This is a genomic window from Luteimonas flava, assembly GCF_036584485.1.
Lineage (GTDB): Bacteria > Pseudomonadota > Gammaproteobacteria > Xanthomonadales > Xanthomonadaceae > Luteimonas > Luteimonas flava.
Genome location: NZ_JAZHBM010000001.1, coordinates 1 through 53,698 on the forward strand (window position 1 = coordinate 1; position 53,698 = coordinate 53,698).

The following is a 53,698-nucleotide window of genomic DNA, read 5'->3' on the forward strand; positions in this document are numbered from 1 at the left end:
GTGCGTGCGAGCTGCCGGAAGGCACCGAGATGGTGATGCCGGGCGACAACGTGAAGATGGTGGTCACGCTGATCAACCCGGTGGCGATGGACGAAGGTCTGCGCTTCGCGATCCGCGAAGGCGGCCGCACCGTCGGCGCCGGCGTGGTGTCCAAGATCATCAAGTGACGTATTGGCCCGAGCGCGCCTAGCGCGCTCGGCTGCCAACACGTCATCCCCGCGAGAGCGGGGATCCAGCGACTTCCGGGCTGCCATGCGGATGCCGACTGTAAAAGTCTCTGGATCCCCGCTTTTACGGGAATGACGATCGAAAAACGGACCGGCCCGGCCGGTCCGTCCGGTTTTCGAAGGGCAGGGCTTGCGTCCGCCCGTCGATACCCGCTATGATGCAAGACCCTCGCGGGCAGGCCTTCATCGGATGTCCGCGAAATCGCGAAATGAGGTGCAGGATGCCCTCGTCTTCGCCAGACACGGAAATGTCGCGAGGCTGTGCTCCACCCGTTCCGGAAATGTCCGGAGCACGAAGGGATGGAGCGGATCACCGCGTCTGAATTTCTGTGGTCTGGGCGGATCGGGCAACCGGTCTGCCTTTTGTTTTGCAGGGAACGGCCCCGGGGCGCGGGTGAATGCCTCGGACAGCCACGAATCAATGGGGTTCTGCGCACCCAGCCGCAGGCCCGTCGCTCTTTCAACCAAGGATATTTCCGTCATGACGGACCAAAAGATCCGGATCCGCCTCAAGGCATTCGATCACCGCCTGATCGATCGCTCGGCAAGCGAGATCGTCGAGACCGCCAAGCGTACCGGTGCACAGGTGCGCGGCCCGATCCCGCTGCCGACCAAGATCGAGCGTTACACCATCCTGACGTCGCCGCACGTCGACAAGGATGCGCGTGACCAGTACGAGACCCGCACGCACAAGCGCGTGCTGGACATCGTCGACCCGAACGACAAGACCGTTGATGCGCTGATGAAGCTCGAGCTCGCAGCCGGCGTCGACGTCCAGATCAAGCTGACCTGAGGACCGCACCATGACCGCGAAGATTCATTCGTTGGGCATCGTCGGCCGCAAGGCCGGCATGAGCCGAGTGTTCACCGAAGACGGCAAGTCCGTACCGGTGACGCTGATCGAGGCGACCCCGAACCGCATCACCCAGATCAAGACCGTCGAGACCGACGGTTACAGCGCCGTGCAGATCACCGCTGGCGTCAAGCGCGCATCGCTGCTCAACAAGCCGGAAACCGGTCACCTCGCCAAGGCGAAGGTCGAAGCCGGCCGTGGCCTGTGGGAGCTCCGCGTGGCCGACGACAAGATCGCCGACTTCAGCGTCGGTGGCGAGATCAAGGCCGACATCTTCGAAGTGGGCCAGATCGTCGACGTCCAGGGCGTCACGAAGGGCAAGGGCTTCCAGGGCACGATCAAGCGCTGGAACTTCAAGATGGGCGACGCGACGCACGGTAACTCGCTGTCGCACCGCCAGCCGGGTTCGCTCGGTCAGCGCCAGACGCCGGGCCGCGTGTTTCCGGGCAAGAAGATGTCCGGCCACATGGGTGCCGACCAGCAGACCACGCAGCGCCTGCAGATCGTGCAGGTCGACGCCGAGCGCGGCCTGATCGCCGTCAAGGGCGCCGTCCCCGGCGCGCCGGGTGGCGACGTGATCGTGCGTCCGTCGAGCAAGGCATAAGGAGTAGCACGATGGAACTCGCAATCAACAACAGCAGCACGAAGCTGTCGGTTTCCGACGAAGTCTTCGGCCGCGATTTCAGCGAAAACCTGGTCCACCAGGTCGTCGTTGCCTATCGCAACGCCGGTCGCGCCGGTACCAAGGCGCAGAAGACGCGCTCCGAAGTCAACGGCACGACCAAGAAGTCGAAGAAGCAGAAGGGCGGCGGTGCGCGTCACGGCGCGCTGACGGCTCCGATCTTCGTCGGCGGTGGCGTGACCTTCGCGGCCAAGCCGCGCAGCTTCGAGCAGAAGGTCAACCGCAAGATGTACCGCGCGGCGATGTCGGCGATCCTGTCCGAGCTCAACCGCCAGGGCCGTCTGACCGTCGTCGAGACGTTCGACCTGACCGAAACGAAGACCAGCGGCATGGTCGCCAAGCTCAAGGAATTCGATCTGGGCAAGCGCCCGCTGATCGTGACCGAAGACGCTTCGGAGCACCTGTACCTGTCGGCACGCAACCTGCCGTACGTCGAGATCCGCGACGTGCAGGGCCTGGATCCGGTCGCGCTGGTCGGCGCCGATACCGTGCTGATCACCACCGATGCGGTGAAGAAGATCGAGGAGTGGCTGGCATGAACGACGCCAAGCTCTATGAAGTGATCCGTGCGCCGCGTGTGTCCGAAAAGACCGCGCGCCTGCAGGAAGTGTCCAACCAGTACGCGTTCGAAGTGTCGACGGTCGCCACCAAGGCCGACATCAAGGCCGCGATCGAGAAGCTGTTCGACGTCAAGGTCGAGGCCGTCAATGTGTTGAACGTGAAGGGCAAGAACAAGTCCTTCCGTCAGCGCCAGGGCAGCCGCGGTGACTGGCGCAAGGCCTACGTGAAGCTGGCCGATGGTCAGTCGATCGACGTCATGAACGCGAAGGTCTGAGGAAGCCCCGATGCCATTGATGAAGTTCAAGCCCACTTCGCCCGGCCGCCGTTCCGCGGTCCGCGTCGTGCACCCCGATCTGCACAAGGGTGCGCCGCACGCTGCGCTGGTCGAAAAGAAGACCAACACCGGTGGTCGCAACCACCACGGCCGCATCACCACCCGTCACATCGGTGGTGGCCACAAGCAGCACTACCGCATCGTCGATTTCAAGCGGGACAAGGAAGGCATTCCGGCGCGCGTCGAGCGCATCGAGTATGACCCGAACCGGACCGCCCACATCGCGCTGCTGTGCTATGTCGACGGCGAGCGCCGTTACATCATCGCGCCGAAGGGCCTGAAGGCCGGCGACCAGGTGATCTCCGGTTCGGATGCCCCGATCAAGACGGGCAACACGCTGCCGCTGCGCAACATCCCGGTCGGCTCGACGATCCACTGCATCGAGATGAAGCCGGGCAAGGGTGCGCAGATCGCGCGCGCCGCCGGTGCCGGCGTGCAGCTGGTCTCGCGCGAAGGCGTCTACGCCACCGTGCGTCTGCGTTCGGGCGAAGTGCGTCGCGTGCCGTCCGAGTGCCGCGCCACGATCGGCGAGGTCAGCAACGACGAGCACAGCCTCGAGAAGCTGGGCAAGGCCGGTGCGAAGCGCTGGCGCGGCGTCAAGCCGACCGTCCGCGGTGCGGCCATGAACCCGGTCGACCATCCGCACGGCGGTGGTGAAGCGAAGGCCGGTCAGGGCAACCCGCATCCGGTTACTCCCTGGGGCGTTCCGACCAAGGGCTACAAGACCCGCCATAACAAGCGGACGCAGCAGTTCATCGTGCGCGATCGCAGGAGCTGATAGACCATGGCACGTTCACTCAAGAAGGGTCCGTTCGTCGACCACCATCTCGTCAAGAAGGTGGAAGCCGCGGGCACCAACACCAAGAAGCCGATCAAGACCTGGTCGCGTCGCTCGATGGTTCTGCCGGACATGATCGGTTTCACCATCGCCATCCACAACGGCAAGAACCACGTCCCGGTGCTGGTCAACGAGAACATGGTTGGCCACAAGCTCGGCGAATTTGCGTTGACGCGGACCTTCAAGGGTCACGGCGGCGACAAGAAGTCGGGCAGGTAAGGAGCGCACAATGGACAAGGCAACGAAAGCCCGCCTCGAAGAGCAGAAGCGCGCTCGCACCGAGGTCAACAAGCGCACCGCGATCCTCCGCACCGCGCGCATCTCGCCGCAGAAGGCACGTCTGGTCGCCGACCAGGTCCGTGGTCTGCCGGTCGAACGCGCCGTCGGCCTGCTGAAGTTCTCGGACAAGAAAGCCGCTCACATGATCAAGAAGGTCGTCGAGTCGGCCATCGCCAACGCCGAGAACAACGCTGGCGCGGACGTCGACGAACTCACGATCGCCACCATCACGGTCGACGAAGGTCCGACGCTGAAGCGCTTCATGGCGCGCGCAAAGGGACGCGGTACCCGCATCCTCAAGCGCACCAGCCACATCACCGTCGTCGTGGGAGAGGGCAAGTAATATGGGTCACAAAGTTCATCCCATCGGCATCCGCCTCGGCATCGCCAAGGACTGGAACTCCAAGTGGTACGCCGGCAAGAAGGAATATGCCGACTACCTCGTCGCCGACCTGAAGGTCCGCGAGATGCTGCGCAAGCGTCTCGCCTCGGCCGGCATCAGCAAGATCCTGATCGAGCGTCCGGCGAAGACGGCGCGCGTGACGATCCACACCGCCCGTCCGGGCGTTGTGATCGGCAAGCGCGGTGAGGACATCGAGAAGCTGCGCAAGGACGTCAGCGACATGATGGGCGTTCCGGCGCACATCAACGTGACCGAGGTCCGCAAGCCGGAACTCGACGCGCAGCTGGTGGCTGAGTCGATCGCGCAGCAGCTCGAGCGTCGCATCATGTTCCGCCGCGCGATGAAGCGCGCCGTCGGCAACGCGATGCGCCTCGGCGCACTGGGTATCAAGGTCAACGTCGCCGGCCGCCTCAACGGCGCCGAGATCGCACGTTCGGAGTGGTACCGCGAAGGCCGCGTGCCGTTGCACACCCTCCGCGCCGACGTCGACTACGGCTTCGCCGAAGCCAAGACGACCTACGGGATCATCGGCATCAAGACCTGGATCTACAAGGGCGAAATCTTCGATTTCAGCCAGGTGGGCCAGGAGAAGCAGGACGACACGCCGCGTGGCGGAGACCGTGGTGATCGCAATGACCGCGATCGTCGGGGTCCGCGTCGCGAGCGCGAGGCGAGGGACTAATCATGTTGCAACCCAAGCGAACCAAATACCGCAAGATGCACAAGGGCCGTAACGAAGGCCTGGCATGGAGCGGCAACGCAGTCAGCTTCGGCGAATTCGGTCTGCGGTCCACCGCAACCGGCCAGCTGACCGCACGTCAGATCGAAGCCGGTCGTCGTTCCATCAGCCGTCACGTCAAGCGCGGCGGCAAGATGTGGATCCGCGTGTTCCCGGACAAGCCGATCACCAAGAAGCCGATCGAAGTCCGAATGGGCTCCGGCAAGGGCAGCGTCGAGTACTGGGTCGCGCAGATCCAGCCCGGCCGCATGATCTTCGAGATCGAGGGTGTCGAGGAGGAGGTGGCGCGTGAAGCGTTCCGCCTGGCCGCCGCGAAGCTGTCGGTCACCACCCAATTCGTGACCCGGACGGTGCGCTGATGGCTACGACGAAGGAACTCCGCGAGAAGTCGGTCGAGGATTTGCAGTCGCATCTCCTCGAGCTGCACAAGGAGCGTTTCTCGCTCCGCATGCAGAAGGCCACTGGCCAGCTGACCAAGACGCATGACACCCGTCGGGTGCGCCGCGAGATCGCGCGCGTGAACACCCTGATCGGTCAGAAGAAGTAAGGACCCGACCATGAATACCGAAAAGAAGCAGCGTACGGTCCAGGGCCGCGTGGTCAGCAACAAGATGGACAAGACCGTCACCGTGCTGGTGGAGCGTCAGGTCAAGCACGCCCTGTACGGCAAGTACATCAAGCGTTCGACCAAGCTCCACGCCCACGATGCCGAGAACGCGTGCCAGGAAGGCGACCTCGTGAAGGTCGTCGAGATCGCGCCGATGTCCAAGACCAAGAACTGGCGGGTGGCGGAAATCGTCACGCGCGCCGCCGAATAACGAGGAGGGCATACCATGATCCAGATGCAGAGCCACCTCGATGTGGCGGACAACAGCGGTGCCAAGGAAGTGATGTGCATCAAGGTGCTGGGCGGCTCGAAGCGCCGTTACGCCGGCATCGGCGACATCATCAAGGTGTCCATCAAGGAAGCGATTCCGCGTGGCAAGGTCAAGAAGGGCGAGGTCTATGACGCCGTCGTGGTGCGTACCCGCAAGGGTGTGCGTCGTGCCGACGGTTCGTTGATCCGCTTCGACGGCAATGCCGCCGTGTTGCTCAACAACAAGCAGGAGCCGATCGGCACCCGCATCTTCGGGCCCGTGACCCGTGAACTGCGTTCCGAGAAGTTCATGAAGATCGTCTCGCTCGCGCCTGAAGTGCTCTGAGCGGAGGAACGAAAATGGCTAATCGAATCAAGAAGGGCGACCACGTGATCGTGATCGCCGGCAAGGACAAGGGTAAGCGCGGTGACGTGGTGCGCGTGGTCGGCGAGAAGGTCGTCGTCTCGAACATCAACATCGTCAAGCGCCACACCAAGCCGAACCCGCAGGCGGGTCAGGCCGGTGGCGTGGTCGAGCGCGAAGCGCCGATCCATGCTTCGAACGTGATGCCGTTCAACCCTGCCACCGGCAAGGGCGAGCGCATTGGAACCAAGACACTCGAGGATGGACGCACGCTGCGCGTGTTCCGCTCGAGCGGTGAGGCGCTCGACGCCTGAGGATGCTCAAAATGACGACCCGTCTGGAACAGTTCTACAAGGATGAGGTGGTGCCGAAGCTCATGGAGCAGTTCGGTTACGCCAACATCATGCAGGTCCCGCGCCTGAGCAAGATCACCATCAACATGGGCGTGGGCGAAGCTGCCGCGAACAAGAAGGTGCTCGAGAACGCAACCGCCGACATGGCCAAGATCAGCGGCCAGAAGCCGCTGGTGACCAAGTCGCGCGTGTCGGTGGCCTCGTTCAAGATCCGCGACGGCTGGCCGATCGGCTGCAAGGTCACGTTGCGTCGCAATGGCATGTACGAGTTCTTCGATCGCCTTGTCAACGTCGCGCTCCCGCGCGTCCGCGACTTCCGTGGTGTCTCCGGCCGGTCGTTCGACGGTCGCGGCAACTACAACATGGGCGTGAAGGAACAGATCATCTTCCCGGAAATCGACTTCGACGCCGTCGACGCGATCCGCGGTATGGACATCGCCATCACCACGACCGCCCGTACCAACGAAGAAGCCAAGGCCCTGCTGGAAGCCTTCCGCTTCCCGTTCCGCAACTGATCCGAAGGCAGAGCACTTATGGCAAAGACGTCCATGATCAACCGCGAGGTCAAGCGCAAGAAGCTGGCCAAGCAGCACGCCGAGAAGCGTGAGGCGCTGAAGAAGATCATCAGCAGCGCGACCGCGGGTTACGAAGAAAAGGCCGACGCAGTCAACAAGCTGCAGAAGCTGCCGCGCGATTCGTCGCCGGCCCGCCAGACCACGCGTTGCGCGCTCTCCGGCCGCCCGCGTGCCGTCTACAGCAAGTTCGGCCTCGGCCGCAACAAGCTGCGCGAAGCCACCATGCGCGGCGACGTGCCTGGCCTGCGCAAGGCCAGCTGGTAAGAGCGTCGCACTGCAGGTCTGGCGTTCGCGCGCCAGACCTGTAGAATACCGGCCCTCACGCTGTACCCCGCCCGAGTTCCGTGCGGGTCAAAAACTAGTGTTCGCGCAAGCGGATATCGGTGCACTCAGAAGGTAATCATCATGAGCATGACTGATCCCATCGCCGACATGCTGGTCCGCATTCGCAATGCGGCCGCAGTTGGCAAGCAGACGGCGTCAATGCCGTCGTCCAAGATCAAGGTCGCCATCGCCACCGTCCTGAAGGACGAGGGCTACATCGGCGATTTCCGCGTGACCGAGAACGGCGCCAAGGCCGAGCTCGAGATCGTTCTCAAGTATTACGAAGGCCGTCCGGTCATCGAGACCCTGAAGCGTTTCTCGCGCTCGGGTCTGCGCCAGTACCGCGGCAAGGACGCGCTGCCGAAGGTCCTCAACGGCCTGGGCGTGTCCATCATTTCCACGTCCAAGGGCATCATGACCGACGCGAAGGCACGCCAGCTGGGTGTCGGCGGTGAAGTCCTGTGCTTCGTGGCTTAAGGGAGTAACGCACAATGTCCCGAGTTGCCAAGAAGCCGATCGCCCTTCCGAAGGGCGTCGAGCTCAACATCCAGCCCGAGCTGGTCAGCGTGAAGGGCCCGAAGGGCACCCTGTCGCTCGCCAAGCCGTCGGATATCGAGATCACCATCGAAGACGGCAACGCGCTGCTTTCGGCCAATGATCCGTCGCAGATTCCGCTCACCGGAACCCTGCGCGCGATCGTCGCGAACATGGTGCACGGCGTGTCGCAGGGCTTCGAGCGCAAGCTCGACCTCGTGGGCGTCGGTTACCGCGCTGCGGTCCAGGGCAATGACCTGAACCTCTCGCTCGGTTTCTCGCATCCCGTCGTGTTCCAGGCGCCGGAAGGCATCACGCTGACCACGCCGACCCAGACCGAGATCCTGGTCCAGGGTGCAGACAAGCAGCTCGTCGGTCAGGTCGCCGCCAAGATCCGCGGATTCCGTCCGCCGGAGCCGTACAAGGGCAAGGGCGTGAAGTACTCCGACGAAACCATCATTCGCAAGGAAGCCAAGAAGGCCTAAGGCCCATCCGCTTCCCGGGGATCAAGATCATGAGCATCAAGAACAACGCCCGCCTGCGCCGTGCCAAGAGCACGCGTTCGCACATCCGTGTCCTCGGCGTGCCGCGCCTGTCGGTGCTGCGCACCGGCCAGCACATCTACGCCCAGCTGTTCAATTCGGATGGTTCCAAGGTGCTGGCCGCGGCCAACACCACGCAGGCCGACGTCAAGGACGGCCTGAAGAACGGCAAGAACGCCGACGCCGCAACCGCGGTGGGTCGCGCGATCGCAGAGAAGGCCAAGGCCGCGGGTATCGAGAAGGTCGCATTCGACCGCTCGGGTTACCGCTACCACGGTCGCATCAAGGCACTCGCCGACGCCGCCCGCGAGGGTGGCCTGCAGTTCTGATCCGAACGCTGTCGGCGCCGGGCCTTGCGCCCGGCGTCGCCTGACCTGCCGGCACGGGATGTGCCGGACGCCCGCGGCCTTCTGTGCCGCGTCCGCGTTTCACAGATCCACTTTCCAACTCCAAGCGGCACGAGCCGTACATCCTTCTACCAATACAGGCAATCCAGATGGCAAACGAAAGGGAAAACCGCGGCCGCGATCGCAATCGCGACCGTGAGGAACTCGACGACGGCATGATCGAGAAGCTGATCACGGTCAACCGTGTCAGCAAGACCGTCAAGGGCGGTCGCCAGTTCACGTTCACCGCGCTGACGGTCGTCGGCGACGGCAACGGCAAGGTCGGTTTCGGTTACGGCAAGGCGCGCGAAGTGCCGGTCGCGATCCAGAAGTCGATGGAGCAGGCCCGCAAGAACCAGAAGACCGTCGATCTCAACGGCAGCACCCTGTGGCACACGGTCAAGTCGCGCCACGGTGCGGCGAACGTGTTCATGCAGCCCGCGTCGGAAGGTACCGGCGTGATCGCCGGTGGCGCAATGCGCGCCGTGCTCGAAGCCGTCGGCGTCAAGGACGTGCTGGCCAAGGCCGTGGGTTCGCGCAATCCGATCAACCTCGTGCGCGCCACGATCCGCGGCCTCGACGAGATGCACTCGCCGGCGCAGATCGCTGCAAAGCGCGGCAAGAAGGTGGAGGATCTGATCAATGGCTAAGAAGGAATCCACCGGCGGCACCGTCAAGGTGCGCCTGGTCAAGGGTCTGCGCGGTTCGCAGGCCAAGCACCGCCTCTCGGTGAAGGCACTCGGTCTGGGCAAGCTCAACGACGTGCGTGAACTGAAGGACAGCCCGCAGGTCCGTGGCCTGATCAACAAGGTCCATTACCTGGTCCAGGTCGAGGAATAATCGAAATGAAGCTCAATTCTCTCAAGCCCGCACAGGGCGCCCGCACCGAGCGCACGCGCGTCGGTCGCGGTATCGGTTCGGGCCTGGGCAAGACTGCCGGCCGCGGCCACAAGGGTTCGTTCGCGCGTTCGGGCAAGGGCAAGATCAAGGCCGGCTTCGAAGGCGGCCAGATGCCGCTGCGCAAGCGTCTGCCGAAGGTCGGTTTCCGCTCCAAGCTGAAGCTCGACGTGGCCGAAGTGATGCTCTACCAGCTCGACAAGCTCGACGGTGACGTCGACTTCGCCGCGCTGCGTGCCGCCAAGCTGGTGCCCAGCACCGCCAAGCGCGCGAAGATCGTCCTCAAGGGCGAGATCAGCAAGAAGCTCGTGCTCAAGGGCGTGCTCGCCACGGCCGGTGCCCGCGCGGCGATCGAAGCCGCTGGCGGCAAGGTCGAGGAGTAAGCCGGATGTCGCGTAGCGGCAGCGCAATGGGTGGGGTCGGCGCCGGGCTCGGTAAATTCACCGAGCTCCGCCAGCGCCTGCTGTTCGTGCTCGGTGCTCTCGTCGTCTATCGCATCGGGTGTTTCATCCCGGTGCCGGGCGTCAATCCCGAGGCCATGCTGCAGCTGATGGAACAGCAGCAGGGCACCATCGTGGACATGTTCAACATGTTCTCCGGTGGTGCGCTGTCGCGTTTCAGCCTGTTCGCACTGAACGTGATTCCGTACATCTCGGCGTCCATCGTGATGCAGCTGCTGGTGCAGGTCGTGCCCAGCCTGAAGGCCATCCAGAAGGAAGGCGAGTCGGGCCGGCGCAGGATCACCCAGTGGTCGCGCATCGGTGCGATTCCGCTGGCGATCTTCCAGTCGGCGGGTATCGCGGTCGCGCTGCAGAGCTCGGGTGCCAACAACGGCATTCCGGTCGTCTATTCGCCGGGCATGGGCTTCGTGGTCACCGCGATCATCGCGCTCACCGCCGGCACCATGTTCCTGGTGTGGCTGGGCGAGCAGGTGACCGAGCGCGGCATCGGCAACGGTGTGTCGCTGATCATCTTCGCCGGCATCGTGGCGGGTCTTCCGGGCGCCGTGCTGGGCACGTTCGATTCGCTGCGCAGCGGCGACATGAGCCCGATCGCGGCGATCCTGCTGGTGATCGTGGTGCTGGCGGCGGTGTTCTTCGTGGTGTTCGTCGAGCGCGGCCAGCGTCGGATCACGGTCAACTACGCACGTCGCCAGGGTGGTCGCAACGCGTACATGAACCAGAGCTCGTTCCTGCCGCTCAAGCTCAACATGGCAGGCGTGATTCCGGCGATCTTCGCGTCCTCGATCATCATGTTCCCGGCAACGGTGACCACGTGGTTCGGTGAGGCGACCTCGTCGAGCGGCTGGCAGCAGACGCTGCAGCGCGTCGCGCAGGCGATCTCGCCGGGCGAGCCGCTGTACGTGCTCCTGTTCGGTGCGCTGATCGCGGGCTTCGCGTTCTTCTACACCGCGCTGGTGTTCAACAGCCAGGAGACGGCCGACAACCTGAAGAAGTCGGGCGCGCTGATTCCGGGCATCCGTCCGGGCAAGGCGACCGCCGACTACATCGACGGTGTGCTGACCCGCCTCACGGCAGTCGGCGCGGCGTATCTGGTGCTGGTCTGTCTGTTGCCGGAGTTCATGCGTGCCGAGTTCGGCAGCTCCTTCCACTTCGGCGGCACGTCGCTGCTGATCGTGGTGGTGGTGATCATGGACTTCATCGCGCAGGTCCAGTCGCACCTGATGTCGCACCAGTACGAAAGCCTGCTGAAGAAGGCGAACCTCAAGGGTTCGCGCAGCGGCGGCGGCCTCACCGGTCGTTGATGTTCCGCCGGACGGCCCTCGGGTCGTCCGGCACGGTTCTCGCGGCATGGGCACTCCCCATGTCGCATCGCACCGCCCCGACGGGCGGCGCACGAAGTCCGGACCTACGCGCCGGACTTCAGATGGGCGACTCGCACGGCGGTCTCGTGTGCGGGTGGTCCAGGAAGATCCGCACGCCAGAGTAGCGCGCGGGGCAGGCGAGGGGAGTTCCCCGAAAGCTGCCGGTCCTGGACTGTCGCCGGAGCATGGGCACGCTCCCCATGCCGGGTTCACTGGCGCCTTGGCGCCGTGGGCTTCCTGAAACCACGAGGCCCTGCTATTATTTCTTGTTCCCTTTTGCCGGGATTGAACCCCTGGCAGCAAACCAGTTGGAGATCCGCGCATGGCGCGTATTGCAGGTGTGAACCTGCCTGCCCAGAAGCATGTCTGGGTTGGGCTTCAAAGCATTTTCGGCATTGGCCGTACCCGTTCGAAGAAGGTCTGCGAGGCTGCAGGCGTGACCTCGACCACCAAGATCCGCGATCTGTCCGAACCGGAAGTCGAGCGTCTGCGCTCGGAAGTCGGCAAGTACGTGGTCGAGGGCGACCTGCGTCGCGAAGTCGGCATGGCCATCAAGCGTCTGATGGACCTGTCGTGCTACCGCGGCCTGCGTCACCGTCGTGGTCTCCCGCTGCGTGGTCAGCGCACCCGGACCAATGCCCGCACCCGCAAGGGTCCGCGCAAGGCCATCAGGAAGTAAGGAGTTAAGCCATGGCCAAGCCCGCAGCTACCAAGACCAAGAAGAAGATCAAGCGCGTCGTCACCGACGGCATCGCGCATGTCCACGCTTCGTTCAACAACACGATCATCACGATCACCGACCGCCAGGGCAACGCGCTCTCGTGGGCGACCTCGGGCGGTGCCGGTTTCCGCGGCTCGCGCAAGTCGACCCCGTTCGCAGCCCAGGTCGCCGCAGAGAAGGCCGGCAAGGTCGCGCTCGATTACGGCGTCAAGTCGCTTGAAGTCCGCATCAAGGGCCCGGGTCCGGGTCGTGAGTCGGCCGTGCGCTCGCTGAACAACGTGGGCTACAAGATCATCAACATCATCGACGTGACGCCCATCCCGCACAACGGATGCCGCCCGCCGAAGAAGCGTCGCGTCTAAAGGAGCGATAAGAAATGGCTCGTTACATCGGTCCTACCTGTAAGCTCGCGCGCCGTGAAGGCGCCGACCTGTCCCTCAAGAGCCCGACCCGCGCGCTCGACTCGAAGTGCAAGCTGGAGCAGAAGCCCGGCCAGCACGGTGCCGGCACCGGCGCGCGTCGCAGCAAGCTCTCGGATTACGCCACCCAGCTTCGCGAGAAGCAGAAGGTCAAGCGTATCTACGGTCTGCTCGAGCGTCAGTTCCGCAACTACTACAAGAAGGCGTCGAACAAGAAGGGCAACACGGGTGAAAACCTGCTGCAGCTCCTCGAGACCCGCCTCGACAACGTCATCTACCGCATGGGCTTCGCGGTGACCCGTCCGGCCGCGCGCCAGCTGGTGTCGCACCGTGGTGTCACGGTCAATGGCCAGTCGGTGAATCTGCCGTCGTACCAGGTCAAGGCAGGCGACGCGATCGCACTGTCGGAGAAGGCACAGAAGCAGCTTCGCGTGCAGGAAGCGCTCACCGTGTGGTCGACGATGGATCTGTCCCCGTCGTGGGTCGAAGTCGACTCCAAGGCGTTCAGTGGTGTGTTCAAGTCCGTCCCGGATCGCGCAGATCTGCCGGCAGACATCAACGAAGCGCTGATCGTCGAGCTGTACTCGAAGTAATTCAACCAGGTACCGCCGCGTCGTAAGCGCGGCGGTCCTCAGGAGACACACACACATGACGGCTACCGCCAACCAGGTCCTGCGTCCCCGCGGCCCTCAGATCGAACGTCTCGCCGGCAACCGCGCGAAGGTCGTGATCGAGCCGCTGGAGCGTGGGTATGGGCACACGCTGGGCAATGCCCTGCGTCGCGTGCTCCTGTCGTCGATTCCGGGCTTCGCGATCACCGAAGTCGAGATCGACGGCGTGCTGCACGAGTACAGCACCATCGAGGGCCTGCAGGAAGACGTGCTGGAAGTCCTGCTGAACCTCAAGGACGTCGCCATCCGCATGGGCACCGGCGAAAGCTCGACGCTGTCGCTGTCGAAGACGGGTGCGGGCGTCGTGACGGCCGCCGATATCAAGACCGACCACAACGTCGAGATCCTCAACGGCGAGCACATCATCTGCCACCTGACCAAGGACGCGTCGATCAACATGCGTCTGAAGATCGAGCGCGGCTTCGGCTACCAGCCGGCCTCCGCACGTCGTCGTCCGGACGAGGAGACCCGCGCCATCGGTCGCCTGATGCTGGACGCGTCGTTCTCGCCGGTCCGTCGCGTGGCCTATGAAGTCGAAGCGGCGCGCGTCGAACAGCGCACCGACCTCGACAAGCTGGTGCTGGACATCGAAACCAACGGCACGATCGATGCCGAGGAAGCCGTGCGCACCGCCGCCGACATCCTCACCGATCAGCTGTCGGTGTTCGGCGACTTCACGCACCGCGATCGCGGCGCGGCGAAGCCGCAGGCACCGGGCGTCGACCCGATCCTGCTGCGTCCGATCGACGATCTGGAGCTGACGGTGCGTTCGGCCAACTGCCTCAAGGCCGAGAGCATCTACTACATCGGCGACCTGATCCAGAAGACCGAAGTCGAACTGCTCAAGACCCCGAACCTCGGCAAGAAGTCGCTGACCGAGATCAAGGAAGTCCTGGCGCAGCGCGGCCTGGCACTGGGCATGAAGCTCGAGAACTGGCCGCCGACCGGCGTGTCCGCCCACGGCATGCTTGGGTAAGCATCCCGCGTGCAGCCGATGCCGTCAGGCATCGGTTGCGGGATGCGAACGCCCGGCGTGCTTCGCCGGGCTGGGAGTGCAAACGCGGCGCGAGCCGCGGCTCCCGATCTGCACTGACGCTGTATGCAAGACCGCGCCGACGGGCAGAAGCCCGCGGCGTTGCCGGTGAAGGACGACCGGTTCCGGACCATCCGCAGTCCAAGTTGCAACGCCAGGACGGCGCCAACGCCTCACACAGACCCACCATTTCAATCTGAAGGATCCATCCCATGCGCCACCAGAAAGCCGGTCGCAAGTTCAACCGCACCAGCGCCCATCGTGAAGCGATGTTCCGCAACATGGCCGCTTCGCTGATCAAGAGCGAACTCATCAAGACGACCCTGCCGAAGGCCAAGGAACTGCGTCGCGTCGCAGAGCCGCTGATCACCCTCGGCAAGATCGACAGCGTCGCCAACCGTCGTCTCGCTTTCGCGCGCCTGCGCGACAAGGAAGCCGTCGGCACGCTGTTCACCACCGTCGGCCCGCGCTACAGCGCGCGTCCGGGTGGCTACCTGCGCATCCTCAAGTGCGGCTTCCGCGCCGGCGACAACGCGCCGATGGCGTACGTCGAGCTGGTCGATCGCCCGCAGGCGTCGGTCGACGCCGAGTAATTCCCATCTGGACGACCAGCGCCGCGTGCGCAGGTTCCCGTCGTCGATGGAACGAAGCCCCGGCATCCGCCGGGGTTTTTGTTTGCGCGGCGCGGGACGATAATCGCGACACCTCATCGACGGTCTGCCCATGAATCCTGTCCGCTGGTCGTTCCGCACGCTGATGTTCGTCGGCGCCGTCGCCTGTTTCGCCCTGATCGGTTTCGCGATCTATTCGCAGCTGCAGTGGGGTCTCGAGCCGTGTCCGCTTTGCATCTTCCAGCGGCTGGCCTTCGCGGCGCTCGGCGTGGTGATGTTGATCGCCGGCATCCACGCACCGCGCGGACGCGGCGGGCGTACGGCCTACGGTCTGCTGGGCTTCGCGGCGGCCGCGGTCGGCATCGGCATCGCCGGGCGTCATGTGTGGCTGCAGATGCACCCGCCGGGCTTCGCGACCTGCGGGGCACCGTTCGCCTTCATGCGCGAGACCATGGACACGCCCACGCTGATCCAGAAGGTGCTGACCGGCTCCGGCGACTGCGGCACCGTCGACTGGACGTTCCTCGGCCTGTCGATGCCGGCCTGGAGCCTGGTGTGGTTCCTGCTGCTGGCGGCGGTTGCGCTCTTCGCCGGTCTGCGCACGCGCCGCTGAGCGGCTGCCTGCGTTTTGACGCAGGGCAGCAAACTGCGATGATGGCTGCCCGCGAGAGGAACACCCCATGTCGTCGTCCAACGAGCGCAGCCTGCATCCCGTGAACCTGCCCGAAGACTGGCAGCCGGAGAGCTGGCGCACGCGCCCTGCCAAGCAGCTGCCGACCTATCCCGATCAAGCCGCCCTGGCGGCCGTGCAGGAGGAGCTGCGTGCGCTTCCCCCGCTGGTGACGTCGTGGGAAATCCTGAGCCTCAAGCAGCAGCTGGCCGAGGCCCAGGAGGGCCGCCGCTTCCTGCTGCAGGGCGGCGACTGCGCCGAGAACTTCGGCGACTGCACGTCGGACGTCATCTCCAACCGGCTCAAGGTGCTGCTGCAGATGAGCCTGGTGCTCGTGCACGGCATGCGGCTGCCGGTCGTTCGGGTCGGCCGGTTCGCCGGCCAGTATGCGAAGCCGCGTTCGGCCGACACCGAGACGCGCGACGGCGTGACCCTGCCGTGCTACCGCGGCGACGTCGTCAATGCGCCGGCATTCACGCCCGAGGCGCGGACCCCGGATCCGCGTCGCATGGTGCGCGCGCATGCGCGTTCGGCGATGACGATGAACTTCGTGCGCTCGCTGATCGACGGTGGTTTCGCCGATCTGCACCATCCCGAGTACTGGGGACTGGAGTGGGTGGGCGAGTCGCCGCTGGCCGAGGAATACCAGCGCATGGTCTCCGGCCTCGGCGACGCCGTCCGTTTCATGGAGACGCTGGCCGGCACGCAGGTGCACAACCTCAACCGCGTCGACTTCTACACCTCGCACGAAGCGCTGCTGCTGCCATACGAAGAAGCGAACACGCGCCAGGTGCCGCGCCAGTGGGGCTGGTTCAACCTCAGCACGCATTTTCCGTGGATCGGCGTGCGCACGGCGGCGCTCGATGGCGCGCACGTGGAGTACTTCCGCGGGCTGCGCAACCCGATCGGCGTCAAGGTCGGTCCGACTTCGACACCGGACGAACTGCTGCGCCTGATCGACGTGCTCAATCCCGACGACGAGCCGGGCCGCCTGAGCCTGATCCACCGCATGGGCGCGACGCAGATCGCCGAACGCCTGCCGCCGCTGCTCGACGCGGTGCGCCGTTCCGGCCGTCGCGTGCTGTGGATCTGCGATCCCATGCACGGCAATACCGAGTCGACCAGCAACGGCTACAAGACGCGCCGCTTCGACAACATCCGCAGCGAGATCGAGCAGGCCTTCGACCTGCACGCCGCGGCCGGCACGCGCCTGGGCGGTGTGCATCTGGAACTGACCGGCGAAGACGTCACCGAGTGCATGGGCGGCGCACGGGCGCTGACCGAAACCGATCTCGAGCGCGCCTACAAGAGCCAGGTCGATCCGCGCCTGAATTACGAGCAGGCGCTGGAGACGGCGATGCTGATCGTACGCAAGCAGGTGCAGGTCAGCGGGCTGTCGCGCCAATAACGCCGCCGGCCGCCTGTCGCGGCAGTGCGTGCAGTTCAATCATCGGGCACTTCCGCCGCCGCGGCGGCGAGCATCGCAGCGGCCACGGCCGCCTCGTGTGACGTCAGGACACGTCCGGATTCGGTGCGCGCGTCGAGATCCAGAGCGCGCGCGTCGATGCGGGCCGCCGCTGCGGTGCACATGGCGACATCGGCAACGCCATCGGGGAAGTACCGGTCCCGGAACACATGCGCTTCGTCGATGATCATGGCGTTCCGGCCCTCGACGAATTCGCGTCGGCTTCCTGCGATGCCGTGCGCGTCCAGCAGGGCTTCGAAGCGGGTCATCCAGCGCAGCGCGAGCTGGATCACGCCGTCATTGCGTGCCGCCCAGGCGGCGTAAGCGCGCTGCGCGTCCGTGCCGACAGGTGCTGGAAGCGCGCCGCAGGCATCGACGAGTGAGGATCGGGCGAAGTAGGCCGCGGCCAGCGTCTGGACGGCGGCGAACGTCGGTTCGATCAGACGATCGTCCGCGCGCGCGTGCGGCGAGTTCGTGAGCAGCACGAGGCCGAGCGCCAGCGCCGGGTGTCGCGTCTTCAGGCTGGAAAGGGCCATGGGCAGGACACTCCACGCGCGACGGATGTCGTACGACGAGCCTGGCGGTGACGCGCGCCTGCAACCCTCGGCTCAGACCGCGTTGCGGCGTCTGCGCAGATCGCGCGCGAGCACCAGCACGATCATCAGGTTGAGCAGGAAAACACCCCAGGTCATCCAGTCCGGGTGCTGCCACAGCGCGTAGATCTCGAACGGCAGATACGCGGCCGCGCCGATCACGCCCAGCCATGAGGCCCAGGCGCGATGGCCCCACAGGCCCCAGCCTTCGACCAGTCGCATCACGGCGTAGATCACCGCGACGCCGATCGCGATGTGCAGCCGCTCCGGGGTGATCGCATCGAGCATCGCGGTGCCGCTGCGTTCGGCGTCGACACCGAAGCGCGCGAGCACGCGTTCGAGTTCGTGCTGCAGCGCATCCGGGCCGATCGCCGCGAGGGCGCCGGCGACGAGCAGGGCGAAGACGCCCTTGGCGGCCTCGAACAACGCGATCGCGCGCAGGCCTTTGTGGGTGTCGGTGCGATCGTCGGTCATCAGAACAGGGCGTCCTGTCGGGGTGGCGCGGGCAATGCCGCGCCGGTCAGTGGCCAGGCGCCGAGCGCGTCGTAGCGGCCACCGGGGTTGAAGAGCAGTTCGAATGCGTCGACGTCGAGGACGTCGGCGCCGCAGTCCACCGTATCGAGCCACGGCTGCGGCGGCAGTCCGCGTTCGAGGAACGCGAGCGTCACATGCGGACGCGTGGTCCGCTCCATCGGCGCAATACCCGCGCGGCGCACCGCGTCGTGGCTCGCATCGCACAGGGCCTGCAGTGCAGGGCAGGGCGACGGCAACGCGACGACTGCGCCGGAATGGCGCCAGTAGACGAGACGTTCGAGGGTGACGCGGTGTGGCGGAATCCGGGTCGCGGCTTCGGCGAACGCATCCAGGAGCGCCGGTGCGGCCACGGGTCCAGCGGACTCACCCACGAAGCACAGGGTGATGTGCCACTGGTCGGCGCGCCGCAGTTGCAAAGAAGGCGCGTCCGATGGACGCGCCTCCTGCAAACGGTGCGACACCGTCGCGAGCACCGCCCGGCCGTCGGCACTGGGCCGCCACGCCGGGAACAGCGCCTGGCTCACGCGGCGCGGGACGCGCGCTTGCGATCGCTCTCGGTCAGGAACTTCTTGCGCAGGCGGATTTCCTTCGGCGTGACTTCGACCAGCTCGTCGTCATCGATGAAGTCCAGCGCCTGTTCCAGCGAGAACTTGATCGCCGGGGTCAGCGCGATGGCATCGTCCTTGCCCGAAGCGCGCATGTTGGTCAGCGGCTTGGTCTTGATCGCGTTGACGGTCAGATCGTTGTCCTTGGAGTGGATACCGACCAGCTGACCCTCGTACACGTTGTCGCCTTCGGCAGCGAACAGCTTGCCGCGTTCCTGCAGCGGGCCGAGCGAGTAGGCCGGCGTGGCGCCCGGCGCATTGGCGATCATCACGCCGTTGAGGCGCTTGGCGATCGCGCCGGTTTCCTTCGGTCCGTAACGGTCGAACACGTGGAACAGCAGACCGCCGCCCTGGGTCAGGGTCTTGAACTCGTTCTGGAAGCCGATCAGGCCGCGGGCCGGGATCTCGTAGTCCAGACGCACGCGTCCCTTGCCGTCCGATTCCATGTTCTTCAGCTGGCCCTTGCGGATGCCGAGCTTCTCCATCACGCCGCCCTGGTGCTGCTCTTCGACGTCGACCACCAGCTGTTCGATCGGCTCCATCTGCTGGCCGTCGATCTCCTTGATGATGACTTCCGGGCGCGACACGGCCAGCTCGAAGCCTTCGCGGCGCATGTTCTCGATCAGCACCGACAGGTGCAGCTCGCCGCGGCCCGAGACCAGGAACTTGTCCGCGTCTTCCAGCTGCTCGACCTTCAGCGCCACGTTGTGCACGGTCTCGCGCTCGAGGCGGTCCTTGAGCTGGCGGCTGGTCAGGAACTTGCCGCCCGACAGGTCCTTGTTGCCCGCGAACGGCGAGTTGTTGACCTGGAAGGTCATCGAGATCGTGGGCTCGTCGACGGTCAGGGCCGGCAACGCTTCCGGGGTGTCCAGCGCGCAGACGGTGTCGGAAATGGTCAGGTCCTGGATGCCGGAGATGGCGACGATGTCGCCGGCCTCGGCGGTGTCCTGCTCGATGCGCTCCAGACCCAGGAAGCCGAGCACCTGCATCACCTTGCCCTGGCGCTTCTTGCCTTCACGGCTGATCACCGAGACCGGCATGTTCTTCTTCAGCGTGCCGCGCTGGATGCGGCCGATGCCGATCACGCCCACGAAGTTGTTGTAGTCCAGCTGGCTGATGCGCATCTGGAAGGCGCCGTCCGGGTCGACTTCCGGCATCGGTGCGTGCTGCATGATCGCTTCGTACAGCGGGGTCATGTCGCCCGAACGCGCGGCGTCGTCGAGGCTCGCGTAGCCGTGCAGCGCCGAGGCGTAGACGATCGGGAAGTCGAGCTGCTCGTTGGTCGCGCCGAGCTTGTCGAACAGGTCGAACACCTGGTCGATCACCCAGTCCGGACGCGCGCCCGGACGGTCGATCTTGTTGACGACGACGATCGGCTTGAAGCCCATCGCGAACGCCTTCTGGGTCACGAAGCGCGTCTGCGGCATCGGGCCGTCCATCGCGTCGACCAGGATCAGCACGGTGTCCACCATCGACAGCACGCGCTCGACCTCGCCGCCGAAGTCGGCATGGCCCGGGGTGTCGACGATGTTGATGCGGTTGCCGTTCCAGGTGATCGCCGTGTTCTTGGCGAGGATCGTGATGCCACGTTCCTTTTCCTGGTCGTTGCTGTCCATCACGCGCTCGGCGAGCACGGTGCGCTCGGAGAGGGTGCCCGACTGCTTCAGCAGACAGTCGACGAGGGTGGTCTTGCCGTGGTCGACGTGGGCGACGATGGCGATATTGCGCAGGCGTTCGATGGACATGGGCAAGGCTGCGCCAGAGTCGAAGACCGGGGCGCACAAGAGTCAGTGAAAGAGCCCAGCATTATACGGTGTTGCGCTGCCGCATGGAGGAGCGGTTGGAGCCGGGTATTGAAACCGCCTCCCGGGAGCCACATGTCGCGGGTTCGTCGGCCTGCCGATGATTTTCCCTTCAACCAGGATTCCTCATGTCCCTGAACGCCGTATTCGACACCGACCGTGGCCAGATCACCGTCGAGCTGTATGCCGACAAGGCACCGCTGACCGTCGCCAATTTCGTCAACCTGGCCCAGCGCGGCTTCTACGACGGTCTGAGCTTCCACCGCGTCATCGCCGACTTCATGGTCCAGGGCGGTTGCCCCGAGGGCTCCGGCCGTGGCGGCCCGGGCTACCGGTTCGAGGACGAGACCAACAATGGCGTGAAGCACGAGCGTGGCGTGCTGTCGATGGCGAACGCGGGCCCGAACACCAACGGCAGCCAGTTCTTCATCACCCACATCAAGACCGACTGGCTGGACGGCAAGCACACCGTGTTCGGCAAGGTCACCGAAGGTCTGGACGTGGTCGACGCGGTGAAGCAGGGCGATGCGATCAAGTCGATCAAGATCGTCGGCGACACCGAAGCGGTGCTGGCGGCCAAGGCCGACCGCGTCGCCGAGTGGAACAAGACGCTCGCTGCGTAAGCGACACTGACAGGCCGGCCATTCGCCGGCCTGTTTTCTTTTGGGGGATGGAATGACCTCGAGCAGCAGGTGGTGGTGTGGTTTGGTGCTGGCGCTGGGCGTCGGCGCGCTGTCAGGGTGCGGGCCGTCCGCGCCCGATCCCGACATCGACGGCGTCGGCCCGGAGACTGCGGCCACGCCGCAGGCGCAGGATCTCGAGCGCAGCCTCGAAGGCATCTGGAGCACCGGCGTTTCCAGCGGCGACGATGCCGAAACGATCTACGCCATCGAATGGCTGAGCGCCGGGGACCTGCGCATCCTGCGCGACGGCCGCTGGCTCGCCGGCACGGTCGAGGATGTCGATGTCGACAACCAGACCCTGGCCTTCCACGTCACCCGCGAGAATGGCCCCGACGAGACCGTGACCCTGCGCAAGGTGCAGGACGCGGCATCCGGCGAGGGCTTCCACCTGCGCGTCACCTGGGCGCAGGGCCAGACCGAAACGCTGGGCTTCGTGCGCCGGCTGACCGATCGCGACCGGCAGGCGATCGTGCTGGAAGTCCGCCAGAGCACGGTGCTGCCCGAGGCGGTCGCGTGCGGCGGCGATGCACCGGCGGGCAGCCTGCGGGCGACACTGGCCTGCAGCCAGAGCGAGTTCGCCGAACTCGACCGCGGAATGCGCACGCAGCTGGTCGAACTGTCGGCGCGGTACCCCGACGGCGACCGTACGGCGGCCGCGGTCGTCCAGCAGCTCGATGCCTGCAAGACGCCCGAGTGCCTGCGCGAGGCCTATGCGCAATGGCAGACCTATTTCGACGAGAACTACGACCTCGGCGACGTGCTCGACTACCTCTGAAGCCACGCCGCGCCGGCGGTCGCCACAGGGCTGCGTGGTACCATCTGCCGCCGAAAATCAGCGCTTCCGCCGCATTCCCGACGCTTCAAGAAGAGATTCCTCCGATGCCCCAGCTCGCCGCGCGGACCGCTCGCGCCAAGCCCAGCGCCATCATGCAGGTCGCCGAAAAGGCGAAGCGCCTGAAGGCCGAAGGCCGGGACATCATCAGCTTCTCGATCGGCGTGCCGAATTTCCTGCCCGGCCCGCATGTGTATGCGGCCGCGCGCGAGGCGCTCGACCACGACAGCGGCCAGTACGGCAGCAACCGCGGCAGCGATGCGCTGCTCGACGCGTTCATCGGCCATCTCGATCGCATCGGCCTGCCGGGCTACACCCGCGCGCATTGCGCCAGCGGCATCGGCGCCAAGCACATCCTCTACACGCTGGCCGAAGTGCTGCTTGACGAGGGCGACGGCTTCGCATTCGCCACGCCGTACTGGACGACGTACCTGGACATCGCCGAGATCGTCGGCGCCGACATCCAGCTGCTGCCGTGCCCGCCCGAACAGGACTACAAGCTCACCCCGGCGCAGCTCGATGCCGCATTGGCGCGCAAGCCCAAGGTCTTCCTGTTCAACAATCCGTCGAACCCGACCGGCATGGTTTACACGCGCAGCGAGATCGCCGCGCTGGCCGACGTGCTGGTGCGCCATCCCGACACGTGGATCGTCACCGACGACATCTACAACCGCATGGTCTTCGACGGTATCGGCTACCACAACGTGGTGCAGGCGCGGCCCGAGCTGCGCGAGCGCACGATCTTCGTCGACTCGCTGTCCAAGACCTACGGCATGCCCGGCTGGCGCGTCGGCCTGCTGGCGGGGCCGGAGAATGTCGCGAAAGCCTTCGCGACGATGAACTCCAACCACATCACCAATGTGCCGGAAGTCGTCACTGCCGCCGCGGTCGCCGCGCTGTCCGGCCCGCAGGACGTGCCGACGGCGAAGTGCGCCGAATTCCAGGCGCGCCGCGACCTGGTGATGGCCGCGCTGGCGGAGATCCCGGGCGTGGTCTGCCCGAAGCCTGCCGGCGCGTTCTACGTGTTTCCCGACATCAGCGTCGCGTTTGGCAAGTCGCATGGCGACCTGCGCATCGAAAACGACGTCGACCTGTGCAATGCGCTGCTCGAAGCCAAGGGCGTGGCCTGTGTGCCGGGCTCGGCGTTCGGCGAGCCGCGCGCGTTGCGCATCAGCTACACCTGTCCCGAAGCGCAGCTCGCGCCGGGACTCGCCCGGATCCGCGAATTCTTCGCGGAACTGACCTGAGCCGGCCAGCCTTCGCCCGCCGGTTGTTTCCCACCCACGTACCGTTCGATTTGATACGAGAGGAATGACGATGAAGAAGCCCGTCCGTGTTGCCGTGACCGGCGCTGCCGGCCAGATCGGCTATGCGCTGCTGTTCCGGATCGCCTCCGGCGAAATGCTGGGCAAGGACCAGCCGGTGATCCTGCAGCTGCTCGAACTGCCGATCGACAAGGCACAGGCCGCGCTGAAGGGCGTGATCATGGAGCTCGAGGATTGCGCGTTCCCGCTGCTGGCCGATGTCGTCGGCACCGACGATCCGGAAGTGGCGTTCAAGGACGCCGACATCGCCCTGCTGGTCGGCGCGCGCCCGCGCGGCCCGGGCATGGAGCGCAAGGATCTGCTGCTCGAGAACGCCAAGATCTTCACCGCCCAGGGAGCGGCGCTGAACAAGGTCGCCTCGCGTGACGTCAAGGTGCTGGTGGTCGGCAACCCGGCCAACACCAATGCCTACATCGCCATGAAGTCGGCGCCGGACCTCAACCCGCGCAACTTCACCGCGATGCTGCGCCTCGACCACAACCGCGCGCTGAGCCAGCTGGCGACCAAGGCCGACGTGGCCGTGGGCGACATCGAGGGTCTGATCGTGTGGGGCAACCACAGCCCGACCATGTACCCGGACTACCGCTTCGCGACCGCGAACGGCCAGAACCTGAAGGACAAGGTCAACGACGCCGACTGGAACGCCAACACGTTCATTCCGCAGGTCGGCAAGCGCGGCGCGGCGATCATCGAAGCGCGTGGCCTGTCCTCGGCCGCGTCGGCCGCCAACGCCGCCATCGACCACATCCACGACTGGGTGCTGGGCAGCAACGGCAAGTGGGTGACGATGGGCGTGCCGTCCGACGGCAGCTACGGCATCCCGGAAGGCGTGATCTTCGGCTTCGCGGTGACCACCGAGAACGGCGAGTACACGCTGGTCAAGGACATCGAAGTCGACGACTTCAGCCAGAAGGCTATCGACAAGACGCTGGCCGAGCTCGAGGAAGAGCGCAGCGGCGTGGCGCATCTGCTGGCCTGAGCCCTGCAGCGCGTCGAGAAAAAGCCGGGCCTTGTGCCCGGCTTTTTCGTGGGCGCGCGCGTGGATTCCCGCGCGGTGTAGACCATTGTCGTAACGCATCCTGGCCACGCGCGGACTAGCCTCGGGAATCCGCAACCGGAGGGTCGTCATGGGCTACGAGGAATTCCACCGCCGCTCCATCGAAGATCCCGAAGGGTTCTGGGGCGAGCAGGCGCAGGCGATCCACTGGCACAAAACCCCGGACCGGATCCTCGACTATTCGAATCCGCCGTTCCGCAAGTGGTTCGTCGGCGGCGAGACCAACCTCTGCTTCAATGCCGTCGACCGGCATCTCGACGCGCGCGGCGACCAGCTCGCGCTCGTCGCGATCTCGACCGAAACGAACGAGACGCGCGAGATCACCTACGCGCAGCTGTACCGCGAGGTCAACGATTTCGCTGCAGTACTTAAAGCGCTCGGCGTCGGGCGCGGCGACCGCGTCGTCATCTACATGCCGAACATGGCCGAGGCCGCGTTCGCGATGCTGGCCTGCGCGCGCATCGGCGCAGTGCACTCGGTGGTGTTCGGCGGTTTCGCCGCGCACAACCTCGCGCTGCGTATCGACGATGCGAAGCCCGCGCTGCTGATCGCCGCCGATGCCGGCAGTCGCGGCGGCAAGGTCATTCCGTACAAGCCGCTGGTCGACGCCGCGTGCGCGGAAGCGCAATCCCCACCGCCGCACGTGCTGATCGTCGATCGCGGGCTCGATCCCGGCTATGCGCGCCTCGACGGGCGCGACATCGATTACGCGACGCTCCGCGCGCAGCACGCCGGCACCGATGTGCCGGTGGAGTGGCTGGAGTCCAACGAACCGAGCTATCTGCTCTACACCTCCGGTACCACCGGCAAGCCGAAAGGCGTGCAGCGCGACATCGGCGGCTATGCGGTCGCGATGGCGCTGTCGATGTGGTCGATCTACGACATCCGCCCGGGGCAGGTGATGTTCACCACGTCCGACGTGGGCTGGGCGGTCGGGCATTCGTACAACGTCTACGGCCCGCTGATCGCAGGCGCGACGGTGATTCTCTACGAGGGCCTGCCGATCCATCCCGACGGCGGCATCTGGTGGAAGATCTGCGCCGACTACGGCGTGCGCACGATGTTCTCCTCGCCGACCGCAGTGCGCGTGCTGAAGAAGCAGGACCCGAAATTCCTGAAGCAGTACGACCTGTCGAAGCTGCAGTACCTGTTCCTCGCCGGCGAGCCCTTGGACGAGCCCACGGCGAACTGGATCAGCACCGGCCTCGGCGGCACGACCATCATCGACAACTACTGGCAGACCGAAACCGGCTGGCCGGTGCTGGCGCTGATGCCGGGCGTCGAACTCAAGCCGGTGAAGTTCGGCTCCCCCGGACTGCCGACGCCGGGTTACGACCTGCGCGTGATCGACGAAGCCACCGGCGAACGCGTCCCACCCGGCACCAAGGGCGTGCTGGTGATCCAGCCGCCGCTGCCGCCCGGCTGCATGACCACGGTGTGGAACGACGATCAGCGCTTCCTGTCGAGCTACTTCTCGCACTTCAAGGAGCTCGTTTACAGCTCATTGGACTGGGCGATCCAGGACGAGGACGGCTACACCTTCATCCTCGGCCGCACCGACGACGTCATCAACGTCGCCGGCCATCGCCTGGGCACGCGCGAGATCGAGGAATCGGTGTCCAGCCACCCGGCCGTCGCCGAGGCCGCGGTGATCGGCGTCGCCGACGAATTGAAGGGCCAGGTGCCGATCGTGTTCGTGACGCTCAAGCAGGCATCGGCGGATGCGGATGCGCAGCACGCGACCGCGGGCGAGATGATGCGTACCGTCACCGACCAGCTCGGCGCCGTCGCGCGCCCGGCGCGGGTCTACGTGGTCAATGCGCTGCCGAAGACGCGCTCGGGCAAGTTGTTGCGGCGTTCGCTGCAGGCGCTGGCGGAATCACGTGATCCGGGAGATCTCTCGACGCTCGACGATCCGAATGCGCTGGAGGAAGTGCGCCGCGTTCTCGCGCGGGGCGCAGACGCCGGCTGAGCCTTCAATCTGCCGGCGCGACGCCGGTGTAGTGCGCGCGCGGGCGGATCAGCATGCCGAGTTCCTGCTGCTCCAGCGCGTGCGCCAGCCAGCCGGCGAGCCGGCCGGCGGCGAACATGCACAGCGCCGGCGTGGCCGGCAGTCCGTGCACGAAACAGATCGCCGCGAGCATGCCGTCGATATTCGGATGGCGGCCGCTGGTCTCGGCCGCGGAGGTGAGCACCGCTTCGACCTGCTGCATGCGTGCATCGCCCGCATGACGGGCGCGCAGCATCGCCAGCACTTCGGCCGCCCGCGGATCGCCGTCGGGATACAGCACGTGATGGAAGCCGGGCAGGTCGTCGCCGCGTTGCCAGCGCTCGGCGACGAAGGCAGCGGGCGAGGGTGCATCGCAGGCCTCGCGGATCAGCGCATGCGCGCGCGCCGTCGCGCCGCCATGGCGTGGGCCCGACAGCGCGGCGAGTCCCGCGCAGACCGTCGCGTGCAGATGCGCGCCGGTGGACGCGACCACACGCGCGGCGAAGGCGGACACGTTGAGTTCGTGGTCCGCGCACAGCACCAGCGCCGCGCGCACGAGATCGGCGAACGCCGCGTCGCCGGGACGCCATGCATCGGCGAGCAGTACGTGGACGGGGCGCGCATCCGGCGTGCCGGCGACCAGCAACGCCGCGTTCTGGCGCAGCAATGTGGCCGCGACGCCGCGCTTGGCCGCAGGTGCGGCGCTCAGCGAATGCCGCAGATCCGGTGCGAGCAGCGGGATCGCGGCCATCGCACGTTCGATCGGCGGCAGGGTGGCATCGCCGGCGATCGCGGCGACGCGCGCGGGCCAGTCGCCGGTCGCGGCGTCGAAGGGATCGGCATCGCCGCAATCCCACAACAGCCGCGCGGTGTCTTCGAGCGTGGCGCCGCTGCGGACCATCGCGACCGCGGAACGTCCGCGGTAATACGGACTGTCGGGCCGGATCAGCGAGATCCGTGTCTCCATTACCGGCAGGCCGCGGTCGAGGCTCTGCGCCGCGCCGCGCGCCGCGCCGCGGCCTGCGCGTTTGCGCTGGGTCAGACGCTCGACGTCCTGGCGCAGGTACACGCGGCTGCGATGGTCGGCGCCGGGGCGCGACTTCAGCAGGCCGCGGCTGACGTAGGCGTAGAGCGTCGCGGTACTGATGCCGAGCGCCGCGCAGGCTTCGGCGGCGGACATCAGGTCGCCATCGTTCGCATTCACAGTGAACCCCGATGTATTGATTGATTCGATCAAGATTGATCAACCATTCGGATGGTGCCAGATTGCACGCCATCGCGGTACACCGCAGCTCCGGAGTCGCACCCATGACCACGCTTTCCGCAGGCGCGAAGTTCCGCGCCGCGCTCGCCGCCGAATCGCCGCTGCAGGTGATCGGCGCGATCAACGCCAACCACGCATTGCTGGCCAAGCGCACCGGCTTCCAGGCGATCTACCTCTCGGGTGGTGGCGTCGCCGCGGGCTCGCTGGGTCTGCCGGATCTGGGCATCAACACGCTCGAAGACGTGCTGATCGACGTGCGCCGCATCACCGATGTCTGCGACCTGCCGCTGCTGGTCGACATCGACACCGGCTTCGGCGCGAGCGCGTTCAACATCGAGCGCACCGTGAAGTCTCTGATCAAGGCGGGCGCGGCGGCGTGCCATATCGAAGACCAGGTCGGTGCCAAGCGCTGCGGCCATCGTCCGGGCAAGGAGATCGTGTCACAGGGTGAGATGGTCGACCGGGTCAAGTCCGCGGCCGATGCGAAGACCGATCCCGATTTCTTCCTGATCGCGCGCACCGATGCGATCCAGGTCGACGGTGTGGACGCTGCGATCGAACGCGCGGTCGCCTGCGTCGAAGCCGGCGCCGACGGCATCTTCGCCGAGGCCGCCTATGACCTCGACACCTATCGCCGCTTCGTCGATGCGGTGAAGGTGCCGGTGCTGGCCAACATCACCGAGTTCGGCAAGACGCCGCTGTTCACCCGCGACGAGCTGGCCTCGGCCGGTGTCGCGATCCAGCTGTTCCCGCTGTCCGCATTCCGTGCCGCGAACAAGGCCGCCGAGAACGTCTACGCCGCCGTGCGCCGCGACGGCCACCAGCAGAGCGTCGTCGACGCGATGCAGACCCGCGAGGAACTCTACGAGCGCATCGGCTATCACGCATTCGAACAGCGCCTCGACGCGCTGTTCGCATCGAACAAGCAGTAAGCCACTCCCGATTTTTTCATCCGTGCCTGCGGGCATCCAACGGAGATTCCAGATGAGCGACACCGCCACCACCGCCCCCGGTTTCAAGCCGAAGAAGTCCGTCGCGCTCAGCGGCACGGCCGCCGGCAATACTGCGCTGTGCACCGTCGGCCGCAGCGGCAACGATCTGCATTACCGCGGCTACGACATTCTCGATCTCGCGCGCACCAGCGAGTTCGAGGAAATTGCCTATCTGCTGGTCCACGGCAAGCTGCCGACCGAAGCGGAGCTGCGCGGCTACAAGGCCAAGCTGAAGTCCCTGCGCGGCATCCCGGCGGCGGTGAAGGCCGCGCTCGAGGAACTGCCGCCGTCGGCGCATCCGATGGACGTCATGCGCACCGGCGTGTCGGTGCTGGGCTGCGTGCAGCCGGAGAAAGACGACCACAACCATCCGGGCGCGCGCGATATCGCCGACAAGCTGATGGCCTGCCTCGGTTCGATGCTGCTGTACTGGTACCACTGGAGCCACAACGGCCGCGCGATCGACGTCGAAACCGATGACGATTCGATCGGCGGGCACTTCCTGCATCTGCTGCATGGCCACGAGCCGCGCGAGTCCTGGGTCAAGGCGATGCACACCTCGCTGATCCTGTACGCGGAGCACGAGTTCAACGCCTCGACCTTCGCCTGTCGCGTCATCGCCGGCACCGGCAGCGACATGCACAGCGCGATCACCGGTGGCATCGGCGCGCTGCGCGGCCCCAAGCACGGCGGCGCGAACGAAGTCGCGTTCGAAGTGCAGAAGCGGTACGACACGCCCGACGAAGCGGAAGCCGACATCAAGGCACGCGTGGAGAAGAAGGAAGTGATCATCGGCTTCGGCCATCCGGTCTATACCGTCAGCGATCCGCGCAACGAGGTGATCAAGCAGGTCTCGAAGGAGCTGTCGGACGAGGCGGGCAGTCGCAAGATGTACGACATCGCCGAGCGTCTGGAGACGGTGATGTGGGACATCAAGAAGATGTTCCCGAACCTCGACTGGTTCAGTGCGGTGAGCTACCACATGATGGGCGTGCCGACCGCGATGTTCACCCCGCTGTTCGTCATCGCACGCACCGCCGGCTGGAGCGCGCACGTCATCGAGCAGCGCATCGACGGCAAGATCATCCGTCCGAGCGCGCACTACACCGGCCCCGAGGACCAGGCGTTCGTGCCGATCGCCGAGCGCACATAACGCCGTCCTGCACCGGTCCCCGCATGCGCGGGGACCTCGCGTTTCCGCTCCTTTGGAATTGTTGAAGCCAGCCATGAACAGCCAGCACCGCAAACCCCTTCCCGGCACGCAACTCGACTGGTTCGACGCGCGTGCGGCCGTCGAAGCCCTCGCGCCCGGCGCGTACGACCGCATGTCCTACACCGCACGCGTGCACGCCGAGAATCTGGTGCGGCGCTGCGAACCGGCGCAGCTCGACGATGCGCTGCGCCAGCTGATCGAACTGCGGCAGGACATCGACTTCCCGTGGTATCCGGCGCGCGTGGTCTGCCACGACATCCTTGGACAGACCGCGCTGGTCGATCTGGCCGGTCTGCGCGATGCGATTGCCGACCAGGGCGGCGACCCGGCGAAGGTCAATCCGGTCGTGCCGGTGCAACTGATCGTCGACCATTCGCTGGCGGTGGAATGCGGCGGCTACGATCCGGATGCATTCACCAAGAACCGCACGATCGAAGACCGCCGCAATGCCGACCGCTTCCACTTCATCGACTGGACCAAACTCGCGTTCCACAACGTGGAGGTGATTCCGCCGGGCAACGGGATCATGCACCAGATCAATCTGGAGAAGATGTCGCCGGTGGTCTACGTCCAGGACGGCGTCGCGTTTCCGGACACCTGCGTCGGCACCGACAGCCACACGCCACACGTCGATGCGCTGGGCGTGATCGCGATCGGCGTCGGTGGTCTCGAAGCCGAGAACGTCATGCTCGGCCGCGCGTCGTGGATGCGCACGCCGGAGATCGTCGGCGTCGAACTGGCAGGCCGGCCCGGCCCCGGCATCACCGCGACCGATGTCGTGCTGGCGCTGACCGAGTTCCTGCGCAAGTCGAAGGTGGTCGGTGCGTATCTGGAATTCCGTGGACCCGGCGCGGCTGCGCTGTCGGTCGGCGACCGCGCGACGATCTCCAATATGGCGCCCGAGTACGGCGCGACCGCGGCGATGTTCTTCATCGATGACAACACGCTCGACTACCTGCGCCTGACCGGTCGCGAGGACACCCAGGTCGCACTGGTCGAAACCTATGCGAAGGCCGCCGGGCTGTGGGCCGATGCGCTGGCCAGCGCCGAGTACGTGCGCACGCTGCACTTCGACCTGTCGAGCGTGGTCCGCAACATGGCCGGCCCGTCGAACCCGCACAAGCGCGTGGCGACCAGCGATCTCGCCGCCAGCGGCATCGCCGGCGCGTGGGAGATGCCGACCGAGGGCACGATGCCCGACGGCGCGGTGATCATCGCCGCGATCACCAGCTGCACCAACACCTCGAACCCGCGCAACGTCATCGCCGCCGCGCTGCTGGCGCGCAACGCGAATGCGCGCGGCCTCACGCGCAAGCCATGGGTCAAGAGTTCACTGGCGCCCGGTTCCAAGGCCGTGCAGCTGTATCTCGAGGAGAGCGGCCTGCTGCCGGATCTCGAGCAGCTCGGCTTCGGCATCGTTGCGTTCGCCTGCACCACCTGCAACGGCATGAGCGGCGCATTGGATCCGGCGATCCAGCAGGAGATCATCGACCGCGACCTGTACGCGACCGCCGTGCTCAGCGGCAACCGCAATTTCGACGGCCGCATCCATCCCTACGCCAAGCAGGCCTTCCTCGCGTCGCCGCCGCTGGTGATCGCCTATGCGATCGCCGGCACCGTGCGCTTCGACATCGAGAAGGACGTGCTCGGCATCGACCACGATGGCAACGCGGTCACGCTCAAGGATCTCTGGCCTTCGGATGAAGAGATCGACGCGGTGGTCAAGGCCAGCGTCAAGCCGGAGCAGTTCCGCGCCGTCTACGGCCCGATGTTCAAGCTCCACGTCGATACCGGCGAGCGCGTCGCGCCGCTGTACGACTGGCGCGAGATGAGTACCTACATCCGCCGTCCGCCGTACTGGGAAGGTGCGCTGGCCGGCACGCGCACGTTGACCGGCATGCGCCCGCTCGCGGTGCTCGGCGACAACATCACCACCGATCACCTGTCGCCGTCGAACGCGATCATGGCCGACAGCGCAGCCGGCGAGTACCTCGCGAAGATGGGCGTGCCGGAGGAGGACTTCAATTCCTACGCGACCCACCGCGGCGATCATCTGACCGCGCAGCGCGCCACGTTCGCCAATCCGAAGCTCGTCAACGAGATGGCGATCGTCGACGGCACCGTGCGGCAGGGCTCGCTGGCGCGCATCGAGCCGGACGGCCAGGTTGTGCGCATGTGGGAGGCGATCGAGACCTACATGGACCGCAAGCAGCCGCTGGTGATCATCGCCGGCGCCGACTACGGCCAGGGCAGCTCGCGCGACTGGGCGGCCAAGGGCGTGCGTCTGGCGGGCGTGGAAGCGATCGTGGCCGAAGGCTTCGAGCGCATCCACCGCACCAACCTGATCGGCATGGGCGTGCTGCCGCTGGAATTCCAGCCCGGCGTGACCCGCCTGACGCTCGGCATCGACGGCACCGAAACCTTCGACGTCACAGGCGACCGCACCCCGCGCGCGATGCTCACGCTGGTGATCCACCGCCATGACGGCACGCAGCTGTCGGTGCCGGTGATCTGCCGTCTCGATACTGCGGAAGAAGTCTCGATCTACGAAGCCGGTGGCGTGCTGCAGCGGTTTGCGCAGGATTTTCTGGAGTCTTCGAAGGTCGCGTGACGCCGTGACGAAAGATCCTTTCTTGATGCTGATGGGGCGACCTCCACCGGATGTCGTCAGGCAGCTGTCGGACATCGTGGAGGCCGCTGGACTCGTGCAGCGTCTAGGACGCCGCTATTTCGATCCTGCCAATTCGCATCAGTCGTTCTCCAACAGACACAAAGACGACGCGGTCGAATTGACGCGCATGATTGCGGTGGGGAGTGCGATTCAGGCGCATGCGTTCGATCTTTCGCTCGATCGCATCGTCAGTACGGTTAAGGATCGGATCGACTGGCGGTTCGAATCCTCGAAAGGAAGGACGCCGGAGTTCGACGCAATGCTGAGGGCGGTGCGCGCGGCGTTCGATTGTGTGGATGGCATCGAGGACGAGGTGCAGCATGCGCCTCACGTCACGTTTGCCTATGGCGCGCCTGAGCGTCTGCGGACGCTGCACTTCCCTGCCGTCGCTTGGACGGTCGATCGAACAGAGCTCGTCCGTCGGATGGAGCACCCTTACCGCTACGAGACGCTCGCGAGTTGGCCGTTGCTGCCCGCTTCGCGAGGCGCCGTGATTCAAGTACCGCTTTTCTGAGCACGGAACAACGATGACTTACAGCCCCCAACTCCGCATCCCCGCCACCTACATGCGCGGTGGCACCTCCAAAGGCGTGTTCTTCCGCCTCGAAGACCTTCCCGCCGCCGCACAGGTGCCCGGTCCCGCACGCGATGCATTGCTGATGCGCGTCATCGGCTCGCCCGATCCCTATGCCAAACACACCGACGGCATGGGCGGCGCGACCTCGTCGACCAGCAAGTGCGTGATCATCGGGCCGGCGTCGGTGCCGGACCACGATGTCGACTATCTCTACGGCCAGGTCTCGATCGACAGCGCGTTCGTCGACTGGAGCGGCAACTGCGGCAACCTCAGCACCGCAGTCGGTCCGTTCGCGATCGCCAACGGCTTCATCGATGCCTCGCGGATTCCGCGCGACGGCACCGTCGCGGTGCGCGTGTGGCAGGCGAACATCGGCAAGACCATCATCGTGCACGTGCCGGTCGCGGACGGGCAGGTGCAGGAAACCGGCGATTTCGAACTCGACGGCGTCACGTTCCCGGCGGCCGAGATCGTGCTGGAGTTCGTCGACCCCGCCGACGAAGGCGAGGGCGACGGCGGCGGTGCGATGTTCCCGACCGGCCATCTCGTCGATGATCTCGAGGTGCCGGGCGTCGGCACCTTGCGCGTGACGCTGATCAATGCCGGCATTCCGACGATCTTCGTCGACGCTGCCTCGATCGGGTACACCGGCACCGAGCTGCAGGACGCGATCAACGGCGATGCGGCAGCGCTCGCGATGTTCGAAACCATCCGCGCGCGCGGCGCGGTGCGCATGGGGCTCATCAGTGATGTCTCCGAGGCGCCGAAGCGCCAGCACACGCCCAAGGTCGCGTTCGTGGCGCCGCCGCGCGATCACGTGGTGTCGAGCGGCAAGACCATCGCGGCCGGCGATATCGACCTGCTGGTGCGCGCGCTGTCGATGGGCAAGCTGCACCACGCGATGATGGGCACGGCCGCGGTCGCGATCGGCACCGCAGCGGCGATTCCCGGCACGCTGGTGAATCTGGCCGCGGGTGGCGGCGCTCGCAGTGCGGTGCGCTTCGGGCATCCCTCGGGCACGCTGCGCGTCGGCGCGGAGGCGATCGAGGTCGACGGACAGTGGACCGTCTCGAAGGCGATCATGTCGCGCTCGGCGCGCGTGCTGATGGAAGGCGCGATCCGCGTGCCCGGCGACACCCTGGGCTGATCCCTGCGGCGCCGTAGGCGCGTCGAACGCCATTCACTGCCAACGTGTCGCGCGTCGCGGTTTCGACCTTGGTCTGACTGGTTCCAGGCCTCCCCGCGTGCAAGGGTCCATGCGGGGGACGGCCACGCCGTCAGTGGAAGGGGACGAAGCGATGGAGATCGCGATCGCGGTACCCGCAAAGACCGACGCGGGTCGGGCGGAAATCGAAACGCGTGCGCAGCGCCTGCCGGCTGCACTGCGCTCGCTGCTGTTGCTCGTCGACGGTCAACGCGGCGCGCTGGAACTCGATGCCATTGCGCGGCGGTTGCATGCGCCGGCCGATGCACTCGAACAACTGGCGGCGCTCGGGCTGGTCACCGCATCGAGCGCAGGCGTCCCGCATCCAGCCGATGCTGCAGCGTCGATCCACGAAGCGCGCAGCGACAGTGATGCGCAACGCCATCTCGTTCTCTATGCACTGATGAACGATGCGACGCGCGCGCATCTCGGTCTCGTCGGCGGATATCTCACCCAGCTCAAGCTGGAACGCGCCGACGATGCGGCCGCGCTCGAAGCCCTGTTGCCGATGCTGCAGACGGCGCTCACCAAGGCGCGCGATGCGCGCGTGGCCGCGGAGATCATTGCAGGCATACGCGCCGCGGCAGACACCGGCACAGGCGCAGCGTAAGCAGGCCCGCCGCAGCACATCGAACCCCCGCGCCGCATGATGCGACGCGCCAGTTCGACGGATCGATCAGATCAACCCTTCGGTAGTCATCGCCGCGCGGACGCCGTCGTCGGCGAGCATGCGCGCGTCGAAGGCGTGCAGGTTGTCGAGCCCGCCCAGATCGAGCTTCAGGCGCTTGGCCCACTGCAGGGTCACGAACAGATACGGATCGGCAATCGAGCGCGTACCGGTGAGGTAGTCGCGGCCGGCGAGCTGCGCGTCGATGCGCTCATAGAGACCGCGGATCTTCTGCATCGCATGCTTGCGCGTGCGGTCCACGACATCCGCGTCGTCCAGATACTTCGTGCTGCCGAACAACGGATGGAACGCGGGGTGCAGATCGGCATTGATCAACGCCAGCCAGCGGTTGATCTCGGCGCGGCCCTTGGGCGTGCCGTCGCCACCGAGCTTCGCATCGGGATGGCTGTCGGCCAGATAGTTGAGAATCGCGGCGTTCTGGGTCAGCACCCAGTCGCCCTCCACCAGCACCGGCACCGCACCGGCGGGATTGAGCGCGAGGAACGCGGGTTCCTTCATCTGCGTCGCGTCGACGACGCGCGCTTCGAACGGCGCGCCGATCCACTGCAGCACGATATGGTCGGCCAGCGAGCAGGCGCCGGGCTTGGTATGGAGGATGCGCATGGCGGTCCGGTGGTTGAACGGGGCCGCCATCATGCGCCGGGCGTCGCGGGCGGGGAAGCCGGCGACGCGGCGCGGATCAGCCGCGCTCGCTGTCGGCGGTCGGACGCGCCGGGCGCAGCGACTGCACGCGCAGGAAGGTGTGGTCGCCGATCGTCGCCACCTGGTGCGCGCTGCGCCAGGCCGGGGCCGCGATGGCATGGGCCATGAAGTGGCTCGCGCCGGGCACCACCTGGCGGCGTTGCTCGGGCGGCAGCGCCCAGTTGCGCTCCGACTCCAGCGCCACGCTGACCGCGCGGGTCCAGGCATTGGTGTTGGCGAGCCTGGTGTTCGGCGACAGGATCGTCGGCGCGAACTGCTTGCGCGCGGTCACCACCTCGCACATGGACTCGCCCCACAGACCGCTCTCCTGGCGGCGCAGGGCCACTTCGGCGACGGCTTCCTGTCCACGGACGGACTGGTCGCGGGCTTCCAGATACACCGTCGTGCTCAGACAGAGCGAATCGGCGGCGGGGGGCGGCAGCACGGAGGCCAGCCACATCACCCATTCAAGTTTCATCAACGACTCCTTGCTGCGTTGCGCCGGGCCGCACGTCGTCGTCCTCCTTACGGAAGACACGCAGACAACTGCGGAAACCGGCATGGCGTATTGGGGAGGGCGGCGGACTCTGTGGTGCGCTTGATCGCCCGGGCACCGAAGTCCGCAGAAGGCGGGTCGGGCCGGTGTCCCGCCGAAGGGGGCGGAACGAAGTGACGGCACGGTAGCCCCGGTTTTTCGAATCAAACGTGAATGCGGGGCACTGGCGCCGGGGGGATTTGTGTGGCTGGACCGCCGACTTCACGATGCCTATTCAGGTTTATCGCGGTCGCGTGGCGCCCAAGCCCATCGCCCGGTCGCCGAATCCGAAACCTGAACAGGTCGACGGTTTCTTCAGAGATGTGCCGCCAGACGGCTCGCCTGCGCGATCGCGCGCTTGGCATCGAGTTCCGCGGCCACATCGGCGCCGCCGACCAGATGCACGACCGTGCCGCTGGCATGGAGCGCGTCGAAGAGGTCGCGACGCGGCTCCTGGCCGGCGCAGATCACGACGTGATCGACGTCCAGCGTCTGCTCCACGCCATCGACGCGGATGCGCAGGCCGGCATCGTCGACGCCGAGATATTCGACCCCGCCGAGCATGGTCACGCCCTTGGCCTTGAGCGTGCTGCGATGGATCCAGCCTGTGGTCTTGCCGAGCCGCGCACCCGGGCGACCGGGACTGCGCTGCAGCAGCCACAGCGTTCTCGCGGGCGGCGCAGGCGCGGCCGGCACCAGGCCGCCAGGCTGTTCAAAGGTCGGGTCGATGCCCCATTCGCGCATCCAGGTGCCGGTATCGAGGCTCGGCGACTGGCCGGCATGTTCGACCAGAAACTCGCCGACATCGAAACCGATGCCGCCGGCGCCGATGATCGCCACGCGCGCGCCCGGCACGACGCGGCCTTCGATGACATCCACATAGCTGACCACTTTGGGATGGCCGCGGCCGGGAAAGTCGACCGCACGCGGCACCACGCCGGTCGCCAGCACCACCGCGTCGAACCCGGTGAGATCGTCTGCAGTGACCGGCGTCGACAGGCGCACGTCGACGCCGGTCTCGACCAGCCGTGTGCGGAAATAGCGCAGCGTCTCGTCGAACTCTTCCTTGCCCGGAATACGTCGGGCGAGGTTGAACTGGCCGCCGATGTCGGCCGCCGCATCGAACAGCGTCACCGCGTGCCCGCGCTGCGCGGCGACGGTCGCGCAGGCGAGGCCCGCCGGACCCGCGCCGACCACGGCGACGCGCAGCGGCGTCGCTGCAGGGAAGTAGTTGAGTTCGGTTTCCGCGCACGCGCGCGGATTGACCAGGCAACTCGCGGTGCGGTTTGCGAAGACGTGGTCGAGGCAGGCCTGGTTGCAGGCGATGCAGGTATTGATGCGCTCGGGCGTGCCGGCGCGCGCCTTGGCGACCCACTGCGGATCGGCCAGCAGCGGCCGCGCCATCGACACCATGTCGGCCGTGCCACTGGCGAGGATGCGCTCGGCGACGTCGGGCATGTTGATGCGGTTGGTCGCCACCAGCGGCAGCGTCACGTGCGGGCGCAGCTTGGCGGTGACGCCGGCGAATGCGGCGCGCGGCACCGAGGTCGCGATCGTCGGTACGCGCGCCTCGTGCCAGCCGATGCCGGTGTTGATCAGCGTCGCGCCGGCCGCTTCGACCGCGCGGGCCTGCTGCACGATGTCGTCCCAGGCGGAGCCGTCGGGCACGAGTTCCAGCATCGACAGGCGATAGACGATGATGAAATCGTCGCCCGCGGCCGCGCGTACCCGGCGCACGATCTCGGTCGCGAAGCGCATGCGCTGCGCGGTGTCGCCGCCCCAGGCGTCGTCGCGCGCATTGGTGCGCCGGCTGAGGAACTGATTGATCAGATAGCCCTCGCTGCCCATCACCTCGACGCCGTCGTAGCCGGCTTCGCGGGCGAGCTTCGCGGCGTGCGCATAGGCATCGATCGTGCGTTCGACGCCGCGCGCCGACAGCGCCCGCGGGGTGAACGGATTGATCGGCGCCTTGATCCGGCTCGGCGCGACCTGCAGCGGGTGATACCCATAGCGGCCGGCGTGCAGCAGTTGCAGGCAGATCTTCGCGTCATGGCCGTGCACGGCGTCGGTCACCTGACGGTGCCGCCGCGTTTCCCAGCGCCACGACAGCTTGCCGCCGAAGGGCTTGAGCCAGCCGGCGATATCGGGCGAGAAGCCGCCGGTGACGATCAGGCCGACGCCGCCCTCTGCGCGCTCGGCGAAATAGCGCGCGAGCTTGGGGAAATCCGCGGCGCGATCTTCGAGACCGGTGTGCATCGAGCCCATCAGCACGCGGTTGCGCAAGGTGGTGAAGCCCAGATCGAGCGGCGCCAGCAGATGCGGATAGGAAGCGGCGACGGGCTGGCCGGAGGCTGGCGTCATGATCAGGATACGCGTGCGTATGGATCGCCCAGCGTGCCGGGAAAGCCACGTCCGGGCAAGCGCGGCGGACGCAGGCGGCCACGCGCGGGCTGTCAAGAGTTGCCAGTGCCGGGCCGCGCCCTGAACATGTCGCGCCCCGCACCAGGGACGGCTGCCATCCAACCTTTCCAGGACTACCTGCGCGACGGCATCGTCGCCGCCGATCTGCCGGACCTGCATCCGCTGCTGGCGGCGCGCGAACAGCTGCGCGCGTTCTCGACGCTGTTCCATGGCGGCGAGGAGATCGTGATGGTGCGCCTGCTCGTGCTGCGTGCGATCGGCGAACGCGGCGACGCGCCGGACTGGTCGCCGCAGGAACTGCGCGAGCACTTCGCCTGGCTCGATCCGGTCAAGTTCGACACCGTGATCGGCCGCCTCCGCGACAACGGCCTGCTGGCCTGGGACGCGCACAGCCAGCGCTACCGCATCAGCCCGGTCGGCCGTCAGGCGCTGTCGGCGCTGGGCCTGCTGGTGCAGTTCAATGCCGAAGGCGACGAACTGGCCTATGTCACCGCGCAGCTCGCCGCCGGCCAAGCTGTCGGCAAGGTCGGCGCGGCCGATCTGCAGCATCTGCTGTCGCGACTCAACGAACTGCGCGAGGATTTCGACCAGGCCGTGCTCAGCGGTTCGGAGCACCGCATCCGCCAGGCCGCGGACACCTTGCAGTCGGTCTGGCACTGGGTGGAGAAGGGCACCGAGCTGATCCGCGCGATCGCGGCCGACGACGATCTCGACGTCGCCACGCATCGCGTCGCGCAGCAGATCGGCCGCGCGCAGAGCGCGATGCTGCGCCAGGCGTCGGTGTTCCAGCGCGCCTTGAACCAGCTCGACCGGCATCGCGTGCATCTGGGCGCGAGCGGCTTGTCGTCGTCGGACGTCAACCGCTTCCTGCGCGCCTGCGATCCGACCGCGCTCGCCGACATGGCGACCGACGCACTGACCATTGCGCCGCAGCCCGCGTTCGTACTCGGGCCGATCGCGCTGGATGTCGCCGAATACGAACTCGTCGAACGCGAGCGCGAAGCCGCCGACGAGGCCGGCCTGCCGCCACCGCGCGATGCGCCCGAGGATCTGCAGGCGCCGGTCGCCGCCGACGACTACGCACACGCCGCGCAATGGCTCGACCAGCTGCGCACACTCGATACGGCCGCGCCGCTCGGCGACTGGGTGCCGCAGGACAGCTTCGCGGTCAGTGCGTACCGCCTGTCGCTGCTGGGCCTGATCGGCGATGCCGGTGCGGAGAACCGCAGCGGCGTCAGTGCGCAGCTCGCGCAGTTGCCGATGCAATGGCGCGTCGACGCGGCATTCGAGCGCATCGACCGCGCCGGCGTCGCCCTGATGAGTCGTGGTCGCCTGCTGCCCGCGGGCGTCGACGACGCGGCCGCGCCCGACATCGAGATGCCCGACATGACCGCGCATGGCGTCACCGACGACGTCGAAGGCGACGATGCCGTTGCGCCCGTCGCGCGCCGTCGCCGCGCCGCCACACCTTCCGCGGAGACCGGCACCTCGCCGGCACCCGCACGACGCAAGAAGACCGCATGACCGACTCCACCGCTTCCCTGATCGCGCGGCTTCTCGCCGAGCGCTGGCTGCCGCGCGAAGACCGCGCCGTGCGCCAGATGCTGGTCGATGCCGAGCTGCGCGAGGACATCGACCGCCGCCTCGCGGCCGCCGGCCTGCGCCTGCTCGAACATCCCTACGCAGCGCACGTTGCAGTCGGTATCGCGCGCCAGCACGAGGCCGACGTGTTCGGCCACGGCGATGCCTGGGCCGCGAGCAACCTGCAACTCAGTCGCGATGCGCTCGCGCTGCTGGTGGTGCTGTGGTCGCTGCTGGTGCTGCCCAAGCGTCAGCGGCAGATCGCGCGCCAGCAGACCGACCTGTCGCAGGACCAGGAGCAGATGTTCGCCGAGCTCAAGCCGGTGCCGGTCGGCGCGGAAGTCGTCGAGCCGGTCAACGAACGCACGTTGCTCGCAGACTTCGGCGCGCAACTCGGCGGCAAGGGTCGTATCCACATGAACCTCGGCACGCTGCAGCGGCAGGGCTTCATCGCGCGACGCAAGGAGCGGATCCACGAAGGTCCGCTGCTCGATCTCGCGTTCGATTACGAGCGCATCGCCAGTCGCGTGATGGACGGCGCACTGGCGCACGTGATCGCCGAGAGTCGCGTGGGCCAGGGGCTGGACATGGACGACGCCGGCAATCCGGACGACACGATCCACGATGCCGACATCACCGAGGAGGCGCAGGCCGATGTTTGAGTTCCGCAGCCTTGAAATCGTGCACTGGGATTACTGGCAGCGCTACGCCCTGCCACTCGATGCCTCGATCATCACCGTCGTCGGCCCGAACGGTTCCGGCAAGACCACGCTGCTCGATGCGCTGCGTACGCTCCTGGCCATCGACGATCGCGACATGGCGCGCGACTACAAGACCTATCTGCGCCACAACGGCAAGCCGTTCGCGTGGCTGCGCGCAGTGGTCAGCAACCCGGTCGATCGACGCGGCCGGCGCGCGTTCTTCCCGTGCATGGACGAGCAGGTGACCATCGCCTGCCGCGTGCGCAAGCGAGGCGGCGACTGGACCCGCGATTACCAGATCGTCGCTGGCGACGTGCCGGTGGAAGCACTCGATGCCGGCGGCGAATGGCTGGGCGTGCGCGACTATCGCGTGCGTCTCGCGGGTGCCGGTCTGAGTCGCGCAATCTGTCGCGTGCTGACGCTCGAGCAGGGCGCCACCGACAAGCTGTGCCAGCTGTCGCCGCGCGAACTGCTGCAACTGGTCTTCGACGTGTTCGAGGACAAGGCGGTGATGGACGACTACCAGCGTGCCCGCGCCGAGCAGTTCGACATCGACAAGGAAATCGCCGAACTGCAGCAGGGACTCGCCGAGCTGCACATGCGGCTGGAATCGTCGCGCGCCGATGTGCGGTCCTACGAGGACGGCATGGCGCTGCGCAACCAGCGGCAGCTGCTGGAGGCGGAGATCGCGCCCAAGGTGGAACTGGCCGACCTGCGCGCGACCATCGACGGCGCCAAGCCGCGCCTGACCGGCTTGCGCCGTGGGCTGCGCGAACGTCAGGCGGCGCACGCTGCGCTGCAGGCCGAGGACGCGGCATCGATCGACGCGCGCGCCGGCCTGCAGCAGTCGATCGCCGACGCACGCGCGGCGTTGCAATCGGCCGAGACGCGGTTCACCGGCGCACGCGACCAGGCGCGCGATGCCGAGCAACTGGTGCGTCGCCACGACGAACTCGCGCGTCTGCAGGCCGAACGCGGCGGCGCGGATGTCGATGGGCTCAGCCGCGAGGTCGAACAGGGCCGGCGTCGTCAGGCCGAGTTGCGCCTCGAGGCCGAGCGTGATCGCGCGCGCGGTGGCGAGATCGCCGCGCAGGTTGCCGCGCTGCGCGGCGGCGGGCGTGTCGTCGAGCCCTTCGAGCGCGAGTTCCGCGCCGCGCTCGATCGCGCCGACATCGGTCATGCGGTGCTGACCGAACTGGTCGAGATCGCCGATCCGCAATGGGCCGTCGCGCTCGAAGCCGTACTCGCGCCGTACCGGCATCTGCTGGTGCTCGATTCGTCGAAGGATGCGCGTGCGGCCTGGCAGCTCGGCGAGCGCCTGCAGTACCGGCACTTCGTCGTCGCCGAACGCGCGCCGGCCGGTCCGGCGACGCGCGGCTCGCTGCTCGAAGTCGTGCGCTTCAATGCCGATCCGCCGGCGTGGCTGCCGCGTCAGCTCGACCGCGTGCAGCGCGTCGCCGATGTCGAAGCCGGCCAGCGCCTGCCCAAGGGTCAGGACTGGATCACGGCACAGGGCTATCTGCGCGAGCATCGCGGCGGTCGTCATATCGGCGGCGGCCAGCATCACTTCGGCACCGGTGCGCGCGAGGCGCGGCTCGCGTCGCTGCATGCCGAAGCCGTCGCCTTGCAGGACCGGGCGCAGACGCGCGAGAACGCGCTGACCACGCTGGGCCGCGAAGTCGATGCGGCGCAGGCGCGCCTGCTCGGTCTCGATGCCGGGCAGGAACTGGTCACGCGCGCGGCCGAATTCGCCGATGCGCAGTCGCGCCTGCCGGCGCTGGCCGAGGCCGCGCAGGCGGCCGCCGAATCGCTGACCGATGCACGCGCTGCGCTCGATGCCTGCGAACGGCTGGACAAGGACGGCAGCATCGCGGCCGCCACGCGCGCGGGCGAGCTGCGCACGCTGGCGCAGGAACTACGCGACCGCGGCAGCCAGATCGCGCAGGAGCGCGCGGCACTGGTGCAGCGTCTGGTCGATTTCCGCAAGCGCCGTGCGCGCATGCCGGCTGCATGGCGCACGCGCGACGCGCTGCGCGAGGCACGTGATGCGTACGAGAGCGCAGGCGCAGTGCGGCGAGAACTCGAGCGCATCGACGAACGACTGGCACGCGGCAGCTTCGTCGAGGACGCCGCCTGCGTAACGATGCGCGACAAGTTCGCCGCCGACCACGAGGCACTGGAGGCGGCGATCGGCAAACGCGAAGCGCATCTGCACCGCGCGCGCCGGCTCACCGAGGACGCGCGCGGCGCCTACATCAACGTGCTGCGCGCGACCGTGCGCCGCTACCGCAAGAACCTGACCGCGCTCGGCGAACTTGCCGGCATCGGTGTCGATGTCGGCATGCCGGAACTGGCGAACGAGGATGTCGCGCTGGCCCAGGCCGGGCTCACCGTGCGCTTCGATTTCGACCGCAAGGGCTGGATCGGCCTCGACGACGGCGAGGCGTCCGGCGGCCAGCAGGTGATGAAGTCGCTGCTGCTGCTGGTCGCCTTGCTGCGCGACGAAGACCAGCCAGGCGGCTTCGTCTTCATCGACGAACCGTTCGCACATCTCGACGTCGCCAACATCGAGAAGGTCGGCCGCTTCCTGCGCAACACGGACGCGCAGTACATCCTGACCACGCCGATCACCCACAACCTCAACGTGTTCGAGCCATCGGATCTGGTGCTGGCCACCAGCAAGCGACGCGCGGGCAGTGCGTGGGCGGAGCCGGTCGCGGTGCTCAAGCGCGACCGGACGGATTCGGTCGACGCCGCGGCGTGATCGCGCCCGGTTGAAGTGTCGCAGGCCGCGCTGGAGTTACAGCGGCGCGGCCGGCGGCGCGACGTCGCGCGGTGCGAACAGGGGCAGGGTGCGGCCGCATAGCGGTCCGATCAGCAACGCGAATGCCAGCGTGCCCCAGCCGACATTGCCACCCAGCCACCAGCCGGTGGTCAATACCAGCGCTTCGACGAGCGTTCTCGCGATCCAGATCGGCACGCCCGTCCGTGCGTGCAGGCCGGTCATCAGGCCATCGCGTGGCCCGGCGCCGAACTGCGCACCGATATAGAGACCCGTCGCCAGCGCCAACAGCACGAGCCCCACGGCGAACACGCAGACCTGCAGCGCGAGGCCATGGATGTCGGGCAGCAGCCACAGGCCGAGTTGCGCGCTCGGGCCGATCAGCAGGACGTTGAGCAGAGTGCCGAGGCCCGGCGTCTGCCGCAGCGGCAGCCACAGCACCAGCACGCCGATGCCGATCAGGTTCGTCACCAGACCGAACGACAGGCCGCTCTGCAACGAGATGCCCTGGGTCAGCACGTCCCAGGGCGCGACGCCGATCCCGGCGCGGACCATCAGGCTGATGCCGATGCCGTAGCAGAACAGGCCGGTCAGCAGACGCGCCAGGCGTTCGACGCGCGAGGGATGTGCTGTGGGCATCCGGGGTTCCCAGGGTGACGACCAAAAAACGTCCGGCCCCGAGCAGGCCGGACGTTGGATCCTAAGGGCAGTAACGCGGTGTTACGCGGCGCGGGTCATGCCCAGCCGGCGACGACCAGCTTGCCGATCGTGCTGCCGGATTCGAGCCGGCGATGCGCTTCGCGCAGCGTCTCCGCATTGATCGGCGACAGCATGTCCGATAGCGTGCCGCGCAGTGAACCGGCGTCGATCAGCTCGGCGACGCGCGCGAGAATCCTGCCCTGTTCGGCCATGTCCGCGGTGCGGAAGCGCGGCCGCGCGAACATCATTTCCCAATGGATGCCGATGCTCTTGGCCTTGTAGGGATCGCCGATCTTCAGCGCGCCGGACGGCTCGACGATCAGGCCGACATGGCCCAGCGGTGCGAGCAGTTCGCCCAGCGCGGTCCAGTAACGATCGGTATCGGCGAGATTGAGCGCAGCATCGACGGTCTCGAAGCCGAGCGCCTGGAGCTGCGGCGCAAGATCCTCGCGGTGGTCGATGACGTGGTCGGCGCCCATGACGCGGCACCACGCGATGGTCTCCATGCGCGACGCGGTCGCGATCACGGTGAAGCCGGCCCGCTTCGCCAGCTGGATCGCGATCGATCCGACACCACCGGCGCCGGCGATGACCAGCAGCGTCTTGCCATCGCCACCACTGTCGATGTCGAACGGCATGCGCTGGAACAGCAGCTCCCATGCGGTGATCGCGGTCAGCGGCAGGGCGGCGGCCTGGGCGAAATCGAGCGAGTCGGGCTTCTTCGCGGCGATCCGCGCGTCGACGAGCTGGTATTCGGCGTTGCTGCCGGGACGGGTGATGTCGCCCGCGTAATAGACGGCGTCGCCGACCTCGAAGCCCGTCACCTCGCTGCCGATCGCGTCGATCACGCCGGCCGCGTCGTAACCGAGCACCTTCGGTGTCGCCTCGGTCTGCGGTTTCGGTGCGCGCACCTTGGTGTCGACCGGATTCACCGAGACCGCCTCGATGCGCACGCGCAGGTCGTGCGGGCCGGGCTCGGGCAGATCGAGTTCGACATCCTGCAGCGACTGCGGATCGTCGATCGGGAGATAGCGGGTCAGGGCGACGGCTTTCATGGGAATCCTCGGGAAGTGGAGCGGCCCACGCATTGTCGACCCCGCGTGTTCCTGTCGAACAGCGATAGGATCACCAATCACCTTCAAGGGATTCTTTCGAATCAATGGACCGGATCGGGGACATCGCCCTGTTTCTGCGCGTGCTCGACACCGGCTCGATCAGCGCTGCGGCGCGCAGCCTCGACCTGTCGCCGGCCCTGGCGAGCCAGCGTCTGAAGCGGCTCGAGGATGCCCTGGGCGTGCGCCTGCTGCACCGTACAACGCGGCGGCTGCATCCCACGCCCGAGGGCCTGCGGCTGGCCGGCGAGGGACGCGCGCTGGTCGAAGCACTCGACGGTCTTGCGGGCAGCCTGCGCGAAAGCGGCGGTCAGGCGGTGGGCGGCACGCTGCGGGTCACGATGTCGGCGTCGTTCGGCCGCCAGCACATCTCGCCGCGCTTGCCGCGATTTCTCGCTGCGCATCCAGGCCTGCAGCTCAGCGTGCATATGAGTGACCAGCAGGTCGATCTCGTGCGTGAAGGCTTCGATCTCGCGATCCGCATCGGCGATCTCGACGACTCGCAGCTCGTCGGACGGCAGATCGCAGCCAACCCGCGCGTCCTCGTCGCCTCGCCGGAGTACCTGGCGAGGTGCGGCGTGCCCGCGACACCGGCGGATCTCGCCGCGCACGCGTGTCTGGTGCTCGTCGGCAGCCGGGGTCGCCAGGATCGTTGGCAACTGCGCGACGGCGCAGGCGGCGAATCGGTCGTCACCGTCGCCGGGCCACTGGAAAGCAATCTCGGTGAAGTGCTGCGCGACGCGGCGCTGGAGGGGGCGGGTATCGCGATGCACGCGCTATGGCATGTGGTGAACGATCTGCAGTCGGGACGCCTGGTGCGCGTGCTTCCACGGCACGCGCCGCCGGAGACCGGCATCCACGCGGTCATGCCCGATCGCATCTTCGTGCCGCCGCGCACGCGCGCATTCGTCGCGTTCCTGCAGACGGAGTTCGGATCGGCGCCGCACTGGCTCACGTCACCCGCGGACACCCGTTAAGGCGGGCTGCCGTCCTGAACCGGAAAACGTCAATTCCGCATAAAGCAACGGTTAAGAGCGCGGCAACGTTCTTGACGCCACGCGCACATCATCCTCACGACAATTCCGCCGCGTTGAGGTTCCTGACCAAACCAAAGCCAAGATGAATACCCGGCGGCCGGGGTATAGGAAGCTCTCAACCGTTATGTTAGCGTTAACAACGTCTTCACGCTGCTGACTTTAGGCTATGTGCAAGGCGTTTGCGTTTGACGCCTCAACCGATGCCATGACGCATTCCCCCTTTTCTAGGAGCTGAAAAAACATGAACAAGAAACTCCTCTGCGCCGCGCTGCTCGGCGGTCTTGGTCTGGCGGGTCACGCCAGCGCCCAGGAGTTCGACGACCGTTGGTACCTCACCGGTTCGACGGGCTTCAACTTCCAGGCAGAAGATCGCCGCACCGACGACACCCCGTTCGTCACGCTGGGCATGGGTAAGTTCATCAGCCCCAACTGGTCGATCGACGGTGAGCTGAACTACCAGAACCCGGGCTTCGACAGCTCGGTCGAAGGCGCCAACAATGATCTGAACTGGAGCCAGTACGGCATCTCGGTCGACTTCCGCTACCACTTCATCTCCGAAGGCCGTGGCTGGAATCCGTACCTGCTGGCCGGTGTCGGCTACCAGCGTTCGGAAGAAGAGTTCGACGCGTTCCCGAGCCCGAATTCCCCGGGTCAGCGCGAAGAAGGTAACTTCGCTGCCAAGGTCGGTGCCGGTCTGCAGACGACCTTCGACAAGCGCGTTGCCGTGCGTGCCGAAATCGCTTACCGCGCCGACTTCGACGACAACAGCGTCGCTGCAAACGGTGCGCGTGACTGGGCTGGCTATCCGCACAATGCGGAAGAAAGCTACTTCGGTGACGTAATGGCTTCGGTCGGCGTCGTGATCCCGCTCGGCCCGCCGCCGGCTCCCCCGGCTCCGCCGGCTCCGCCGCCGCCGCCGCCGGCTCCGCCGACTGCTCCGCCGCCGCCGGCTCCGATCACCATCGATCTGAACGGCGTCAACTTCGACTTCGACCGTGCGACGCTGCGTCCTGACGCGGTGGCAATCCTCAACGAAGCCGTCGAAATCCTGAAGCGTTACCCGGAGCTGCGCGTTGAAGTCGCCGGTCACACCGACTCGGTCGGTACCGATGCCTACAACCAGCGTCTCTCCGAGCGTCGCGCCAAGGCGGTCTATGACCACCTTGCCAGCAACGGCATCATGGCCGACCGTCTGGTGGGTCCGACCGGTTACGGCGAAAGCCGCCCGATCGCGCCGAACACCAACGCCGATGGTTCGGACAACCCGGAAGGCCGTGCGCGCAACCGCCGCACCGAGCTGAACGTTCAGAACTAAGAACGTCCGGTCGTGACACCAGGAAGCCCGGCCTCGTGCCGGGCTTTCTGTTTGTGGGGCCGAATCTTTCTCCGTTTCCGGATTGCTGCGGCGACGCGGTTGCGCGGTCCCGACCAATCGGCAGCGAGACGCTGCAGGCAGGCGATATCGTGAATGCGCGAACGTCTAGTTTTTCCTTGTATGGCGTGTACTTGCCGCCTACACTTCAGGCCAATTCGACCTCGGGGATTGCCTCTCATGCGTGCTTTGTTTTTGTTGCCTCTGCTGGCGCTGCCACTCGTCGGCCATGCCGCTGACTGCAGCACGCTCGACACCCGCACCGCACGCCCCGTGCAGGCCACCGTGCTCGAGCCCGTGTCTCCCGAACTTGCCGCGCCGACGTATCGCCTCGGCACCAGCGCCGTGCTCGCGCGCGCCTATGACGAGGCGCAGTCCGCCGAGCAGGTCGTGCTGCGGCTCGAGATCGAGAAGTGCCAGAACGTCGCGATGGCTGCGCCTGCTGCAGGCGCCGTCAGTGCCAACGATCCGGCTGCCTACGTCAAGCAGACCGAGTTCGACAACACGCCCTACCGTTTCAACATGACCCAGGGCGGCAAGCGCATGACCGCCGACGATTTCGACGCGTGGATCAAGGCCAACGGTTACACGGTCGGCAGCCGCCGCGCCGATCCGAACGCGCCGGCTGCACCGGCCGCTGCAGAAACCGCACCGCCCGGCGAGACCCCGCCCGTCGAATGAGTGCTGCGCGTCTCTGCATCGACGGTATGACGACGGCCCGCGCAAGCGGGCCGTTCGCATGTCGAGGTGCCGTGTCTTGAAGCCCGTCGTGCGTCCGCCGCGCTACGGCCTCGCGCGCGTGCTGTCGAAGCGCGGGCTGTGTTCGCGCAGCGAAGCCGAGCGGCGCGTACGCGAGGGGCGTGTGCGGGTGGCCGGCAGGATCGTGCGCGATCCGGAGTTTCCGGTGGCGCTGGACGCGTCGAACATCGTGCTCGATGGCGATGTGGCGGGCGCAACTGCGCACCAGTACCTCGTCCTCAACAAGCCGCGCGGCTTGGTCACTACGGCGCGCGACGAGCACGGCCGCGACACCGTCTATCGCTGTTTCGACGGCGCGGACCTGGGCTGGATCGCGCCGGTGGGCCGGCTCGACAAGGCCAGCGAAGGCCTGCTGCTGTTCACCAGTGATCCTGCGTGGGCCGCACGCGTCACCGATCCCGAACAGGGGCCGCAGAAGACCTATCACGTGCAGGTCGACGGGCTGCCCGACGACGCCTTGCTCGAAGCGCTGGTGCTGGGCGTAGACGATGCGGGTGAGCGACTGCAGGCGGCCTCAGCGCGCCGGCTGCGTGAGGGCGCGCGAAACGCCTGGCTAGAAATCGTGCTCAACGAAGGCCGCAATCGGCAGATCCGCCGGCTGCTCGCTGCGCATGATCTGAGTGTGCTGCGACTGGTGCGCGTCGCGATCGGCGATCTCGCGCTGGGCGATCTGGCCAAGGGCGCGTGGCGCCCCTTGGCGGCCGGCGAGATCAGCGCGCTGGCGCGTCCATCGGATCCCGCCACCGGCTGAGGCGTGTCGCGAGCAGGGCTTCGACGACTTCGCGTGCGCGCACGTCGCCGGGACCCCGTGCATCGTGACCCTTGCCCTTGTCGTGATTGCAGCGGGCGCAGGCGAGCGCGAGGTTGCGTGGATCGTCCGCATCGTCGCCAACCTGCGCAGTGAGCGCCGCCGCAGCGCGTCGGCCGAACCAGGCCTGCGGCACCACGTGTTCCAGCGTCGCGAGCCCGAGCGGCTCGCCGTCATCGCGCACCTGCAGCGCGCTGCGGCAGTGCAGGCAACGCGTCGACCAGATGCCATCGTGGAGCACCGCAAGCGCATCGGTCTGCGTCGCGACCAGCAGACGCCGTCGCAGCGCGGCGCGCATGCTTCAGGCCTTCAAGACGCCCAGCTCGTGACCGATGCGGGTGAACGCATCGATCGCGCGATCCAGGTGTTCGCGCGTGTGCGCGGCGCTGATCTGGGTGCGGATGCGCGCCTGGTCCTTCGGCACCACGGGGAAGAAGAAGCCGATCGCGTAGATGCCTTCCTCGAGCAGGCGCTGCGCGAAGCGCTGCGCGAGCTTGGCGTCGTAGAGCATCACCGGGCTGATCGGATGCACGCCGGGGCGCACGTCGAAGCCGGCGTCGGTCATCCGCTCGCGGAAATAGCGGGTGTTCTCGACCAGCTGCGTGCGCAGATCGCCCGCGGCGTCGAGCATCTCGAACGCCTTGATGCCGGCGGCAACCACGTGCGGCGGCAGCGAGTTCGAGAACAGGTACGGGCGCGAGCGCTGGCGCAGCAGTTCGATGACTTCGCGTTTGGCGGTGGTGAAACCGCCGAGCGCGCCGCCCATCGCCTTGCCGAGCGTGCCGGTCACGATGTCGATCTTTTCCAGCACGCCCTTCACTTCCGCCGAGCCACGGCCGGTGTCGCCGAGGAAACCGGTCGCATGGCATTCGTCGATGTGCACCAGCGCGTCGTACTTCGCGGCCAGCGCGGTGATTTCGTCGAGCGGCGCGATGAAGCCGTCCATCGAGAACACGCCGTCGGTTGAAATGAGGATCGTGCGTGCGCCATCGGCGCGCGCCTGCTGCAGCTGCTTTTCCAGATCCGCCATGTCGCAGTTGGCGTAGCGGTAGCGCTTGGCCTTGCACAGGCGGATGCCGTCGATGATCGACGCGTGGTTGAGCGCGTCGGAGATGATCGCGTCTTCATCGCCGAGCAGCGGCTCGTACAGGCCGCCGTTCGCGTCGAAGCACGCGGCGTAGAGAATGGTGTCCTCCTTGCCGAAGAAGTCCGCGATGGTCTGCTCGAGCTGCTTGTGCAGATCCTGCGTGCCGCAGATGAAGCGCACCGACGCCATGCCGAAGCCGTGCGTATCGAGCGCGTCCTTGGCCGCGGCGATGATGTCCGGATGGTCGGCCAGCCCCAGATAGTTGTTGGCGCAGAAATTCAGCACCGTGCGGCCGTCTTCGAGCGTGATTTCGGCCGACTGGGGGCCGGTGATCACGCGCTCGGCCTTGAACAGCCCGGCGTCGCGGATCTCGTCGAGGGTATCGGCGTAGCGCTGGGTATTGGAGACGGCGGCCATCGGGCATTCCGGAAACGGGAAGGCCGCAATTCTACCAAGCGGCGGTCAAGGGACCCGCGTCGTTGCCGGCGACTGCGCACGCGCGGCGAGCCATTGCGTCCACGCCGCATCAAGTTCGGGGATCGACGCCGGCAGTCCGCTCTGCGAGCCGTGTGCGGCCAGCCAGCCTTCCATGTCGCCGCCGTTTGCAAGGAACGCGGCCATGTGGCCGAACACCGCGGGATCGCTGCTGGTGTCGAGCACGAAATCGGCGACGCCGCGCGCCTGCACGTAGAACCAGCCTGCATCGCCTGTCAGGCGCTGTGCCTCCGCGCCCGAGATCACGTGCGCGCCCGGCCCTCGGCTGGCCAGTTCGGACATGCGGGCCGCCATCGGATGCGGCTTGTCGAAGAACGTAGCCAGCGGCTGCAAATGGGCGGCGGCCTCCGCGCTGTGGAGCTTCGCGCGCCGGTTGTCGGCCATCACCTGTGATTCCAGCAGCACGGCTGCCAGCTCGTCCAGCCAGTCTGGGCCCGGGCCGCCGTAGTGGCCCGGGCCCCGCGACGTATCGGTTGCAGGCGCGCCCCAGAACGCGCGGATCAGCAACATGTGGCCGATCTCGTGCCGCAGCGTACTGCGGTCCGCGGCGCTGTCGGGTGGCGCGGTCGCGCTGGACAGGGCCGCGTCGATACGGGCCTGCAATTGCGCTTCGTCCATGCCCGGCATGCTGGCGCGCAGCTGCCGTTCGAGCGCGCTGCGCTGGACCGCGCGTCGGCCCGGGGCGTCCAGCCAAGGCAGTTGCCAAGCGGCGCCGGCCGCAGTGAACGCCTGCCCGAGGTCATCCGGGATGGCGCGGCCTTGGCCACCGGCGAAGACCGCACCGCGCGGCGCTGGTCTGCCGAAATAGGCCTCGAAGCTGCTGGCAGCCAGGTTAGCGTCTTCGGCGATCTGCCGGGCGGTCGCCAGATTCTCCGCATGGAACCATCCCTGCGGCGTGGCCACGCAGCTCAGCTCGGGAAGCTGGAGTGACGCCGGGCAGTCGCTGGTGTCAGCCGCGGCCGCCGAAGTGAAGGGCAGCAACGCTGCAAGCAGCAGCGTGATCGTGGGTCGCATGTCGCATCCTTGCCGAGAGTGCCGATACCGAACATAGGAGCCGGCATGCGCGCCGGAACGTGCCACAGGTCATGGCCCGTCCCGCGGCTCTCGACCGCGGGGCAGGCCGTACGCTCAACGCCAGTCGAGGACGACCTTGCCCGACTTGCCCGATTCCATCAGGTCGAAACCCTTCTGGAATTCGTCGGCCGGCAGCTGGTGGCTGAGCACCTTGCCGAGCGGGAAGCCCGACAGCACGAGCTGGGTCATCTTGTACCAGGTCTCGTACATCTTACGGCCGTAGATGCCCTGCACGGTGAGGCCCTTGAAGATGATGCGGTCCCAGTCGATGCCGGCGCCCTTGGGCAGGATGCCGAGCAGCGCGACCTTGCCGCCGTGGTACATGCAGTCGAGCATGTCGTTGAACGCGACCGGGTTGCCGCTCATCTCCAGGCCCACGTCGAAGCCCTCCATGTGGAGATCCTTCATGACGTCCTTGAGGGAGGTGTTCGACACGTTGACCACGCGCGTGGCGCCCATGTCCGCGGCCAGCTTGAGGCGGAAATCGTTGACGTCGGTGACCACCACGTTGCGCGCGCCGATGTGCTTGCAGATGCCCGCGGCCATCACGCCGATCGGGCCGGCGCCGGTGATCAGCACGTCCTCGCCGACGACGTCGAATTCCAGCGCGCAGTGCGCGGCGTTGCCGTAGGGATCGAAGAATGCGGCCAGCTCGCTCGGAATCTGGTCCGGGATCGGCCACAGATTGGTCGCCGGCATCACCACGTACTCGGCGAACGCGCCGTTGCGGGTGACGCCGATGCCGACGGTGTTCGGACACAGGTGCGGGCGGCCGGCACGGCAGTTGCGGCAGTGGCCGCAGACCAGATGACCTTCGGCCGAGACGCGCTGACCCACTTCATAGCCGGTGACCGCCGAGCCCAGCTCGACGATGCGGCCGACGAACTCGTGGCCGATGACCAGGCCCGGCGTGATCGTGCGCTGGCTCCACTCGTCCCACAGGTAGATGTGCAGGTCGGTGCCGCAGATCGCGGCCTTCTCGACGCGGATCAGGACGTCGTTCGGGCCGGGGGCCGGCACCGGCACTTCGGCCATCCAGATGCCTTTTGTCGCGTCGCGCTTGACCAGCGCCTTCATTGTCTGGGCCATTGTGTCGTGTCTGCGGATGCCGGAAAGAGCCGGCGATTATACGGCGCAGGCCCGTCGCGGCCGTGCTGCACTCGCACGTCGGCCAGCCGGCCTTGGCCTGCGCCGGGCGGGCGGGTTGGCTAGACTTGGCCCCCCGTCACGATCCACAGGACCACCATGCGCCATCCGTTACTGGCCGCGACGCTGCTGGGCGTCTTCTTCAGTTGCAGTGCGCCGGGGGTGGTGGCGGGCGAGGGCATGTGGGTGCCGCAACAGTTGCCCGACATCGCGCCG

The 53,698-nt window shown here is 66.8% G+C and carries 63 protein-coding genes (1 of these 63 cut by a window edge); 49 read left to right on the plus strand and 14 right to left on the minus strand.

Features of this window, described 5'->3' with window-relative positions:
- The 30 genes from V3391_RS00005 to V3391_RS00150 all read left to right on the plus strand — a co-directional run.
- Positions 1-167, plus strand: a 167-nt coding sequence (locus V3391_RS00005; RefSeq protein ID WP_484498424.1) for an EF-Tu C-terminal domain-related protein, incomplete at its 5' end; no start/stop codon positions are given.
- 541 nt (positions 168-708) lie between these two features.
- Positions 709-1,020 carry a 30S ribosomal protein S10 gene (gene rpsJ / locus V3391_RS00010; protein ID WP_047137645.1) on the plus strand — a complete coding sequence of 104 codons (312 nt, stop codon included), beginning with the start codon at positions 709-711 and terminating at the stop codon, positions 1,018-1,020.
- Positions 1,021-1,030: 10 nt separating this feature from the next.
- A complete protein-coding gene (gene rplC, locus V3391_RS00015; RefSeq protein WP_055246831.1) occupies positions 1,031-1,684 on the plus strand; it encodes a 50S ribosomal protein L3 in 654 nt (217 codons plus the stop codon).
- 11 nt (positions 1,685-1,695) lie between these two features.
- Positions 1,696-2,301: a 50S ribosomal protein L4 gene (gene rplD, locus V3391_RS00020; RefSeq protein WP_332076385.1), complete on the plus strand. Its 606-nt coding sequence runs from the start codon at positions 1,696-1,698 to the stop codon at positions 2,299-2,301.
- Positions 2,298-2,597 carry a 50S ribosomal protein L23 gene (gene rplW, locus V3391_RS00025; protein WP_096208160.1) on the plus strand — a complete coding sequence of 100 codons (300 nt, stop codon included), beginning with the start codon at positions 2,298-2,300 and terminating at the stop codon, positions 2,595-2,597. The genes rplD and rplW overlap by 4 nt, the downstream gene beginning before the upstream one ends.
- 10 nt (positions 2,598-2,607) lie before the next feature.
- Entirely contained in the window at positions 2,608-3,435 is an 828-nt protein-coding gene (rplB, locus tag V3391_RS00030) for a 50S ribosomal protein L2 (RefSeq protein WP_159679901.1), read from the plus strand.
- Between the two features lie 6 nt (positions 3,436-3,441).
- The gene (rpsS, locus tag V3391_RS00035) at positions 3,442-3,714 is read left to right on the plus strand and encodes a 30S ribosomal protein S19 (protein WP_055246837.1); all 273 of its coding nucleotides are present in this window, start codon (positions 3,442-3,444) and stop codon (positions 3,712-3,714) included.
- A 10-nt stretch (positions 3,715-3,724) separates the two neighbouring features.
- Positions 3,725-4,117: a 50S ribosomal protein L22 gene (rplV, locus tag V3391_RS00040; RefSeq protein ID WP_232134462.1), complete on the plus strand. Its 393-nt coding sequence runs from the start codon at positions 3,725-3,727 to the stop codon at positions 4,115-4,117.
- A 1-nt stretch (position 4,118) separates the two neighbouring features.
- Positions 4,119-4,859, plus strand: a complete 741-nt coding sequence (rpsC, locus tag V3391_RS00045) for a 30S ribosomal protein S3 (protein WP_232134463.1) — start codon at positions 4,119-4,121, stop codon at positions 4,857-4,859.
- A 2-nt stretch (positions 4,860-4,861) separates the two neighbouring features.
- A complete protein-coding gene (gene rplP / locus V3391_RS00050; protein ID WP_159679897.1) occupies positions 4,862-5,275 on the plus strand; it encodes a 50S ribosomal protein L16 in 414 nt (137 codons plus the stop codon).
- A complete protein-coding gene (rpmC, locus tag V3391_RS00055; RefSeq protein WP_159679895.1) occupies positions 5,275-5,463 on the plus strand; it encodes a 50S ribosomal protein L29 in 189 nt (62 codons plus the stop codon). The genes rplP and rpmC overlap by 1 nt, the downstream gene beginning before the upstream one ends.
- A 10-nt stretch (positions 5,464-5,473) precedes the next feature.
- Positions 5,474-5,734 carry a 30S ribosomal protein S17 gene (rpsQ, locus tag V3391_RS00060; RefSeq protein ID WP_150928979.1) on the plus strand — a complete coding sequence of 87 codons (261 nt, stop codon included), beginning with the start codon at positions 5,474-5,476 and terminating at the stop codon, positions 5,732-5,734.
- A 15-nt stretch (positions 5,735-5,749) separates the two neighbouring features.
- Entirely contained in the window at positions 5,750-6,118 is a 369-nt protein-coding gene (gene rplN, locus V3391_RS00065) for a 50S ribosomal protein L14 (protein ID WP_055246849.1), read from the plus strand.
- Positions 6,119-6,132: 14 nt separating this feature from the next.
- Entirely contained in the window at positions 6,133-6,450 is a 318-nt protein-coding gene (gene rplX, locus V3391_RS00070) for a 50S ribosomal protein L24 (RefSeq protein WP_232115895.1), read from the plus strand.
- A gap of 11 nt (positions 6,451-6,461) precedes the next feature.
- Positions 6,462-7,004 carry a 50S ribosomal protein L5 gene (rplE, locus tag V3391_RS00075; RefSeq protein WP_159679889.1) on the plus strand — a complete coding sequence of 181 codons (543 nt, stop codon included), beginning with the start codon at positions 6,462-6,464 and terminating at the stop codon, positions 7,002-7,004.
- Between the two features lie 18 nt (positions 7,005-7,022).
- Positions 7,023-7,328, plus strand: coding sequence for a 30S ribosomal protein S14 (gene rpsN, locus V3391_RS00080; RefSeq protein WP_332076386.1), 306 nt, complete (start codon positions 7,023-7,025; stop codon positions 7,326-7,328).
- A gap of 141 nt (positions 7,329-7,469) precedes the next feature.
- Complete coding sequence (rpsH, locus tag V3391_RS00085) at positions 7,470-7,865, plus strand: 30S ribosomal protein S8 (RefSeq protein WP_232115892.1); 396 nt, start codon at positions 7,470-7,472, stop codon at positions 7,863-7,865.
- Between the two features lie 14 nt (positions 7,866-7,879).
- Positions 7,880-8,407: a 50S ribosomal protein L6 gene (gene rplF / locus V3391_RS00090; protein ID WP_332076387.1), complete on the plus strand. Its 528-nt coding sequence runs from the start codon at positions 7,880-7,882 to the stop codon at positions 8,405-8,407.
- 29 nt (positions 8,408-8,436) lie between these two features.
- The gene (gene rplR / locus V3391_RS00095; protein ID WP_159679881.1) at positions 8,437-8,793 is read left to right on the plus strand and encodes a 50S ribosomal protein L18; all 357 of its coding nucleotides are present in this window, start codon (positions 8,437-8,439) and stop codon (positions 8,791-8,793) included.
- Between the two features lie 167 nt (positions 8,794-8,960).
- Entirely contained in the window at positions 8,961-9,500 is a 540-nt protein-coding gene (rpsE, locus tag V3391_RS00100) for a 30S ribosomal protein S5 (protein ID WP_332076388.1), read from the plus strand.
- Complete coding sequence (gene rpmD, locus V3391_RS00105; protein ID WP_310236752.1) at positions 9,493-9,690, plus strand: 50S ribosomal protein L30; 198 nt, start codon at positions 9,493-9,495, stop codon at positions 9,688-9,690. Before rpsE ends, rpmD begins: the two co-directional genes overlap by 8 nt.
- A 5-nt stretch (positions 9,691-9,695) precedes the next feature.
- On the plus strand, positions 9,696-10,130 hold the full coding sequence (gene rplO, locus V3391_RS00110; protein ID WP_268738619.1) for a 50S ribosomal protein L15: 435 nt from the start codon (positions 9,696-9,698) through the stop codon (positions 10,128-10,130).
- A gap of 5 nt (positions 10,131-10,135) precedes the next feature.
- Complete coding sequence (secY, locus tag V3391_RS00115) at positions 10,136-11,512, plus strand: preprotein translocase subunit SecY (protein ID WP_232134470.1); 1,377 nt, start codon at positions 10,136-10,138, stop codon at positions 11,510-11,512.
- A gap of 382 nt (positions 11,513-11,894) precedes the next feature.
- Positions 11,895-12,251: a 30S ribosomal protein S13 gene (rpsM, locus tag V3391_RS00120; protein WP_232134471.1), complete on the plus strand. Its 357-nt coding sequence runs from the start codon at positions 11,895-11,897 to the stop codon at positions 12,249-12,251.
- A gap of 11 nt (positions 12,252-12,262) precedes the next feature.
- Positions 12,263-12,655 (plus strand): 30S ribosomal protein S11, encoded by a 393-nt coding sequence (rpsK, locus tag V3391_RS00125; protein WP_232134472.1) that lies wholly within the window; start codon positions 12,263-12,265, stop codon positions 12,653-12,655.
- Positions 12,656-12,669: 14 nt separating this feature from the next.
- Complete coding sequence (gene rpsD / locus V3391_RS00130) at positions 12,670-13,305, plus strand: 30S ribosomal protein S4 (protein WP_159679869.1); 636 nt, start codon at positions 12,670-12,672, stop codon at positions 13,303-13,305.
- A 55-nt stretch (positions 13,306-13,360) separates the two neighbouring features.
- Positions 13,361-14,359, plus strand: a complete 999-nt coding sequence (locus tag V3391_RS00135; protein ID WP_232134473.1) for a DNA-directed RNA polymerase subunit alpha — start codon at positions 13,361-13,363, stop codon at positions 14,357-14,359.
- 269 nt (positions 14,360-14,628) lie between these two features.
- The gene (gene rplQ / locus V3391_RS00140) at positions 14,629-15,009 is read left to right on the plus strand and encodes a 50S ribosomal protein L17 (protein ID WP_332076391.1); all 381 of its coding nucleotides are present in this window, start codon (positions 14,629-14,631) and stop codon (positions 15,007-15,009) included.
- A 130-nt stretch (positions 15,010-15,139) separates the two neighbouring features.
- A complete protein-coding gene (locus V3391_RS00145; RefSeq protein ID WP_332076392.1) occupies positions 15,140-15,640 on the plus strand; it encodes a disulfide bond formation protein B in 501 nt (166 codons plus the stop codon).
- A gap of 67 nt (positions 15,641-15,707) precedes the next feature.
- Complete coding sequence (locus tag V3391_RS00150) at positions 15,708-17,105, plus strand: class II 3-deoxy-7-phosphoheptulonate synthase (RefSeq protein ID WP_332076393.1); 1,398 nt, start codon at positions 15,708-15,710, stop codon at positions 17,103-17,105.
- 35 nt (positions 17,106-17,140) lie between these two features.
- Here the strand turns inward: V3391_RS00150 and V3391_RS00155 are convergent, their stop codons facing one another.
- The 4 genes from V3391_RS00155 to typA all read right to left on the minus strand — a co-directional run bounded on the left by V3391_RS00155 (position 17,141) and on the right by typA (position 20,639).
- The gene (locus V3391_RS00155; RefSeq protein ID WP_332076394.1) at positions 17,141-17,698 is read right to left on the minus strand and encodes a hypothetical protein; all 558 of its coding nucleotides are present in this window, start codon (positions 17,696-17,698) and stop codon (positions 17,141-17,143) included.
- Positions 17,699-17,770: 72 nt separating this feature from the next.
- Positions 17,771-18,229, minus strand: coding sequence for a DUF2127 domain-containing protein (locus V3391_RS00160; RefSeq protein ID WP_332076395.1), 459 nt, complete (start codon positions 18,227-18,229; stop codon positions 17,771-17,773).
- Positions 18,229-18,813 (minus strand): 2'-5' RNA ligase family protein, encoded by a 585-nt coding sequence (locus V3391_RS00165; RefSeq protein WP_332076396.1) that lies wholly within the window; start codon positions 18,811-18,813, stop codon positions 18,229-18,231. The genes V3391_RS00160 and V3391_RS00165 overlap by 1 nt, the downstream gene beginning before the upstream one ends.
- Positions 18,810-20,639, minus strand: a complete 1,830-nt coding sequence (gene typA, locus V3391_RS00170) for a translational GTPase TypA (RefSeq protein ID WP_332076397.1) — start codon at positions 20,637-20,639, stop codon at positions 18,810-18,812. The genes V3391_RS00165 and typA overlap by 4 nt, the downstream gene beginning before the upstream one ends.
- Positions 20,640-20,824: 185 nt before the next feature.
- Here typA and V3391_RS00175 point away from each other — a divergent pair, with 185 nt between their 5' ends.
- From V3391_RS00175 to prpE, 5 genes are all read left to right on the plus strand, one after another.
- Positions 20,825-21,319 carry a peptidylprolyl isomerase gene (locus V3391_RS00175; protein WP_332076398.1) on the plus strand — a complete coding sequence of 165 codons (495 nt, stop codon included), beginning with the start codon at positions 20,825-20,827 and terminating at the stop codon, positions 21,317-21,319.
- An 85-nt stretch (positions 21,320-21,404) separates the two neighbouring features.
- A complete protein-coding gene (locus tag V3391_RS00180) occupies positions 21,405-22,154 on the plus strand; it encodes a hypothetical protein (protein WP_332076399.1) in 750 nt (249 codons plus the stop codon).
- A 104-nt stretch (positions 22,155-22,258) separates the two neighbouring features.
- The gene (locus V3391_RS00185; protein WP_332076400.1) at positions 22,259-23,458 is read left to right on the plus strand and encodes an aminotransferase class I/II-fold pyridoxal phosphate-dependent enzyme; all 1,200 of its coding nucleotides are present in this window, start codon (positions 22,259-22,261) and stop codon (positions 23,456-23,458) included.
- A gap of 70 nt (positions 23,459-23,528) precedes the next feature.
- Positions 23,529-24,515 (plus strand): malate dehydrogenase, encoded by a 987-nt coding sequence (locus tag V3391_RS00190; protein ID WP_332076401.1) that lies wholly within the window; start codon positions 23,529-23,531, stop codon positions 24,513-24,515.
- Positions 24,516-24,663: 148 nt separating this feature from the next.
- Positions 24,664-26,565: a propionate--CoA ligase gene (prpE, locus tag V3391_RS00195; RefSeq protein WP_332076402.1), complete on the plus strand. Its 1,902-nt coding sequence runs from the start codon at positions 24,664-24,666 to the stop codon at positions 26,563-26,565.
- Between the two features lie 4 nt (positions 26,566-26,569).
- Here the strand turns inward: prpE and V3391_RS00200 are convergent, their stop codons facing one another.
- On the minus strand, positions 26,570-27,763 hold the full coding sequence (locus V3391_RS00200) for a citrate synthase family protein (protein ID WP_332076403.1): 1,194 nt from the start codon (positions 27,761-27,763) through the stop codon (positions 26,570-26,572).
- Positions 27,764-27,891: 128 nt separating this feature from the next.
- On the opposite strand from V3391_RS00200, the gene prpB reads away from it, so the two are divergent.
- The 6 genes from prpB to V3391_RS00230 all read left to right on the plus strand — a co-directional run bounded on the left by prpB (position 27,892) and on the right by V3391_RS00230 (position 35,114).
- Positions 27,892-28,779: a methylisocitrate lyase gene (gene prpB / locus V3391_RS00205; protein ID WP_332076404.1), complete on the plus strand. Its 888-nt coding sequence runs from the start codon at positions 27,892-27,894 to the stop codon at positions 28,777-28,779.
- 52 nt (positions 28,780-28,831) lie between these two features.
- Positions 28,832-29,992 carry a bifunctional 2-methylcitrate synthase/citrate synthase gene (gene prpC / locus V3391_RS00210; RefSeq protein WP_332076405.1) on the plus strand — a complete coding sequence of 387 codons (1,161 nt, stop codon included), beginning with the start codon at positions 28,832-28,834 and terminating at the stop codon, positions 29,990-29,992.
- 73 nt (positions 29,993-30,065) lie between these two features.
- Positions 30,066-32,663, plus strand: coding sequence for a Fe/S-dependent 2-methylisocitrate dehydratase AcnD (gene acnD, locus V3391_RS00215; RefSeq protein ID WP_332076406.1), 2,598 nt, complete (start codon positions 30,066-30,068; stop codon positions 32,661-32,663).
- Between the two features lie 4 nt (positions 32,664-32,667).
- Positions 32,668-33,237 (plus strand): 2'-5' RNA ligase family protein, encoded by a 570-nt coding sequence (locus V3391_RS00220; protein WP_332076407.1) that lies wholly within the window; start codon positions 32,668-32,670, stop codon positions 33,235-33,237.
- Positions 33,238-33,250: 13 nt separating this feature from the next.
- Positions 33,251-34,447: a 2-methylaconitate cis-trans isomerase PrpF gene (prpF, locus tag V3391_RS00225; protein ID WP_332076409.1), complete on the plus strand. Its 1,197-nt coding sequence runs from the start codon at positions 33,251-33,253 to the stop codon at positions 34,445-34,447.
- Positions 34,448-34,598: 151 nt separating this feature from the next.
- Complete coding sequence (locus tag V3391_RS00230; protein WP_332076410.1) at positions 34,599-35,114, plus strand: hypothetical protein; 516 nt, start codon at positions 34,599-34,601, stop codon at positions 35,112-35,114.
- 66 nt (positions 35,115-35,180) lie between these two features.
- Here V3391_RS00230 and V3391_RS00235 read toward each other — a convergent pair whose 3' ends face one another.
- From V3391_RS00235 to V3391_RS00245, 3 genes are all read right to left on the minus strand, one after another.
- Entirely contained in the window at positions 35,181-35,795 is a 615-nt protein-coding gene (locus V3391_RS00235) for a glutathione S-transferase family protein (RefSeq protein ID WP_332076411.1), read from the minus strand.
- Positions 35,796-35,871: 76 nt separating this feature from the next.
- On the minus strand, positions 35,872-36,351 hold the full coding sequence (locus V3391_RS00240; protein WP_332076412.1) for a cell wall hydrolase: 480 nt from the start codon (positions 36,349-36,351) through the stop codon (positions 35,872-35,874).
- A 372-nt stretch (positions 36,352-36,723) separates the two neighbouring features.
- A complete protein-coding gene (locus V3391_RS00245; protein WP_332076413.1) occupies positions 36,724-38,769 on the minus strand; it encodes an NADPH-dependent 2,4-dienoyl-CoA reductase in 2,046 nt (681 codons plus the stop codon).
- Positions 38,770-38,895: 126 nt separating this feature from the next.
- Between V3391_RS00245 and V3391_RS00250 the strand changes: the two genes are divergently transcribed.
- Genes V3391_RS00250 through V3391_RS00260 form a run of 3 tightly spaced genes read left to right on the plus strand, consistent with a single transcriptional unit; the run spans position 38,896 to position 43,875 of the window.
- On the plus strand, positions 38,896-40,353 hold the full coding sequence (locus V3391_RS00250) for a hypothetical protein (RefSeq protein WP_332076414.1): 1,458 nt from the start codon (positions 38,896-38,898) through the stop codon (positions 40,351-40,353).
- A complete protein-coding gene (locus tag V3391_RS00255; protein WP_332076415.1) occupies positions 40,350-41,072 on the plus strand; it encodes a hypothetical protein in 723 nt (240 codons plus the stop codon). The genes V3391_RS00250 and V3391_RS00255 overlap by 4 nt, the downstream gene beginning before the upstream one ends.
- Positions 41,065-43,875, plus strand: coding sequence for an AAA family ATPase (locus tag V3391_RS00260; RefSeq protein ID WP_332076416.1), 2,811 nt, complete (start codon positions 41,065-41,067; stop codon positions 43,873-43,875). The genes V3391_RS00255 and V3391_RS00260 overlap by 8 nt, the downstream gene beginning before the upstream one ends.
- A gap of 36 nt (positions 43,876-43,911) precedes the next feature.
- On the opposite strand, the gene yczE is transcribed toward V3391_RS00260, so the two are convergent.
- Positions 43,912-44,532: a membrane protein YczE gene (yczE, locus tag V3391_RS00265; RefSeq protein ID WP_332076417.1), complete on the minus strand. Its 621-nt coding sequence runs from the start codon at positions 44,530-44,532 to the stop codon at positions 43,912-43,914.
- A 95-nt stretch (positions 44,533-44,627) separates the two neighbouring features.
- On the minus strand, positions 44,628-45,647 hold the full coding sequence (locus tag V3391_RS00270; RefSeq protein WP_332076418.1) for a zinc-binding alcohol dehydrogenase family protein: 1,020 nt from the start codon (positions 45,645-45,647) through the stop codon (positions 44,628-44,630).
- A gap of 104 nt (positions 45,648-45,751) precedes the next feature.
- Here V3391_RS00270 and V3391_RS00275 point away from each other — a divergent pair, with 104 nt between their 5' ends.
- The 4 genes from V3391_RS00275 (at position 45,752) to V3391_RS00290 (ending at position 49,623) form a co-directional block, all read left to right on the plus strand.
- The gene (locus tag V3391_RS00275) at positions 45,752-46,681 is read left to right on the plus strand and encodes a LysR family transcriptional regulator (RefSeq protein ID WP_332076419.1); all 930 of its coding nucleotides are present in this window, start codon (positions 45,752-45,754) and stop codon (positions 46,679-46,681) included.
- Between the two features lie 301 nt (positions 46,682-46,982).
- Positions 46,983-48,056, plus strand: a complete 1,074-nt coding sequence (locus V3391_RS00280; protein ID WP_332076420.1) for an OmpA family protein — start codon at positions 46,983-46,985, stop codon at positions 48,054-48,056.
- A gap of 237 nt (positions 48,057-48,293) precedes the next feature.
- A complete protein-coding gene (locus tag V3391_RS00285; protein ID WP_332076421.1) occupies positions 48,294-48,794 on the plus strand; it encodes a hypothetical protein in 501 nt (166 codons plus the stop codon).
- Between the two features lie 58 nt (positions 48,795-48,852).
- A complete protein-coding gene (locus tag V3391_RS00290; protein WP_425497178.1) occupies positions 48,853-49,623 on the plus strand; it encodes a pseudouridine synthase in 771 nt (256 codons plus the stop codon).
- On the opposite strand, the gene V3391_RS00295 is transcribed toward V3391_RS00290, so the two are convergent.
- The 4 genes from V3391_RS00295 to tdh all read right to left on the minus strand — a co-directional run bounded on the left by V3391_RS00295 (position 49,583) and on the right by tdh (position 53,425).
- Positions 49,583-49,978 carry an HNH endonuclease gene (locus V3391_RS00295; protein ID WP_332076423.1) on the minus strand — a complete coding sequence of 132 codons (396 nt, stop codon included), beginning with the start codon at positions 49,976-49,978 and terminating at the stop codon, positions 49,583-49,585. The genes V3391_RS00290 and V3391_RS00295 overlap by 41 nt on opposite strands.
- A 3-nt stretch (positions 49,979-49,981) precedes the next feature.
- Complete coding sequence (kbl, locus tag V3391_RS00300) at positions 49,982-51,184, minus strand: glycine C-acetyltransferase (RefSeq protein WP_332076424.1); 1,203 nt, start codon at positions 51,182-51,184, stop codon at positions 49,982-49,984.
- A 45-nt stretch (positions 51,185-51,229) separates the two neighbouring features.
- A complete protein-coding gene (locus tag V3391_RS00305; RefSeq protein WP_332076425.1) occupies positions 51,230-52,276 on the minus strand; it encodes a hypothetical protein in 1,047 nt (348 codons plus the stop codon).
- A gap of 114 nt (positions 52,277-52,390) precedes the next feature.
- Entirely contained in the window at positions 52,391-53,425 is a 1,035-nt protein-coding gene (gene tdh / locus V3391_RS00310; protein ID WP_332076426.1) for an L-threonine 3-dehydrogenase, read from the minus strand.
- 237 nt (positions 53,426-53,662) lie between these two features.
- Here tdh and V3391_RS00315 point away from each other — a divergent pair, with 237 nt between their 5' ends.
- A protein-coding gene (locus V3391_RS00315; protein ID WP_332077677.1) for a S46 family peptidase crosses the window boundary here: on the plus strand, positions 53,663-53,698 show its start. Its footprint extends 2,052 nt past the window's final position; 36 of the gene's 2,088 nt are visible here — the first part of the coding sequence; it begins with the start codon at positions 53,663-53,665; its stop codon lies off the right edge, out of view.

What these genes read in the sequence shown, in the direction of transcription:
- kbl (WP_332076424.1), bottom strand. Translation starts at nt 51,184, where the DNA reads ATGGCCGCCGTCTCCAATACCCAGCGCTACGCCGATACCCTCGACGAG.
- secY (WP_232134470.1), top strand. Translation starts at nt 10,136, where the DNA reads ATGTCGCGTAGCGGCAGCGCAATGGGTGGGGTCGGCGCCGGGCTCGGT.
- rpmD (WP_310236752.1), top strand. Translation starts at nt 9,493, where the DNA reads ATGGCTAAGAAGGAATCCACCGGCGGCACCGTCAAGGTGCGCCTGGTC.
- rpsN (WP_332076386.1), top strand. Translation starts at nt 7,023, where the DNA reads ATGGCAAAGACGTCCATGATCAACCGCGAGGTCAAGCGCAAGAAGCTG.
- V3391_RS00200 (WP_332076403.1), bottom strand. Translation starts at nt 27,763, where the DNA reads ATGTCCGCCGCCGAAGCCTGCGCGGCGCTCGGCATCAGTACCGCGACG.
- rpsC (WP_232134463.1), top strand. Translation starts at nt 4,119, where the DNA reads ATGGGTCACAAAGTTCATCCCATCGGCATCCGCCTCGGCATCGCCAAG.
- V3391_RS00245 (WP_332076413.1), bottom strand. Translation starts at nt 38,769, where the DNA reads ATGACGCCAGCCTCCGGCCAGCCCGTCGCCGCTTCCTATCCGCATCTG.
- V3391_RS00255 (WP_332076415.1), top strand. Translation starts at nt 40,350, where the DNA reads ATGACCGACTCCACCGCTTCCCTGATCGCGCGGCTTCTCGCCGAGCGC.
- rplE (WP_159679889.1), top strand. Translation starts at nt 6,462, where the DNA reads ATGACGACCCGTCTGGAACAGTTCTACAAGGATGAGGTGGTGCCGAAG.
- V3391_RS00145 (WP_332076392.1), top strand. Translation starts at nt 15,140, where the DNA reads ATGAATCCTGTCCGCTGGTCGTTCCGCACGCTGATGTTCGTCGGCGCC.
- V3391_RS00175 (WP_332076398.1), top strand. Translation starts at nt 20,825, where the DNA reads ATGTCCCTGAACGCCGTATTCGACACCGACCGTGGCCAGATCACCGTC.
- V3391_RS00230 (WP_332076410.1), top strand. Translation starts at nt 34,599, where the DNA reads ATGGAGATCGCGATCGCGGTACCCGCAAAGACCGACGCGGGTCGGGCG.
- V3391_RS00235 (WP_332076411.1), bottom strand. Translation starts at nt 35,795, where the DNA reads ATGCGCATCCTCCATACCAAGCCCGGCGCCTGCTCGCTGGCCGACCAT.
- rplQ (WP_332076391.1), top strand. Translation starts at nt 14,629, where the DNA reads ATGCGCCACCAGAAAGCCGGTCGCAAGTTCAACCGCACCAGCGCCCAT.
- rplX (WP_232115895.1), top strand. Translation starts at nt 6,133, where the DNA reads ATGGCTAATCGAATCAAGAAGGGCGACCACGTGATCGTGATCGCCGGC.
- rplO (WP_268738619.1), top strand. Translation starts at nt 9,696, where the DNA reads ATGAAGCTCAATTCTCTCAAGCCCGCACAGGGCGCCCGCACCGAGCGC.
- rplC (WP_055246831.1), top strand. Translation starts at nt 1,031, where the DNA reads ATGACCGCGAAGATTCATTCGTTGGGCATCGTCGGCCGCAAGGCCGGC.
- V3391_RS00150 (WP_332076393.1), top strand. Translation starts at nt 15,708, where the DNA reads ATGTCGTCGTCCAACGAGCGCAGCCTGCATCCCGTGAACCTGCCCGAA.
- V3391_RS00260 (WP_332076416.1), top strand. Translation starts at nt 41,065, where the DNA reads ATGTTTGAGTTCCGCAGCCTTGAAATCGTGCACTGGGATTACTGGCAG.
- V3391_RS00280 (WP_332076420.1), top strand. Translation starts at nt 46,983, where the DNA reads ATGAACAAGAAACTCCTCTGCGCCGCGCTGCTCGGCGGTCTTGGTCTG.
- V3391_RS00155 (WP_332076394.1), bottom strand. Translation starts at nt 17,698, where the DNA reads ATGGCCCTTTCCAGCCTGAAGACGCGACACCCGGCGCTGGCGCTCGGC.
- V3391_RS00135 (WP_232134473.1), top strand. Translation starts at nt 13,361, where the DNA reads ATGACGGCTACCGCCAACCAGGTCCTGCGTCCCCGCGGCCCTCAGATC.
- rpsS (WP_055246837.1), top strand. Translation starts at nt 3,442, where the DNA reads ATGGCACGTTCACTCAAGAAGGGTCCGTTCGTCGACCACCATCTCGTC.
- rplF (WP_332076387.1), top strand. Translation starts at nt 7,880, where the DNA reads ATGTCCCGAGTTGCCAAGAAGCCGATCGCCCTTCCGAAGGGCGTCGAG.
- V3391_RS00240 (WP_332076412.1), bottom strand. Translation starts at nt 36,351, where the DNA reads ATGAAACTTGAATGGGTGATGTGGCTGGCCTCCGTGCTGCCGCCCCCC.
- rpsK (WP_232134472.1), top strand. Translation starts at nt 12,263, where the DNA reads ATGGCCAAGCCCGCAGCTACCAAGACCAAGAAGAAGATCAAGCGCGTC.
- rplV (WP_232134462.1), top strand. Translation starts at nt 3,725, where the DNA reads ATGGACAAGGCAACGAAAGCCCGCCTCGAAGAGCAGAAGCGCGCTCGC.
- rpsH (WP_232115892.1), top strand. Translation starts at nt 7,470, where the DNA reads ATGAGCATGACTGATCCCATCGCCGACATGCTGGTCCGCATTCGCAAT.
- rplD (WP_332076385.1), top strand. Translation starts at nt 1,696, where the DNA reads ATGGAACTCGCAATCAACAACAGCAGCACGAAGCTGTCGGTTTCCGAC.
- prpB (WP_332076404.1), top strand. Translation starts at nt 27,892, where the DNA reads ATGACCACGCTTTCCGCAGGCGCGAAGTTCCGCGCCGCGCTCGCCGCC.
- acnD (WP_332076406.1), top strand. Translation starts at nt 30,066, where the DNA reads ATGAACAGCCAGCACCGCAAACCCCTTCCCGGCACGCAACTCGACTGG.
- V3391_RS00160 (WP_332076395.1), bottom strand. Translation starts at nt 18,229, where the DNA reads ATGACCGACGATCGCACCGACACCCACAAAGGCCTGCGCGCGATCGCG.
- prpE (WP_332076402.1), top strand. Translation starts at nt 24,664, where the DNA reads ATGGGCTACGAGGAATTCCACCGCCGCTCCATCGAAGATCCCGAAGGG.
- prpF (WP_332076409.1), top strand. Translation starts at nt 33,251, where the DNA reads ATGACTTACAGCCCCCAACTCCGCATCCCCGCCACCTACATGCGCGGT.
- yczE (WP_332076417.1), bottom strand. Translation starts at nt 44,532, where the DNA reads ATGCCCACAGCACATCCCTCGCGCGTCGAACGCCTGGCGCGTCTGCTG.
- V3391_RS00275 (WP_332076419.1), top strand. Translation starts at nt 45,752, where the DNA reads ATGGACCGGATCGGGGACATCGCCCTGTTTCTGCGCGTGCTCGACACC.
- V3391_RS00250 (WP_332076414.1), top strand. Translation starts at nt 38,896, where the DNA reads ATGTCGCGCCCCGCACCAGGGACGGCTGCCATCCAACCTTTCCAGGAC.
- V3391_RS00270 (WP_332076418.1), bottom strand. Translation starts at nt 45,647, where the DNA reads ATGAAAGCCGTCGCCCTGACCCGCTATCTCCCGATCGACGATCCGCAG.
- V3391_RS00285 (WP_332076421.1), top strand. Translation starts at nt 48,294, where the DNA reads ATGCGTGCTTTGTTTTTGTTGCCTCTGCTGGCGCTGCCACTCGTCGGC.
- rpsM (WP_232134471.1), top strand. Translation starts at nt 11,895, where the DNA reads ATGGCGCGTATTGCAGGTGTGAACCTGCCTGCCCAGAAGCATGTCTGG.
- rpsD (WP_159679869.1), top strand. Translation starts at nt 12,670, where the DNA reads ATGGCTCGTTACATCGGTCCTACCTGTAAGCTCGCGCGCCGTGAAGGC.
- rpsE (WP_332076388.1), top strand. Translation starts at nt 8,961, where the DNA reads ATGGCAAACGAAAGGGAAAACCGCGGCCGCGATCGCAATCGCGACCGT.
- rplB (WP_159679901.1), top strand. Translation starts at nt 2,608, where the DNA reads ATGCCATTGATGAAGTTCAAGCCCACTTCGCCCGGCCGCCGTTCCGCG.
- typA (WP_332076397.1), bottom strand. Translation starts at nt 20,639, where the DNA reads ATGTCCATCGAACGCCTGCGCAATATCGCCATCGTCGCCCACGTCGAC.
- rplW (WP_096208160.1), top strand. Translation starts at nt 2,298, where the DNA reads ATGAACGACGCCAAGCTCTATGAAGTGATCCGTGCGCCGCGTGTGTCC.
- V3391_RS00185 (WP_332076400.1), top strand. Translation starts at nt 22,259, where the DNA reads ATGCCCCAGCTCGCCGCGCGGACCGCTCGCGCCAAGCCCAGCGCCATC.
- rpsQ (WP_150928979.1), top strand. Translation starts at nt 5,474, where the DNA reads ATGAATACCGAAAAGAAGCAGCGTACGGTCCAGGGCCGCGTGGTCAGC.
- rplR (WP_159679881.1), top strand. Translation starts at nt 8,437, where the DNA reads ATGAGCATCAAGAACAACGCCCGCCTGCGCCGTGCCAAGAGCACGCGT.
- V3391_RS00305 (WP_332076425.1), bottom strand. Translation starts at nt 52,276, where the DNA reads ATGCGACCCACGATCACGCTGCTGCTTGCAGCGTTGCTGCCCTTCACT.
- V3391_RS00290 (WP_425497178.1), top strand. Translation starts at nt 48,853, where the DNA reads ATGTCGAGGTGCCGTGTCTTGAAGCCCGTCGTGCGTCCGCCGCGCTAC.
- V3391_RS00295 (WP_332076423.1), bottom strand. Translation starts at nt 49,978, where the DNA reads ATGCGCGCCGCGCTGCGACGGCGTCTGCTGGTCGCGACGCAGACCGAT.
- tdh (WP_332076426.1), bottom strand. Translation starts at nt 53,425, where the DNA reads ATGGCCCAGACAATGAAGGCGCTGGTCAAGCGCGACGCGACAAAAGGC.
- prpC (WP_332076405.1), top strand. Translation starts at nt 28,832, where the DNA reads ATGAGCGACACCGCCACCACCGCCCCCGGTTTCAAGCCGAAGAAGTCC.
- rpsJ (WP_047137645.1), top strand. Translation starts at nt 709, where the DNA reads ATGACGGACCAAAAGATCCGGATCCGCCTCAAGGCATTCGATCACCGC.
- rpmC (WP_159679895.1), top strand. Translation starts at nt 5,275, where the DNA reads ATGGCTACGACGAAGGAACTCCGCGAGAAGTCGGTCGAGGATTTGCAG.
- rplP (WP_159679897.1), top strand. Translation starts at nt 4,862, where the DNA reads ATGTTGCAACCCAAGCGAACCAAATACCGCAAGATGCACAAGGGCCGT.
- V3391_RS00190 (WP_332076401.1), top strand. Translation starts at nt 23,529, where the DNA reads ATGAAGAAGCCCGTCCGTGTTGCCGTGACCGGCGCTGCCGGCCAGATC.
- rplN (WP_055246849.1), top strand. Translation starts at nt 5,750, where the DNA reads ATGATCCAGATGCAGAGCCACCTCGATGTGGCGGACAACAGCGGTGCC.